The organism is Lewinellaceae bacterium, from assembly GCA_020636135.1.
In the GTDB taxonomy this organism is placed as follows: Bacteria; Bacteroidota; Bacteroidia; order Chitinophagales; family Saprospiraceae; genus JAGQXC01.
In genome coordinates, this window is the sequence record JACJYK010000002.1 from 1 (window position 1) to 57671 (window position 57671).

Sequence of the window (57671 nt, forward strand, 5' to 3'; positions counted from 1 at the left end):
CTGTACGACGGCGGATAAATTGATCTTCAGCTTCACCGAAGATGGTGAGACCCCGAGCTGGACCTATACCTGTGCCGACATTCCGGATGGACGGTCCCAGGAGATCGAAGTGGATATCTGGGTCATAGATGAAGCCGGTAATAAAGACTTCTGTACGACAACGCTGTTGCTACAGGATAACACCGGTAACGCATGCCAGGACAGCAGCCCGTTGACGGAATCGGGAGCAGGATTGGCTACCGCGGGGCAAAAGGTGAAGGGAGAAGGGATAAAGACGCCTGAACTGTATCAGAACACGCCGAACCCGTTCAGCGGAGAGACGAAGATCGGCTTCTGGTTGCCGGAATCCATGACGGCCACGTTGCGAATCATGGATGTGACGGGCAAGGAATTGTACCGGGTGAGTGGCAGTTATTCAGGAGGTAATCATCTGGTTACGCTGGAGGCCGGTAGCATTCCGGAAGTGAAAGGAGTCTTGTTCTATCAATTGGAGACTGCTAGAGGCGTATTGAATAAACGGATGGTGAAGGTGAATTAATAGGGATGCTGACAATGCGCCAGCATTCGTCAGTAGATGGTGAAGGTGAATTAACAATAGTTAATAAATACGAAAGAACTGAGGGCACGCAGAACACCAAGCAGTAGACCTATAGACTACTTTGTGTTCTTGGGTGCCCTGTTTTTTGGTGGTTCATTTAATGCAGCGAACGCTTCGGTACCAGGTTTTTCATAAGTTGAATCGTAGAACGGTTTGTCTTTCTGTTGATGGTGTAGTTGAAATCATAGCTGACCCCTGAGTGATTTGGATGCACTCCGTTTTTTGGTGTTTGTCTGCCTGATAGTATGATCATACGCCAGAAATGCTGTATTTAAACAAAAAAGCCGATTGCGAACAACCGGCTTGCGCTGATTTAGTATGGATGAATTTCTTTTTGAGGGTTTGGTCCTTATTGTTGTTTGAAATTAAAGTTTTGATTCCATTCGAAGTTCTGTTCACTCTCCGGGCTCCAGCCTAATACCTTCAGGTACCGATCAATATCAGCCTCTTTGATTTGCTTACCATTGATTTCGAGTTTTTTATTCTTGTACTTCAACGTCCTGAGGTTGTCCAGAGTGCCATAGCCGTCCGCTTCATACATTTCCTTGAGCGTATTAAACTTCCCGTCGCGGTACCATTCAAAACCTGGTTGTTTTGCCCATTCCCGGGCAGCATTTTGCCATTCGGCCGCTTGTTCTTTCCATTGCTCCCCGAATTGCTTTTTCCATTCATCCCACTGAAAGGCATATTCTTTCCAGTCCTGATTGTCTTTCCATTCCTTTTGCCACTGTTGCATGGACTGACTGAAATTGTTTTGCCATTCTTTCCACTGTTCTGAGGAAGCTGTCCAGTCAATGGCAAAATTGTTTTTGAATTCATTGCTCCAGTTCTGCCATTGTTTACCCCATTCAGCGATCTGATCCTGGTTCCATTCCATCTGTTTGAAGGCATCGCCCATCAGCTGATGGATACTGTCCGGGATAGCTGGTACCGGTGGAATCGGCGGCAAATCCGGCATAGCTGGTACGGGTGGAACATCTGGTATGGCCGGAACTGGTGGAACGATAACCCCTGGTGCAGGAACTGGTGGTGGCGGGGGAGGAGGCGATACCGGAGATTTTAAGGCTGGTGGAGCCGGAGGAGGCGGTGGTGGTGGAGGAGGAGTCATGTCCCGCAACAACTCTTTGTATTTGTCGTAATCTTTAGGCGGGATGGTCTTACCGTCAATGATCAATGATTTGATTTCACCATTCTCCATGGTCACCGATACGTTTTGTTTTTTGCCAGGTACAGTATCCCTGGTACTGGTTATTACAGATTCTGGATCCGGAGTTAAAGCTTTTGTTTGCTCAGATGGATCGGGTTGCCACCAGGCAGAGAGGCCAAACAGTGCTGCTACCAGAAGCAGCACAGGCAACCATGAAACGGATTTGTTCATACGATATGTTTGTTCAGGTTTAGAAATCAGACGATTGATACGACGGATCAATTGTTGGCGTTTGGAAATTATTCCCAAACCGGCTCCGGGTGCGGGTATCTGGCTTAAAGCCAGTTTGTACAATGTTTGGGCATAAGCCAGTGGTGTCATTCCTTCGGATAAGACACTATCGTCACATCGGTACTCCCGTTCTTCATCCATTTGGGTCATCAGCCACCATACCACTGGATGGTAATAAAGCAGAGATTGTATCATAGAGGCGATCAGATACAGGAGATAATCCTGGTTAAGAACATGTCTCAATTCGTGAAGCAAAATAATTTCCACTTCTTCCGTGGTAAGCTGGTTGATGTTGGCAATCGGGAACAGGATTAACGGTTTGATCCAGCCGATCAGAACCGGAGCGCTGATCCGGTTGCTGAGGCCTATGCGTACAACACGACGAATGCTCTGTCTGGCAACCAATTGGTTCAGAAGGTCTGTCCAGGCAGCTGGCGCAGGTAAATGGCGGGAGATTAAATGTCGGGTGTGCATATAATTCCATACCATCCGTATGAGCATCAGCAGGGTACCCAGCATCCATAGCGGGACCAGATAGGAGGAGAATGCCCATCCATCTTCAATTTCCGGGATCACATCTCCCATCACGGAAAGTGGCTGATGTGCCAGAAGTGCGGGTCCGGCTTCCAGGCTTGGAGATGTAACAGTGGGCCACAGGAGCCATCCGGTAATTATGGCACAACCCAGCATTCCCGCTAACCCACTCCATGCCAACCAGAATCGATAGGAAGGGCGGCTTAACCATTGTTGTATGAGTAATACCAGCAAACCGATCACGGTACCCTGCCATAGGGTATGGATCAGTATTTGCGCCAGCCAGTCGATGTATAGGTTATTGGTCACGTTGTTGTGCTTCTAATTGTTCGATCAAGGCTTTAATTTTTTCCAATTCTTCAGGAGAGGTCTCATGACTACCCAACGCCTGGAGAACCATAGCAGAGGGTGATCCGTGAAAGACAGTATCCAGCATCTTACCAATAAAGGACTGCTGGACTGTGGCTTCTTTGACCTTAGCCGTATAGCGATGTGATTTGCCCTCCTCATCACGGGTTACCAGATCTTTTTCCAGCATGATCTGCATTAATTTTAAGGTAGTCGTATAGCCGACTTCGCGCTCCAGACCAATGATGTCGTGCACCTCGCGCACGGTGGAAGGCCCATTTGACCACAAAACCTGCAGGATGGACAATTCAGAATCAGTGACTTTAATACTCATCTACGAAAGATTTCGTAACAAATATAAGGGCTACCGAGGCTTTTGTCAAGTCATCTACGAAACATTTCGTAATAAATTTTTTGATACCTGAGCTATCCCGGAAATAAGATGTCAGGAAATGGTTATTTGGTTTCAGTTTTCATCAGAAATTAAATGTAACCGGGATGGAGAAACGGCTAGCCTGTCCGAAAAGCAACATTCTTCCTGGTTTTTTCTATCTTTCTTTCCAAAGTGCATTCATGAAATATTTACTGTTATCCATCTGCATGACCTGCTGGTTTGTTGGGGCAATAAATGCTCAGAAGCTGGTCATCCAAAGTCCTTATAAAAAAGAAACCACTCCGGTCGTTCCGGGAGATGCTACCACTGACCAGGCATTGCTGGTGCGCATGCAGGTAGACCGGTTATTCGAAGCCATGCATAAGGCAGATAGCTCAGCCCTGAGGCAATTGTTTGTTCCAGGTGCAACCCTGATCACGGCCGGAGCCAGTGAAAGGAATAAAGCGCCGTATACGGTATTGACTGTCAATCAATTTATCGCAGCCGTAGGCAACATGGCGCCGGGCAATGTCCAGGAGGTCATATTTAATACGGAGGTAAAGGTGGATGACCCGCTTGCGAATTTGTGGACCGAATATGCCCTGTATGCCAATGGAAAATTCATTCATTGCGGGGTCGATGCTTTCGATCTCGTCCAGATCGGAGATCAGTGGCTGATCACCACCATTCACGATACACGCCGCCAGGAGCCCTGCCCGGAAGATCCTCATCTGGCCATAACCACGTTATTGGACGGCTGGCATCAGGCAGCAACGAAAGCAGATGCTGCCACGTATTTTAATGCGTTTGCTGAGGATGGTGTATTCCTGGGTACCGATCCCAGTGAGCGGTGGACCAAATCTGCCTTCTGGGAATTCTGCAAACCTTATTTTGAGCAAAAGAAGGTGTGGGATTTTAAACCCGGGGAGCGGCATATCCAGGTGGATGAGGCCGGAAATCTGGCCTGGTTTGATGAACTGCTGGATACCTGGATGGGTAAATGCAGAGGCAGCGGTATACTCATGAAAACACCTGAAGGCTGGAAAATCAAGCAGTACAATCTGACGATATTGGTACCTAATGAGGTAGTAAATGATTATCTAAAACTATTATCGAATAAATGAGAAAGATGAAGCAACTTGGCCTGGGGCTGGCCTGCATCGCCTCCCTGATGGCCTGCAATCAACCAGCAAATAAAGAAGAAGGTGCTGCCACGGAAACCATGACCGAAAGCGAATGGACCCCTTTGTTTGACGGCAGCTCGCTGGATGCCTGGCGCAGTTATCTTGCCGACACCATCGGAAGTGCATGGAAGATTGAAGACGGTGCACTTACCCGCGATGTCAGCATAAAGGATGCTGAAGGACACCCCATCGGTGGAGGTGACCTGGTGACCAAAGAGGACTTTGACAATTTTGACCTTGAGTTGGAATGGAAAATTTCCCCATGTGGAAACAGCGGCGTATTCTTTGGAGTCATCGAATCACCAGAATACGAAGAGACCTATTTTACCGGCCCGGAAATGCAGGTTCTGGACAACTCGTGTCATCCGGATGCCAAAATTCCGAAACACCGTGCCGGGGATCTTTACGATCTGATCGCCTGCAGTAAAGAAACCGTTAAGCCTGCAGGAGAATGGAATGCCGTTAAGATTCACATGGATCATGGCAAAGGCGTATTTACGCTCAACGGAACCGATGTCGTTCAATTTGATATGAATGATCCTTCCTGGAAAGAATTGATCGCAGGAAGTAAATTTCATGAATGGCCTGCCTTCGGGACGTCTGCCAGTGGGAAGATCGCACTGCAGGATCATGAAAACCAGGTGTGGTTCCGTAACATTCGGATCCGACGACTATAACCAGTAGACAAACACATTTTTTATGCGTGTCAGGAATATCAACTCGTTTGCATCGCTGATGCTGTTCATCAGCGTGCTGGTGATGCAATACAAACCTGCTTCGGGGCAGGTACGACTGCCTGCTATCCTCAGTGATCATATGGTGATGCAAGCCAACCGCATGGTATCGCTGTGGGGGTGGTGCAATGCCGGCGAGAAAGTAACCATCAGGCCGGGATGGACCGATTCGGTATTTGTTGCCGAAGGTACCAATATGGCTAAGTGGCAGGTAAGAATCCCGACCCCTCAGGCCAGCGCCAAAACCTATTCGATCCGCATCGAAGCATCCAATCAACTTGAGATTAAGGACGTGATGATCGGCGAGGTGTGGTTGTGCTCAGGTCAATCCAATATGGAATGGAGTATGCGGAGTGGTATCGATGACCGTGAAAAGCTCCAGAAGCAAGCAGATGTGCCGGAGATCCGGCTTTTTCAGGTTCCACGCACCACTGCTGACTATCCCCAGGATGATCTCCCCGGCAAGTGGGTGGTCTGTGATCCGTCTACCGTAGAAACCTTCAGTGCAGTAGGCTATTTTTTTGGTAAACAATTGCACGACAAACTACTGGTACCGGTAGGGCTGATCAATTCCAGCTGGGGTGGCACACCGGCAGAAGTATGGACACCGGCTGATGTAATCAATAAAGATTCTGAATTCAGCTCAACCCTGAACCTGCTCAGCGACTCGCGTTGGTGGCCACGGGCACCGGGTGTTTTATACAATGCCATGATCTATCCCCTGGCTACCTTTCCAATTCAGGGTGTTATCTGGTACCAGGGTGAATCCAACACCGCTAATCCCCTGGTTTACCGGCGGTTATTCCCGGCTATGATTGAGTCCTGGCGCCAGCTGTGGAAGGCTCCGATCTCATTTTATTTTGTACAGATTGCACCTTATAATTACGGAACACCGCTGGTCGGCGCAATGGTTCGCGAGGCACAATTGCTGACCTTAAGGTTGCCCCATACGGGGATGACCGTGGTCAGCGATATTGGCAATCTGTACGACATCCATCCACGCAACAAACTGGATGTTGGCACCCGGCTCGCCAACATTGCCCTTGCGAAAGACTATGGAAGAACCGACCTGGAATACAGCGGGCCACTCTTCCTGGGTGATGACATCCAGGGCAGCCGCATGCGTATTCGTTTTGACCATGCCAAAGGGTTAAAGACAACCGGTGGACCGGTAACTGACCTCGAAATGGCTGGCCCGGACCGTATATTTCATCCGGCAACAGGCAAGATCGAAAACAACCAGCTGGTGGTTACCAGTGATGCGGTATCCGATCCTGTAGCGGTACGGTATGCCTTCTCCAATCTCGGGGTGGGTAATCTGGTCAATGAGGCCGGACTGCCGGCAAGCTCATTTAGGACGGATGATTGGCCGGTCATCCTCGATGCCGTCGAAATCCAGCAGGAAAACGGACAGATCACCATGACCTGTGCCAATGCCGGTGCGGAGATTTATTATACCCTGAATGGAGAGGATCCCATGTTATCCGGGAAACGCTACACAGAGACACTGAACCCGACAAGTTCAGTTAGTATCCTTGCCAGAGCAAAGACACCACAAGGATGGTCTTCAAATAGCACCCTGTTCGAATGGGTCAACAATCTGGCTACCAACCATCCGGTTTCCTTATACACCCCTTATGCCAGGGAGTTCTCCGGTGGAGGAGTTAATGCGCTGACCAATGGTAAAAAAGGAAGTATCAATCCGGCAGATGGCAACTGGCAGGGCTACAAAGGTGATGATCTGGATGCCGTGATCGACCTGGGGGAAGAGAGGGACATCTCCAAGATAAAAACGCAGTTTCTGGAGTTGCAGAATACCTTGATATTCCCGCCCAGCCGGGTTGAATTTGCTGTTTCGAAAAACGGGAAGAAGTACAAGACGATCCATACCTGGAATTACAGTGTAAATGCTTCCAATGCACCCCGCATCATCGAGGTAGCGAAATTTATCAATACCTCGGCGCGGTACATTCGCATCCAGGCTAAAAATATCGGCAACTGTCCTTCCTGGCACGTAGGTGCCGGACAGCCTGCATGGCTCTTTGTGGATGAGGTGGAAGTTGAATAAATCAGACCAGATATCGCTCCCGGATGATCCGTTCATGATAGCGGGCATGGCCAGCAATGAAATAACCCAGGGCCCGTACGCTGAATGGATAACCAGCTGCCGTACCGATAAAGGAAAGATCGTCCGGTTCCAGGTACATAAAGACATGGATGGAGGAATCCCTTAGGGCATTCCACTCTTCCCGGATGGACATTGGAGATCGTTTCTCAGCATGCACATACGGTATAAAGTCGTCCTGCTCAAAGCCAGCCAGCGGGGTGGGATCATGCCGGCTCATGCGTAAGGCCCGGTACGCCATGATACGTTCGGTATCCAGAACATGGATTACAGCTTCCTTCAGGGTCCATTTTTCGGGTGCATAGCGAAAATCCCATTTGTCATCCGGGATCTGCAGCAACAGCTCTTCGATCTCATGCTTATTATGCACAAGTGCCCCTACAATTTGCTCTTCCGGCACCAATTCGATGTACCTTTGGGAATAAGGGGGATATTCACCGGGCAATGGTTGATTGGAAATACTGGGCATGGTCATTGCATTTATTCAGGTGATGAAGTTCATTCCTAAAGGTAGTAAGTCGTATGAGAATCCATCCAATCTTTATTTTATTGTTCCTGGTCTCTATCGGGACCTTTTGCACTTCCCCGAACCGAAAATCGGACGGGCCGTCCCCGGCGATACCGGGCGTGCAACAGCTCACCCAGCGAATCGTACAGGATAGCTTAAATCCCATGTGGTATGCGGAAAGAGGGAAATTATATGCCATGAATGAAGCCTACGACCTGGCGATCCATGACTTGCAGCAGGCCATCCGGCTTGGCAGCGATCAAGTGAATTATTACCACGACCTGGCCAACATCTACCTGGATAATTTCCGGTCCAGAGAAGCATTGGAGGTAATGGAAAAGGCGGCTGAACGGTTTCCCGATAGCCTCCGGACCGAATTGAAACTGAGTGAAATTCAGTTTACGCTCAAGCAGTACGACGCCAGTATTCAGACGGTGAACCGGATTTTGCAAAAGCAGCCTTACAACGCCGAGGCTTTCTTTATGCTGGGGATGAATTTTAAAGAGATGGGTGATTCGGCCCGCGCCATCAACGGATTTCAGACAGCCGTAGAACAGGATCCCCACCTGGTGGATGGATGGATCGAACTGGGTACGCTGATGCAAGCGCGGCATAACCCGCTGGCAGGGCAATATTTTGCCAATGCAGCCGGAATGGATACAGTCGGTGCAGAGGGGATGTATGCTTTAGCCCATTATTATCATCAGGAAGGATTGCTCGAGCAGGCCAAGTCCACCTACCAGCAAATGCTGATCAAAGATCCTTCCTACGAAAATGCCATGCTGGCTATAGGGCTTATCTATCTTGAACAGGATACGCTGGATAAAGCATTCCGGTGCATGGATTCCTTTACACAGATATCCATCACAGACCCCCGGGGGTATTATTACAAAGGGTATATCGAAGAGAAAAAGGGTCACATCAGTGAAGCACGACATTGGTACCAGCAGGCCCTGGCTTTCGATCCGGATTTTACCCGGGCTCAGGAACGGTTGAAAGGCCTGCCCGAATAAAAGTTGCATCTGACGTCAAAACGGTTTACCTTATGATCCTGCTCCACTAAAATTACCCCGAAACACCGTTCTTGATTATCTAACCAAAAAAATCATTACTAATGAGCATTTTGAAAGTTATCGAAATCATGTCCAATTCGTCCACAAGTTGGGAGGATGCGACAGCGGAAGGCATTAAGAAAGCTTCGAAAACGGTGAAAAACATCAGATCGGCATTTGTCCAGAACCACAGTGTAACGGTGAAGGAGGGCAAGATCGCCGAATACCGGGTTAATCTCAAGATCTCCTTTGAAGTTGATTAAATTGTTATGCAGAAGAGGAAGTCATTTGATTTCCTCTTTCTCTTATCCTTTAATAAATTGACTACTCATGATGCAACCCTCCTTTCTTACCTTCTGTTAAATATGTAGTTTTGCAGGTCCTGAAGAGACCTTCAGACAACACCATAACAGAATACCATGATACAGATAACTTTTCCGGATGGTTTTATTGGATCCTACGATATAGGAGTTACAGGATATGATATAGCTCAAAGTATTAGTCATGGATTAGCTAAAAAAGCAATTGCCATCAAAGTGAACGGCCAGGTGCGCGATCTGGCCCGGCCCATTAAAGAGGATGCTACCATTCAGATCCTCACCTGGGACGACAAGGAAGGTAAGGCCACATTCTGGCACTCGTCGGCGCATCTGATGGCCGAAGCCATAGAAGTACTTTATCCGGGAACAAAATTTGGCATCGGACCAGCCATTGATCAGGGCTTCTATTACGATATCGATCCGGGTGATAAGGTCATCGGGGCGGAAGATCTCCAGCGCATTGAGAAAAAGATGCAGGAGATGGCCCAGAAGAAAAGCGATTACATCCGGACGGAGATGCCCAAGGCCGAAGCGGTTGCCTACTTTACCGGGAAAGGTGATCAGTATAAACTCGATTTACTGGAAGACCTGGAGGATGGTCAGATCACCTTTTATCAGCAGGGTGATTTTACCGACCTCTGCCGGGGTCCTCACGTGCCCAATACGGAAATCATCAAAGCTGTCAAGCTTACCAATATTTCGGGAGCTTACTGGAGGGGCGATGAAAGCAACAAGCAGCTCACACGCATCTATGGCATTACATTCCCCAAACAAAAGGACCTCGATGAGTACCTGCTGATGCTCGAGGAGGCCAAGAAAAGAGACCACCGGAAATTGGGTAAAGACCTGGAGATCTTCACTTTTGATGATGACGTTGGACCCGGTCTGCCCCTGTGGTTGCCCAATGGTGCGTTTTTGATCGAACAGCTGGAATGGTTTGCTAAAAAGACCGAGGAAGAAATGGGCTACCTGCGGGTACGTACTCCGCACATTGCCAAAGAAAACCTCTACCTCACTTCTGGCCATTTGCCTTATTACAAGGAGTCCATGTTTCCTCCTATGGAATTGGATGGGACCACCTACTATCTTAAGGCAATGAACTGTCCGCATCACCATAAGATCTTTGCATCCTCGCCACGATCCTATAAGGAACTTCCTTTGCGTTTAGCTGAATACGGAACTTGTTACAGGTATGAAAAATCCGGTGAGCTTTTCGGATTGATGCGGGTTCGTTCGCTGCAAATGAATGATGCACATATTTATTGTACCAAAGACCAGTTTGAATCTGAGTTCAAACGCGTCAATGAATTGTACCTCCGTTATTTTGAGGTCTTCGGGATCGATAAATACGTCATGCGATTCTCGACCCATGAGCCATCGAAACTGGGTAAGAAATATGTGGATAATCCGGCATTATGGGCAGAGACGGAGAATATGGTCCGTCGGGTACTGATCGACAGCGGTATCCCCTACGAGGAGGTTCCCGATGAGGCGGCTTTTTACGGGCCCAAAATTGACATCCAGATCTGGAGCGCGATCGGACGGGAGTTTACCCTGGCAACGAACCAGGTTGACTTCGCCCAACCATTGCGTTTTAACCTGACCTTTACCACCTCAAACAACGAGAACGAGCATCCCATCGTGATTCACCGTGCGCCACTCAGTACGCATGAACGGTTTATCGGATTCCTGCTAGAGCACTATGCCGGGAAATTCCCAATGTGGCTGGCTCCGAAGCAATGTGCTATCCTGCCGATCGCTGACCGGCATATACCATTTGCTGAAGAGGTACAGGCTCAACTGAAAAAAGCCGGCGTCCGGAGTCAGCTGGATGATCGTAGCGAAAGCATCGGCCGGAAGATACGCGATGCAGAAACCGGCAAGATTCCCTATATGCTGATCATCGGGGACAAAGAACAGGAAGCAGGACAGGTAGCGGTACGTAAACAGGGTGAAGGAGACCAGGGCAGTATGACGGTTAATGACTTTGCTCAACGCATCCGTCAGCTGGTGGAGGATATGCATTAAGGAGAGCTATCAGAAGGCCAGCTTGACTTTGATCAATTTCTGGATGGATACTATCCAGGTATTGTCCCTGACAGGGATGTGGATGACTTTACCTTCCGGGTATTTCTTTCCCTCTTCAAGCGTTTTTCTGATCCAGGGATCGAGATCGGATGCGTAGATGTGCTCGAGTGCCCGTGGACCAAATAACATGGTCACCTGGAAGTAGCCTTCATAAGGCGACATATAAATAATGGCTCTTCTTTTATCCTTGATCCGGTATCCCCAGCCATAATTTTTGCTGAAGTAACTCCATAATTCCTCCGCCCCGGGATATTGTTCAAAGACAAAATGGTGCAGCTGTTCCCAATAAGTCATTGTGGAGCCAAGGTGCATTTGGAGTTCTGCGGCATCGGGCTTCTGGTCTTTGTTGAGAAAGACGCTGATTCCCGGATCTTCACTCATAATCTGTCAGTTACATCCCATCTGATACCTGGAGAGTTCATCATTATTCGGAAAGCATGCTCCGGACTGTGTTTTGTCCGGTACATAGCGGCTCATGTAAGGATCGTAGAGTGCATTGGTCAAAAAATCAATAAGCGCGGCTTTCTCGGCAACACTCAGATCGATTGGACGGAACCGGGGTGACAGACGGTCCTGAGAAACATGTGGATTTTCTGACTGTGCTTTGATTTTGAAATCAATGACATCAGACAATGTTGCTTTGCTGCTGCCGTGGAAGAAGGTCCGGTAATCTTTCAGGTTGTACAACTGAGGTACCTTGAACCGGTAATAATCCACCTCTTTACCGGTGAACAGTCCCCGGCCCAGATTGCGCGGGTCGTCCGCGGAGGTGTTCAAACCACCAAATTGGTACATATCTGCCGTACCCAATGCATGAAACTCCATATTGCTGAAACTTGGTGCATTATGACAGGTGTAGCAGCGGGCTTTGGTGAAAAATAGCAGGGCACCCTCTTTCTGCTGACTGGTGATGGCATCGGTATTGCCTTTCAGGTAGTCCTGAAAAGGAGCTTCATTGGTGACAACGGTGCGGAGGTAAGAACCCAGCGCAAAACTGGCAGTCTTGTAATTGTAGCGTTCTGCTTCCGGTACATCCGGAAATGCCAGGTCAAAATATGCCCGGTAGCCATGGGTTAATAATACCCGGTCGTTGATCTCCATCCGGTGCAATACCATACCTTCTATATTCTGGCTTTCAAGTCCTTCGTAGCCCAGATGATTGACTTTCGCCAGGTCTCCCACCCAGTTTTCTTCCGTACCGGTATTGACATGCTGAGCGCCAAACAAGCCGCTCCAGAGGGTATTGGTCACATAGGTTACGTTCATGATGCTTAATGGGCGTACACCCTGGGCGTCCAGTTCACTTTCCTGGTAATCGGGTAGTTGTGACCGGTAGGAACCCAGGATTCCAAATCCGGTAGCGCCGTCGGCTATTCCCTGTGCCCGGCCTGGAAGAAATCCGGCTGCCGGTACATGGCAGGTAGAACACGAATACGTCTCGTAACTCTCCTGGTGAACAGGTAATTGGGCCACACCCGGGTCAAAAAAGATCATCTGACCCAATTTGATTTTAGCAGGAGATATAGGGTTGTGAGGATCCTGATTGGGCAGGGAAGCTGTTTTGGTTGGATCTGCCAGGATATAATAGTCTGAATGTCCGGTTGGTGATGCCAGATTCATGGCAGACAGCAATTCCTGGTCCAGATCAGTGGTAAGCACGTCCTGCTTGCATTGGCTCACCAGCATGAGGGTTAACAACAGGAAAAATATACAATGAGGTCTTGAATTCGTAGACGTTTGTTTCATACACACTGATTGATTGAGAGACAAAAAATTCAGTCCGGGGCTAAAAAACCGGATTGTTAATTCATGTCAAAAATTCAAAAGAATAATTCGATCCCGTGGTTGGTACAAAAACAGGCTCTAAAGTATAGACTTGGCTCATACGGGCGGATGACCCAGATCATCGTTATCTTTGAGTTAGATCAGTCAGGAAACCATGATCCAAACACCGCGACTTTTACTTCGGCCTGCCACAGCATCTTTATTGACTGCAGCGCTGACCAACCCAAGGACGTTAGCGGAAGCCCTGGGATGTTCCATTATTGCACCCTTGAGTGAATTTGGAAGGGCGCCGTTTGAGTATGCATTGAATAAATTGCGGTTTGACCGCTCGGAGCAAAATTGGTGGGGATATTTTCCGGTTGAGACGCAAACCAATGTGTTGATCGGAACTTGCGGATATAAAGGTCAACCCGATGAAGACGGGGTCGTTGAAATCGGATACGAAGTCATTCCGGTCAAACGAAGGCAGGGATTTGGCAAGGAAATAGCCGGCGGCCTTATCGATCATGCCTGGTCAGATCCCCGGGTTACAAGGGTAATAGCCCATACGCTGGCTGATAAAAACCCATCAAGTCGCATTCTGCGCTCCTGCGGTATGCATTTTGTCAGGGAGTTAATTGATACGGAAGATGGCCCGATCTGGCAATGGGCCATTGATCGTTCCGGCTCCACCACCTGATTCCGTCCCCGAATACGGGAAATGCTACGAATCTTAAACCCTTTGCAACGAGGATGAAAAACCGGTAAGCCGTAGATGTTGAGTTTTGTATCAAAACAAAATCAACAGCTTATGAAAAAGATTATAAAAATTGCCGGTTATGTTTTCGGCGGGATCCTGATTCTTCTCCTGATGGGAGGCATGTATGTCCAATGGAACGGAATACCGACCTATGAACTACCGGCCGTAGGGTTCACCGTGCATATGGACAGCGCTTCAATAGCAGAAGGAAAACGGATCTCAGACATGGTTTGTAATGACTGCCACCGCAGTGCCAATGGATTGCTTGAAGGCAATCTGATGTTTGGCGGCGATAACCCATCTGCCTTTGGGACGGTCTATTCAGCCAATATTACGGGGCATGAGGTTTATGGAGCAGGCAGGTATTCCGATGCGGAGTTAGCGATCCTGTTGCGCACCGGTATCAAAAAAAATGGGCAATACGCTCCTCCCTGGATGCCAAAATTTCCCCACCTTTCAGATGATGATCTAAACAGCATTATTGCCTATCTGCGATCAGATGCACCGGAGTTGACCCCTTCTTCTGTTCAGCAACCTGCAAATGACCCTTCTTTCCTGGCCAAGGCTCTCTGCAATTTTGTATTTAAGCCATTGCCCTATCCCGGCCAACCGGTTTCTAGTCCGGACCCTTCCGACCAGGTGGCATTTGGAAAATACCTGTGTACCTCCAAGGTCGAGTGTTATTCCTGCCATTCCCTGGATTTTGCAAAAGTGGATGTCATGCATCCGGAACGGACTACTGGCTTCTTCGGAGGGGGTAATCCGATGGAAGAAGGTGATCAGACCGTCTATTCAGCAAATCTTACCATGGATGAAGAAACCGGCCTGGGAACCTGGAGTGAAGCCGATTTTGTAAAAGCGGTACGCTATGGTATCGGGAAGGATAATCAACCATTGCGGCAGCCCATGAAGCCTTTCGGAGGGCTGACGGAAGATGAGGTACGCGCGATCTGGGCTTATCTGCAAACCGTACCGAAAATTTACCATAAGATCGATCGGGGCAAGGTACAATGATATCTGGTCGATGGTCAATGATTTGGGATTTTACCTGGATCAAGGACCAGATGCCGGATCCGGGTACGTTGCCAGGTATAGGTTAGGTGCACCAGTCCATCCGGTGCCTGGACGATGGCCGGATACGAATATTCTCCCGGCCCTTCTTCCAGCAGGTATGGGGGCCCCCAGGTCATTCCATCATCATTGGAGACAGCCAGGTGAATTGTTTTCCGGTTATCCGTGGTATGATTGTAGGCAAGCAACAGCCTGCCATCCTGCAGCTTGACAACATCGATTCCTGCATTGGGGTTGGGCAGCTGGGTGGGCGTCGCTGCAGACCAGGTTAAGCCCTGGTCTCCGGAAGAAGCATACATGATGTGCCCGAGCCGGTGGGTGGAGCGCATGAGCATCCGGATTTCACCATTGTCGGCCTGCCAAAGGGTCGGCTGGATGACACCCCACGGTTCACCGGGCACTGTGACAGGCCCTTGCTTACTCCAGTTCATTCCCTGGTCGGTGCTGCGTTCAACCCAGACGGTCCACGTCCGGTAAGGAGCATCGTCCGGAGAGTCTCCACGGTAACCGGCTTCTACCGAGCTCCCGGCGAGCCAGGTGCCATCGTCCAGGATCAATGGTTTGCAGCGGATGGGGCCAAGCAAACCTGCCGGTAAATAGTGCACCGGGCTCCAGCTCATACCACCGTCAGCAGAAGTGCGGTAAGCGCCGATCCACTGCTGGGGATTAGGGCCGATCTTGAAATAAAGCCAGATCTGTCCATTTTGCTCAAACAACACGGGATTCCAGGTCGGTATTTCCGGGAAGTCGGTTAATGCTTCCGGACCAGACCAGGACTCACCGGGATTTTTGCGGGACAACCATATTTCTACATCATCATTGCTCTCTCCGCTACCGCCGAACCAGGCTGCCATCAGGGTGCCCGATTCAAGAGCCAATATGGTGGATGCATGAGCACTGGGAAATGATGCTGTTTCGTATATGAATTCTCTGGTTTGTATGAATGTCTCGGCAGAAGTTATGGACTGCGCCGTGCTACGGATGGGATACGAAAACAAAAAAAGCACAATGGAAATCCAGCATTTCATGAACGATTCATTTGGTCACCAAATTAAGGTAATCAAAATTTAGACGGATGAATCCAGTTGATGTTTTGAATTCTCGGACATATTGTCCACGGTCCAGGTGATCTGTTTACGGAAGGGTTGGGTCCTTTGCGAACAATCCGGCATCTGGCAGATGGCACAGGAAAAAGGCAGGCATCCGTCCACATGAATGTAAAATTCAACGCGGTTGCCAAAACGCTCGCGGATGAGGTCGGTGAGTGCATCCACCTCTTTATGGCCTTCGTGCATATTAAGGTACCATGGCAGGGTAAGGTGACAGTCGATATGTAAAAGTGAACCGTATTTGATGATCCGCAGATTGTGTATATCAACCCAGGCGGGACGCCTATGTTCCTGGATCAGTGCCGCCAGCTCCAGGAGGAGGGCATGATCGGTCTCATCCATGATGCCCGCCATAGCCTGCCGCACGATGCGAAATCCCTGCACCAGAATGACAAAGGCAAATATGATGGCAACAGCGCTGTCAATCCATCCATATCCGGTCCATTTTAACAGGATCAGGCCGACCAGGATACCGAGAGAGGTATAGGCATCGGACATCAGGTGTTTTCCGGATGCCTCCAGCGCCAGGGAATGGGTACGGATGCCCTGGCGGTAAGTAGTCCAACCTACCACCCAGTTAATACCTCCGGCGACTGCAATTAAAAGGATACCGATCCCCAGTTCCTTAACCTGGGTCGGGTGAGACAGTTTTTGAATGGCTTCATAGATGATCCAGCATCCGGCAATGAAGATCAATCCACCTTCCATCCCGGCGGATACAAATTCGATCTTGCCGTGACCGTAAGGATGATTGGCGTCACGCGGTTGCTGAGACAGCCAGATACTGTATAAGCCCATGAATCCACCGATGACATTTACGGTGCTTTCCAGCGCATCGGTGAGGATACTTACCGAACCGGTCATCAGCCAGGCGACCGTCTTGATGGCAAAGAGGGTAAGTCCGGTGAAAAGCACGATTTGCTGGATACGGAGGTTGGAAAGGGACCTGGTCATGGGCTTAAAGGTAACGCATCCTTTTGCTTACGGGTGTTAAATTGTCATAAACTCCGGCTGTTTGTCACGCAGTCTAAAATTGAAATCATTTCAGGTTGAAAGAATAAAAAAGCCCGGAGGAATCTCCAGGCTTCATCAGTCATGATTTGGTATGTATGTTACCGTAACGGTAATTGTCTTTTAGGATTACTGGATGGTTATGTCAGCTGCTCCCGAGGTGGATTGTCGGGTAACACGTGGTTTTCCGTAGATGGTGACATCACTGGCACCCGACGCTTCCACATCCAGTTCGCCATTGACCGTGAGATATACATCAGCGCCACCGGAGGCATCGATTACCGCATTTTGGGTGCGCAGGTTACGAGCTTTCGTATCACTGCCTCCACTGCAGTCCAGTTTGATGGTTTGGGCAGACCCGGACAGATCAAGGTCCGCTCCACCTGAGGCGTCACAATACAGGTTTTCGACACTGAGGTCCATTTTCATGTCGCTTCCACCAGATGCCTGAATGGTAAAATTATTGGCTTTGAGGGGTGCACTGGTGAATACATCTGAACCACCACTGGCATCAATTTCTTTCAACCGGGTATAGGTGACGTAAACGGTGGTTTCCTGATGATTTGACCAGTTCCATCTCCGGCCCTTATTATCAATCTTTATGACCAGGGTATTTCCTTCAACCTCTGCAACCACATATTCCATGATATCTTCCGAGGCACGGATTTTAACTTCTTCTGACGTTCCAGGGGTTAGGTAGACGTCGATGCCACTTGAAACATTGATTTGATCGAAGGATTTCACTTTTTTGGTTTCTTCTTTCGTCTGAGCAATTACCAGACAGGAACCAATCAATAATAGAGTGAAAGTCAGGTTTAATCGTTTTTTCATGCTAATTCATTTTGTTTGAACGAATACCTCAAAGGGTAGCCCGTTAGTCCACCAAATGGGTTCTAATGATTAAAAGACTCTTTCAGGTTTAAAAAGGTTGCAATTACTTGCTTACTTTTTCCCGGAAATGAATGTCCGAGGCACCGGAACTATGGCTTTGCTGGACACGAGGAGAACCGTAGACATAGATGTCGCTGGCACCGGATGCACTTGCATCCAGTAGTTCATCCACGCCGATATGGACTGTTGAAGCGCCGGAGCAATCAATGTCAGCTGAATGGGCACGGAACGATTTCCCTTTTACGTCACTGGCACCGGAACAATCGATTTTGACCTGTCCGGCTTGTCCGAACAGTTTCAGATCGGAAGCGCCACTGCTGGAGCAGATCAATTCACCGACATCCACTTCTACATCCAGGTCACTGGCTCCCGAGACATCAAGCCGTAGAAATTTCCCTTCCAGGATATGCTCTGCCCGGACTGTACTTGCTCCTCCAGCCTGAATGGCTTCCAGATGAGTATAGGTCAGTTTAACCTGGATGGTGTGTTTGTCTTCATTGAAGAGATCTCTGAAGCGCCAGTTGTGCTCCCTGCGTACGATCAGTGTGGATCCATCGTTTTTGATCTCAATTTCTTTAAGATCTTCCTCCATACCGGTCATTTCCAACCCGGGATGAGTGCCTTCGTAAAGCACTACCTTGAAATTGGAGCCAATCTTAAGTTTATTAAAGTCCTTGATATCGTAATTGCGCGTGATTTGTGCGCTAGCAGGTACTACGGTAAGACCTAACCACAACAGGGTCAGGCCGATTGGTAAAGCTAATCTCATTTCAGATTCTTTTCTTATGGTACGTGTGGAAGGATGAAAAAGTTACAGCCAAATGCAAACCTTCTCTGTTTAGTTGAAAAATAACATCATCAGCCTGATCGATAACGATCCGGTCAATTCAGATATTTGGCTACAATGGGCATCCTCCGGCCCATGCCGAATGCCTTGGATGACACCCGCAGAACCGGCGCCGTCTGGTGACGCTTGAATTCATTGATATTGACCAGGCGGAGGATGCGCAATACAGTTTTTTCCTCAAATCCCTGAGCGATGATCTCCTGCGGTCCCTGGGTTTTTTCGATGTATTGATACAGGATTGGGTCCAGAATGTCGTATTCGGGCAGACTGTCGGAATCCTTCTGATTTGGCCGCAATTCTGCTGATGGTGGTTTATTGATGGTGTTCCAGGGAATGATCTCTGCTTCTGCATTGATCCAATTACAAAGGTCATAGACCTCGGTTTTATAGACATCGCCGATCACGCTCAGGCCACCGCACAGATCTCCGTACAGGGTGCCGTATCCCACAGCCATTTCACTTTTGTTGGTTGTGTTCAGCAGGATGTGACCAAATTTATTGGAGAAGCCCATCAGCAGCATACCGCGGATGCGCGCCTGTATGTTTTCTTCCGTAACATTGAATGGCAGATCGTTGAAATAGGGATTCAATGTTTCCAAATAGGAATCGTAGACGGTGCTGATCGGTATGATATCGTATTGGATATCCAGGTTTTCAGCAAGTTTGCGGGCATCATCCACAGAATGCTGGGATGAAAAGGAAGAAGGCATCAGCAATACACGGACATTCTCTTTACCCAGCGCGCGAACGGCCAGGACGGTCGATAAGGCAGAGTCTATCCCGCCGGACAACCCCAGGATAGCCTTCTTAAAGCCCAGTTTACGAAAATAATCACCAATACCCATGACCAGGCTGTCGTGGATCAGGCGGTTCTTATCCTTCAGCTGCTCGTGCTGGATCCCGCCACGGATGACATCCTCCAGCTCGTAGGTACGGATAGCTTCTTTAAAGTAAGGTAATTCATCGTGTACCTGTCCGTCCGGAGAAAAGATCAGCGACCCGCCGTCAAACAACAATTCCGTCTGGGCTCCGCAGTGATTGACGTAAAAAAGCGGTAGCTGGTAACGCTCCACATTGGCCTTCAGGACATGGATGCGTTCTGCAGCGTGATCCCAGGCAAATGGGGAAGCAGATATGTTGATCATGACCTGTGGCTGCGCAGGCATCAGCTCATCCATCGGACAAATGGTATACAATGGATTTTCATTGCCCAGATTCCAGAGGTCTTCACAGATGGTAATTGCCAGTCGAACTCCTTTGAAATCAAGGGTAGAAAAGGAATGGGCCGGTTCAAAATATCGGTATTCATCGAAGACGTCGTAGGTCGGCAACAAAGCTTTGCGGAAGACCTGCCTGATTTCCCCTTCGTATAGGAGATAGGCCGCGTTGTACAAATCCTTGCCTTCTACCACCGGATTGATGGCCGGTGCTCCGACAATGACCGCTATGGTATCGGCAGCTGCTGCCAGAAGATCAATGCTCGCATTGCTGCGCCGTATAAAGTCGTTGAACTCCAGGAAATCACGGGGAGGATACCCGCAGGTAGCCAGCTCACTAAAACATACCAGGTCTGCCTTGTGTCCCTTCGCTACCTGGATGGCATCCAGCATTTTCTGGGTGTTCTGCTCAAAATTACCGATGTGGAAATCCAACTGGGCAATGCAAATTCGCATAGGACAGCTTCAATTTTGATGATGATTTAACCAGACAAAGTTAATAATGTTTATGTCCGGTACCGGTGCGACGAATCCGGTATTTGCAATATGAACCTGATGATATTTTCGTATTTTGCCAGCCGCCTGAACAAAAAGCACTTCGAATATATGTCGTCCTTTGTAGTCTCCGCACGAAAATATCGTCCAACCCGGTTTTCCGATATGGTTGGCCAGGAGCACATTGTACGGACGTTGCAGAATGCCATTCGTCAGGATAAGTTGGCGCATGCATTCCTGTTTTGCGGACCGCGCGGTGTAGGTAAGACCTCCGCTGCCAGGATCCTGGCCCGTACCATCAACTGTCTGGACCGCACACCGGAAGGTGAAGCATGCGGCAAGTGCGCGACCTGTAAGGCTTTTGCAGAACAGCAGACCTTTAACATCATCGAGCTGGATGCTGCCTCCTACAATTCGGTAGAACACATCCGGAATCTGACCGACCAGGTCCGGTTCCAACCACAGCAGGGCGCCTACAAGGTTTTCATCATCGACGAGGTACACATGTTGTCCTCGTCAGCATTTAATGCTTTCCTGAAAACCCTGGAAGAGCCGCCGCCCTATGCCTTGTTTATCCTGGCCACCACCGAGAAACACAAGATCATACCGACCATTCTGAGCCGTTGCCAGATCTTTGACTTTCGACGGATTCCGGCGGCTCAAACCGTAAGCCACCTGGAACATATCTGCCAGGAAGAAGGCATCCAGGCAGAAGATGAAGCACTGCATATCATTGCTCAGAAAGGAGAAGGCTCTCTGAGGGATTCCCTTTCCATATTTGACCGTCTGGTAAGCTTTACCCAGGGCCAGCTGACCTACGATAATACCATCGAGAACCTCAATGTACTCGATTACGATTATTATTTTAAGATGGTGGAGGCCTTTATGGTTGAAGCATACAGTGAGGCATTTATCCTTTTTGATGAGATCCTGCGAAAAGGCTTTGAGCCGGAGACTTTCGTCCTGGGACTGGGTGAACATCTTCGTCAGCTGCTGGTCTGCAAACAACAAAAGACCGTGCCGCTACTGGAGGCAAGCGATCAACTTAAATCCCGGTATGCCAATCAGGCTAATCAGGCTCCATTGCGGTTTTTATTGAGCGCACTCCAGATCATCAACGAAACCGATATTGCATTTCCCAGAGCCCGCAACAAGCGTTTGCATGTTGAACTGGCTCTACTGAAAATGAACTACGCACACCGGCAGGAAGTCGTAGAGCTGTCCGCTGAAAAAAAAAATCCTGACGTAAACGGGACGGTCAAAAAAGAAGTTTTTGACCTGCCCGGGGAAGTTTTGGAGCAAGCACCTCCCCGGAAATCAGCCCCTGCAAAAACTTCTGACAAGAACACTCCAACCCAGCAGACTAAGGTTACCCCTGTACGCGCTGAGGATACCGATAACCTGGACACTCCTCTATTGATGAGTCTTGAACACATCGAGCAACAAATCCGCTTACAAGAAGATGAGAAAGAAGTTCATCTCGCACTTAATCAGGAGAATATCGAAAAATTATGGCAGGCGTATGCCGGAGAAGTAGAATCGCCATCTTTAAAGAGCGTCCTGCTCAATGTCGGCCTTGAATTGCACAGGGAAGTGATAAAATGCGGAGTTGGAACGCAGTTTGCCCGTACGGTACTCCAACAGGAAAACGACCTGGTTCAGTACATTAGGGACCGGGTGGGTTTGCCTTCGTTGCAGATGGAAATTTACATCGATCCGGACCGTGCACCTGAAGACCAGGACCAGAAGCGAAAAATACTGACCAATAAAGAGAAATTCGATCTCATGGTTGAAACCAACCCACTGATCAAAACTCTGCAAGAAAAATTTACCCTTAGGATTGACCATAACGGTTGAACCGGAACAATTATTCCGGTGGAAAGGAAGTTGGAATCGTGCGTCTGATTGCAGGAATTGACGGATATCGATTAGTTTTATAGGTATTAAAACAGTGGATCCTGCGGCAATCAGTCCCGCAAGATTTTCTTTGATGCCTTGAAAAAATTAAATGTCATGAAAAAAGCAAACCCAACCCGTCGTCAATTCATTCGGGATACGGCACTGGGAGCTGCCTCCTTGTCTCTCCCGCTTACCGCAAAAAGTTATCGAAGGATCCTTGGAGCCAATGACCGGGTTCGCGTGGGAATTGTTGGTTTTTCAAACCGCTGCCGAGGAGCCCTGATCCCGGCATTTCAAAATAATTACCGGGAGACCAATTTTGAGATCGTTGCGCTGTCGGACATCTGGAACCGACGCCGGGAAGAAGGAGCTGCCTTTTTGAAGGAAACCTTTGGAAATGACATTACCCTGCATCCAAACAACGAATCACTGTATGAAGCCAACGGCATCGACGCCGTCATCATATCCACGGCGGATTTCCAGCATGCTTTGCATGCCGTGGAGGCGGCTCATGCCGGGAAAGATGCCTACGTTGAAAAGCCTTTCGCCGAGACCATGGCGGATGCCCGGGTGGCTCTAAAAGCCATCAGGGAAGCCGGCATCATTGTGCAGATAGGTTCACAGCGCCGCAGTGGAGCGAATTACCACCGTGCCAACGATTACATCAAATCCGGCAAATTTGGTGATATCGTCATGGTCGAAATGACCTGGAATGTCAACCAGCCGGGGCGGTGGCGACTACCTGAACTGACCGCCAGCATACGTGAAAACGATACCGACTGGAAGCGCTATTTGCTGAACCGCCCCTATGAGGCATGGGATCCGCGCAAATACCTGGAATACCGGTTGTTCTGGCCTTTCTCCTCTGGTATTCCTGGTCAATGGATGTCCCATCAAATCGATACGGTCCACTGGTTCACCGGAATCCCGCATCCCCGCAGCGTCGCTGCCAATGGAGGGATCTATCTCTGGAAAGATGGCCGGAAGAATTTCGATACCATGACGGCTGTTTTTGATTACGGACCATTGGATGACCCCGGCAAGGGATTTCAGGTGGTCTACTCATCCCGCTTTACCAACTCGGCAGGCGGCACCAAAGAAATTTATTACTCGAATGGGGGAGAATTGAACCTCGATACCAATAAAGTGACCCCTACGGGGGGACTTACCAAAAATTTTGCCGGTGAGATGGGTATGCAACCCAATTTACTGGAGGAATACGATCTGTCATCTGCTTCGGACGCCAGGGTGGTGACATCAGCTAATACCGGGGGAGATCCTCTGACCACAGCGCACATGCGTAACTGGATGGATAGCGTACGCAGCAGGAAGACTCCCAATGCTCCGGTAGAGGCTGGTTACAATCACTCCATTGCCAACATTATGACGACTGCCGCCCTGAGGACCGGGCAATATGTAACTTTTGATGAAGTCAATCAGGAAGTACTGGCAGGAGGTAAAGTTTTTCAATACTAAAAGCATGAATTTTTTTTCTAATGTATTCAGCGGAAGCAGGCTTAGGCAGCTGATTCTTATGTGCGGTACGCTTGCCTTCGGAACTTTGTGGGCTCAAAATCCGGCCGGGATGAAACCATTCGATATAATACCTCATCCGCAGGATTCTGCAATCGAGATCCTCATGGATGGCAAGATTTTTACCATCTACCGGTATTCACAAAAGCAGGAGAAACCCGTATTGTATCCAATCATCAGTCCGCACGGGAAGACCATAACACGGGGGTACCCCCTGGATCCGCGACCTGGTGAGCGCGTTGATCATCCCCACCAGCTGGGATTATGGTTCAATTACGGCGATGTCAATGGACTGGATTTCTGGAATAATTCTTCGGCAATACCGCCGGAAGAACTGAAACATTACGGAAAGATCTTTCACGATGATTATTCGATAATGACCGACCAGGATGAAGGGCCACTGTTGAAGGTGCATTGTACCTGGAAAGACCATGATGGGCAGGCATTGCTTTACGAATTCACCACCTTTCGGTTCTTACAAATCCGGGATGCTTACATCATTGACCGGATAACCACGCTTGAAGCGTTGCAGGAAGTTTCATTTGAAGATAATAAAGAAGGCGTTTTAGGAATCCGTGTTGCCCGGGAGCTGGAAATACCATCGGATAAACCGGATCATTTTACGGACACCCATGGCAAAGTGACTGAAGTCAAAGTATTGGATAATTCCAAAGTTAACGGCGATTACCTGAGCAGTGAAGGACTGACGGGTGATAATGTTTGGGGCACTCGCGGTCGCTGGGTCCGGTTGTCCGGGAAGGTGGATGCCATGCCGGTATCGGTCACCATCATCGACCATCCGGGTAACGTAGGTTATCCTACCTATTGGCATGCACGCGGATATGGGCTGTTTGCTGCTAATCCGTTGGGCCAGGCGATTTTCTCCAATGGTAAAGAGTCCCTGCATTTTAAATTAAACAAGGGAGAATCGACCACTTTCAGGTATCGTATTGTCGTCCAGGATGGTAGTGAGATGACACCGCAGCACATAGAACAACTTGTCAAAGATTTTACCAACTGAATCAAGCTGACCTATGGAACACACCACTCGAAGAACATTTATCCGGGATCTATCAATGGGTGCATTGATGCTCCATCCAGGAATGGCATCTTTATTTCCCATGCGGGATTCCATGCGGCTAGGGCTGGTGACTTACCTGTGGGGAAAGGACTGGGATGTGCCTACCATTATCAGGAACTGTACGGAAACCAATATTCTGGGTGTTGAACTGCGTACCGAGCATGCTCATGGAGTTGATCCGGGTATATCCACGGCTCAACAGCAGGAAGTGCGGAAACGATTTGCTGACAGCCCGGTTACGCTGGTCGGACTCGGTACCAATCAGGACTACCACCATCCGGATCCAGCTAAATTAAAGGCATCGATCGATCGAACCAAGGAATTTATCCGGTTGAGCCACGCTGTTGGAGGCTCCGGTGTAAAAGTCAAACCCAATGCCATACCCAAAGAGGTTCCGGTAGTCAAAACCATAGAACAAATTGGCAACTCCCTGAATGAAGTTGCCAGGTATGCCTTGGATTACGGACAGGAGATCCGCGTTGAGGTGCACGGTGAGGTCACCCAGGAATTGCCGGTATTGAAGGCCATACTGGATGTAGCCGATCACCCCAATGTCAGGGTGTGCTGGAACTGCAACGACCAGGATCTCTGGGGTGATGGCCTGGAGGCTAATTTTAATCTGGTCCGGGATCGCTTTGGCTCCACGGTACATGTACGGGAATTGAATATCGGACCATATCCCTACCAAGAACTGATCGGGTTGCTGACCTCATCGAGGTATAAGGGGTGGATATTGCTGGAATGCCGCACTGACCCGGCAGACAAAGTGCAGGCGATGAAACAGCAGTATGAAGTCTTTAAGGATTTGATCCGTAAGGCAGGTTAACGTCCTGGCCAGGTAATGATCACCTACTTTTTCAGATCCTATCCGATATCCGTTATTTTAGCGCTTCGATTGGTAATGCGATTTATATGTATCAACAACTGATCAAGCCTATTTTTTTCTGTTTTCCGGCGGAGCGGGCCCATACCATGGCCATGCGTCTCCTTAAATGGTTCCTGTATATTCCCGGGGTCAAAGCCTTGCTTAAAAGTCGACGGGAACAATGTGCATTGCCCGTGACTGTCATGGGCATTGATTTTCCAAATCCGGTAGGGCTGGCGGCCGGATTCGACAAGGACGCCCGCTATCTGGATCTGCTGTATTACCTTGGATTTGGTTATGTGGAGGTAGGAACGGTGACACCAAGGCCTCAACCTGGTAATGAACGGCCGCGACTTTTCCGTCTTCCCAAAGATCATGCCCTGGTCAACCGGATGGGATTTAATAATTCCGGTGTAGATGCCATGGTGGAGCGGCTCAGACAGTATCACGGTCCCCTGATCATCGGAGGAAACATTGGAAAAAATAAGGACACACCCAATGCCGGGGCTGCACAGGATTATCTGTCCTGTTTTGAAAAACTGTATCCTTACGTTCATTATTTTGTAGTCAATGTAAGCTCTCCCAATACCCCGGGCTTGCGGGAACTGCAGGACCGCGAACCGCTGTTTAGCCTGCTTAGTCAGTTACAGGCTGCCAATGCATCCAAACCTAATCCCAAGCCGGTCCTGTTGAAAATTGCCCCGGATATGGGTGATGAACAACTGGAAGATGTTGTCCGGATCGTTCAGGAATGCGGGCTGGCCGGGATCATTGCCACGAATACCACCGTCAGCCGGGAAGGTTTGAAAACGCCTGCGGATCAGGTAGCGGCATTGGGAGCTGGAGGTCTCAGCGGGTCCCCGGTAAAGAAACGGGCTCAGGAGGTTGCCGCCAGGATAGTACACCAGGCTGCCGGGAGCTTAACGGTCATTGGAGTGGGAGGTATTGAGACTGGCCGGGATGCTCAGGAACGGCTGAACAGCGGCTGTGATCTGATCCAGATCTATACCGGGTTTATTTATCAGGGCCCATTAACTGTGTACCGGATCTTAAAGGAGATCAAATCACGCTTTTAGCAGAATTCTGGCCTTTATTACATACTATCTCAGTGAAAAGCCCTTTCAGGTTCATTTTTTTTACCAGGACAATCTGCCTGGCACCTTTTTTGTATGCTTTCTAAGCATGTCAGGATTGGAACAGATACCAGATCGATTGAATGAAAGCAGGAAGATTCAGATAGATGTCCGGATCTTGTTGCTTATCGTTCTGTTCTTCTGCCTGGCTCTGGTGGTGGTGAGAGGATAACCGCCAGACAACCCGCTTATTCCAGAATCTTCAGACTTAAGTCCAGTACACCGGCAGAATGGGTCAAAGCACCGACGGACACATAATCCACGCCGGTCTCAGCGATCTTGCGCACGGTATGCAGGTTTACGCCACCCGATGCTTCGGTTTCGTATCGGTGGTCCACAATGGCCACTGCTTCCCTCAGGATAGGCAATTCAAAATTATCCAGCATTATGCGTGTAACACCGCCATGCTGCAGGACTTCATACAACTCCAGTAAGTTTTTCACCTCAACCGTAATCCCCAGCTCCAGCTGATGTTCTTTAAGGTAAGCATGTACACGATCAATGGCTGAAGAAATGGACCCGCAGGCTGTGATGTGGTTGTCCTTGATCATGATCCAATCGTAAAGGCCATCTCGGTAGTTGGAGCAACCGCCGATACGAACCGCCCATTTTTCCAGGGGACGTAATAATGGAGTTGTCTTCCGGGTATCCAGGATGATGACAGGTAAGCCTTCTACCTCCGCCGCGAATCGTTCGGACATGGTAGCGATGCCGGACATCCGTTGCATAGTATTCAGGATGAGCCGTTCTGCTTTCAGTAAGGATTGGGCTTTAGCTTCAATGGTGAAAGCTATGTTTCCGATAGTTACATCCGTACCATCTTCAAGCAGTTTCGTAAAGGTGTGATCAGGATCCACGCGATCCATGATCCTGGCGGCGAGATCCACACCAGCCAGCACTCCTACATCTTTCACCAGCAATGAAGCTTTTGCTCTGGCGTTTTTACCAATGCAGGCCAGGGAAGTGTGATCACCTGAACCTACATCTTCTTTCAGTGCGGCATCAATAAACCCGTTGATCCATTCGGACGAAATGCCCTCCATATCACGTCTGTTTTTGGAAATTCGCTGCAAAGATGGGTCATTTCTATGAATGAAGCCAGCCTCCGGGCACAATAGTTAAGGAGATTAGAACAGGATCCCCAGCCGGAATTGCAACCGGTTCATGCGGATCTTTGCATCTTCCGTCTCCTGGCGGTACACATCATCTGCAGTTGAAGCAGTACCGTTGTCACTGACGAGGATGGCTTTTCTGCCGTTTTTAGTCAGGTCCAGGATGGATTTATGAAAATACAAGCCAAAGATCAGGGCGTTGTGCACGCTGATGCTGTATTCGGCACCCAAACCGATACCAATGCTGGGCTGCAGTTTGGTGACATCTTTGCGGATGTTCTCTCCTTCCAGGTCTACATTTACGCCGGAAATGGACCCATGCGATTTGGAGATGATCATCGGGTCGATGATAGGTGCTTCCAGGAAATAGCGTAGATAACCATATTCAGCCGTCCGTAGTTTCAGGCCTACAGGCAGGTGAATGGCTTGTAGTTTGTACCGGATGTTGGTACCGTCGGGAAGGGGCTTGACACCCGTATTGTAGGCTTTATTGGTCAATTCGGAATTGGGAAGCAGGTTTCCCCCGATCTCATGGTACAGTCTCCCACCCTGGTTGAATGAAATGGCGGCACCGATGCCAATACCGATCTGATCGGTAAAATACATTTCGCTCTGCAGGCCCAGCTGAATGCCTAAATTGGCACCATTAGGGCTGATCAGCCGGTCTGATGAAGATAGCCAGGAAAAGTTAGGACTCATTTGGATGCCCATCCGAAAATCCTGCATCTGGGCAGATGCAATAAGGGCAGGCAACAGAAAAAAAACAACGAGGTATCCTTTGGTTCGCATAATAAATGCACATTATTTGATATTAATATTGCGCAACCTGACTTCAGGTTCATACATAAAACGTTACAAGATGCGATATTTGTTCAAATCGGTATCGATAATACTGATATCTATTATGTTCTGGCAATGTCACCAGTCCATTGAAGAATCCATTCCGGATGTCTCCCGGATTGAAGTCGACTACCATACCTACCGCCTTGATCAGAGCCTGTTTGATTCGGATACTTCGGCGATCCGGGACACCCTTCAGGCCTGGAATGTCAAACATCCGGTCTTTACCACGATCTACCTGAGACGGATATTAGGCCTGGATAAAGCCAGTGATGAAGAGACCGTGCAAACCCTGCTGGAAATGCGGCAGGACAGCGGTATACGCCATCTCATACATATTGTGGACAGTGCGTATGCAGATTTGTCAACGGTGGAACAGGAATTTCATCAGGCATTCCAGTACGCCAGGTACTATTTCCCGGAAAAAAATACTCCGGATCTCTATACGTGTATGTCAGAGTACACCATTGCCAATTTTCTATTTTCCGATGAACAGGGCAAGGATGCCCTGGGGATAGGCCTGGACTTCTTCCTCTATCCGGAGGTCGATTACAAGGCGCTGGATCCTTCCAACCCCATTTTTTCCGAATATCTGGCTCGGACCTTTACCCGGGCCCACCTGGTCCGCAAGACCATGGAATCCTGGATCGACGACTGGGTAGGTGCAGTTCCTGCCCAGGGTCAGATGCTCGACTACGTCATCCACAACGGTAAAAAGCTGTATCTGCTGCATAAACTTATGCCGGCTATTCCGGATAGCATCTTATTTGAGTTCACGGGACCACAGACAGAATGGTGTCTTGCCAATGAGCTGGAGATCTGGTCTTTCTTCATCGATCAGAATCTCCTCTATTCCAATGAGATGCGAAAATTCAACAAATATGTGTTTCCCGGGCCTACCTCGGCAGGTATGCCAGAGGCGTCTCCGGGTCAGACCGGGAACTATATTGGTTACCGGATCATTCAATCGTATATGAGGCAGCACCCGGAAGTCAATTTGACCCAATTACTGGCAGAGAACGATGCGCGAAAGCTTTTAAATGAATCCAGGTACAAACCTATCCGGCAATGACCCAGTTATGGACAATTGGTGGAATAAAAAGGGATAATTACATTTATTGTTAAATCTAGAATCAATGAGCCGTACGATACCTCTGGTCGATCTGGACCAGTATAAGAAAGGAAACGCTGCTGACCGGAATGCTTTCATTAACAAACTGGGTGACGCGTTTTCCCAGGTTGGCTTTGTAGGTATTGTCAATCACGGCGTGCCAGCCGAACTGGTGGATACATTTTATAGCGAAGCCAAGCGCTTCTTTGCATTACCGGTAGCTACCAAGCGCCAATATGAGGTTCCCGGGCTGGCTGGTCAGCGGGGATACACCTCATTCGGAAAGGAACATGCCAAGCAATCCCAGGTAGCTGACCTGAAAGAGTTTTACCAGATCGGTCAGGTCGTTGTTGATGGTGATCCGATTAAAAATGAATACCCGGACAATGTATACGTCAGGGAGACACCGGTGTTCACCGCTACCGGAGATCAGTTGTACCGTGCATTTGAAACGTCCGGTGCATGGCTTTTACAGGCTATTGCGGAATACCTGGATCTTGGCGTCGATTACTTCAGAGATAAGATCAAAAATGGCAACAGCATCCTTAGGGCCATCCATTATCCGCCAATCACGGAAGAACCCAAAACCGCGATCCGCGCTGAACAACATGAAGATATTAACCTGATCACTTTATTGGTCGGAGCATCGGCCGGTGGATTGGAGCTCCTGAACAAACAGGGTGAATGGTTGGCTATCGTGCCGGAGGAAAACGAGATCGTCGTGAATGTCGGGGATATGCTCCAGCGAATGACCAATAATGTGCTCAGGTCCACCACCCACCGGGTCGTCAATCCGCCCCGGGAACAGTGGCACCAGCCCCGGCTGTCGATCCCATTCTTCCTGCATCCTCGCAGCAGCATGGATCTGACCTGTCTGGAACAGTGTGTGAACAAAGAACATCCACTGGCCTATGAACCCATTACGGCCGGTGAATATCTGGACGAACGATTGCGGGAAATTGGTTTGAAAAAATAATTTTACCTTAGAACGTTGACCTTTTTCCAATATCGCGTCTTTACAGAAGCTATTAATTATCTTACATTTGTTAGTCAAACAGTTAAATCATGATAACTCTTAGTGTTTTTGCATTCCTGCCCGGTGGTTGGGAACTTGTCGTTGTGGTATTCGTTGTACTACTGCTCTTCGGCGGCAAGAAAATTCCTGAACTCATGAAAGGTTTAGGCAAAGGTATACGCGAGTTCAACAATGCCCGTAGTACGATCGAAAATGAGATTCGTGAGGGAATGCGCGAAGCAGATGCCAAAAAGATCGAAGAAAAGACCCAGGAGAAGCAATCCTAAGACTTTTCCGGTCTGAACATACTTACCCTGTATTTTGGATTTACTTCCTGAATACAGGGTTTTTTTATGCTCTCCACCGTAACAGGGATGCTTTCCGCATCATGAGCTCCATATCTTTCCACAATAAACTTCCGGTGATCTGTCCTTCTTCTGCCACCGGTAAAGCCGGTAAACGATAACGTTGCATGACCTGGTATGCGGCCTCCAGGTGCAATGCCGGGTTAAGTAATTGACTCACGGGTATTGCTAGCGCTTCAACAGGAGTGTTTTCCGCCAGGTCTTTCCCATGTAGACTATCGGATATCAGGTAGTGGGTGATCGTTCCCAGACGGTCTTTGATATACAATACCGGATGCTGATCCACCAATGATGTTATCGAACCATAAGTGGCATCGTGATCAATGGTGACTACTTCCGGTACCATCCTGTCTCCGATGGTCTGCCCGCGAAGCATTTCTTCGATACGGGTAGAACGATACTCCAATCCGGCATTGATAAATATGAACACTCCGATAAAGACCAGCACCCACTCACCCCAGTACAGCCCGACCCCCACAAAAGTTAACGCGAAGAGTCTGCCAATCCAGGAAGCCACAAATGTCGCTTTCCAGCGACGCATGAACAAGGCCAGCAAGGAACGCAGGACCCTGCCGCCATCCATCGGGAATGCCGGTAACAAATTGAATATGGCCAGGAAAATATTCATGGTCATGACATATGGCAGTATGCTGTAGCGGTTGAGCACCATGGTATCGGAATCGGTTTGCATCAGAGTCGGCAGATGCAAAAGCTGTAATACCAGGTAGAGCAGTGCGGCAATCACCACATTGACAGCCGGCCCGGCCAGGGCTATCCAGCGCTCCTGCCAGGCTTTATCCGGTATTCGCTCCAGCCTGGCGATTCCCCCGATGGGCGACAGGATGATATCCCGGGTGTCGATGTGGTACCGGCGGGCCGTAAGTGCGTGACCGAATTCGTGCAGCACCACACAGGAGAAAAGGATGAGGAACAGGAGTAATAGCCAAAGTGTGCCTGAGGTAGTAAGGTCATTACGCCGGGCTTCAAGCAGGACCAGGACCAGGATCAGTCCGAAAGACCAATGCATCAAAACCGGGATGCCGGCGAACTGAAAAAGCTTCACCGTACCCTTCACAATGTATGTCGTTTATTGTGGTACAGACGGATGGCGAATGAAAGACTCCGGGAATACACGATGTGTTCTTTTTATGCGATGAGCGGTGATCTGTACAATTTAAAAAAATACCGGCGGATACAACTGACCCTTTAACAGATGCCTGGCGATGACCAGCCGCTGGATCTCCGATGTGCCTTCATAGATCTGGGTGATCTTGGCGTCACGCATTAGCCGTTCGACATGGTATTCTTTTACATAACCATATCCTCCGTGGATCTGCACAGCTTCTACTGTATGTCGCATGGCCACATCACTGGCAAATAACTTGGCCATACTGGCCGCCATGCTGTAATCCTGGCCTTTATCTTTCAGCTGGGCTGCCCGGTAAACGAGAAGTCGTGCTGCATCTATTTCCGTGGCCATATTGGCTAATTTAAATGCGATAGCCTGGTGATGGGCTATGGGTTTACCGAAGGCCTCACGTTCCTGGGCATACTTGAGCGCCAGTTCGTAAGCGCCGGCGGCGATCCCCAGTGCCTGGGACGCTATGCCAATACGGCCTCCATCCAGAATCTTCATGGCAAATGCGAACCCTGACCCGTCCTCTCCGATCCGGTTCTGGACCGGCACCCGTACATCCGAATACATGATCGTATGTGTGTCAGACGCCCGGATACCTAATTTATCTTCTTTGGCACCGACCGTTACACCGGGCCAGGATGTTTCGACGAGAAAGGCATTGATGCCATGATGCCCTTTGTCGGGATCGGACTGGGCTATGACGATGTGAAGTTTCGAGGTCCCTCCGTTGGTGATCCAGTTTTTGGTGCCATTCAGCAGGTAATGATCACCGTCGCGCAGAGCCTGGGTGGCTTGCCGGGTCGCATCACTTCCGGATCCCGGCTCAGAAAGACAAAATGATCCGATCCATTCTCCGGATGCCAGGCGGGGCAGATACTTTTTTTTCTGTGCTTCGGTACAATTTTTCTCGATACCGTGGCAGACCAGTGAATTATTAACCGACATGATAACTGAACAGCTGCTGTCGACTTTGGAAATCTCTTCCATGGCGAGGACATAAGACAAGGTGTCCATGCCGCCGCCTCCGTATTCCGGGGATACCATCATGCCCAGAAAACCAAGTTCAGCCATTTTGGCAACTTCATTGGTGGGATAGCGCATCTCGCGGTCACGATCGATCACCCCCGGCAACAACTCTTTTTGTGCGAACTCCCGGGCAGCTTCCTGGACAGCAAGTTGCTCTTCATTCAGTTGGTAATTCATGGCAATTTGGCTTAGGCTTCAATTATTGCACCTGGTCACCGCGCAAGATCCGGTAACGCTTACGTGCGTCAACCGCAAAGGTACTGTTTGAAAACTCGATAAATAATTTCTCATACAGAGATTTTGCCTTTTCCAGATCAACCAATTGGTATTCGTAGAGAGAAGCCAGCTTGAAGAGGGCGTTGTCAGCCCGGATCTCATCGGCATGCTGGGTGACAATTTCTTCGTACAGGTTGGCCGCCAGTTGATAATTACGGTCCTTTTCGGCGAGGCCGGCCTTGAGGTAGAGGACATCATCATCCAGTCCGTGGTCTGGATATTGCTGCTGGATGGAATCCAGTTTTGCCTGGGCCTCCTGATCGCGGTTTTGAAATGCCAGGAGTTCTGCATCGGCATACATTTTCAGTGGACGGGCGGTGGTATCCAGACCCAGGTTGTCCATAATGAAGATGGAGAGATCCAGGGCATCATTGGCAATCAATTTGGAAGTTGAGGCCTTGAGGATATCAAATTGTTTCTGTGCCCATTCGAAGTCACCGGCAAAGTAAGACAAGCGGGCATTTTTGTATCGTGCCTCTTCACCGATCTCTTCTTCTTTATAGGCTTTATCTACCTGGGAGTACAGCAGGGTAGCATCCCAGATGTTTCCGTCCATTAAATAATAATCGGCTAATTGCAGTTTGATCTGAGCAAGCAAAAAGTCATTGATCCCGGGTGTTGACTTGAGGTCTTCCAGGATGGCAACCGCTTTTTTAAGATCTTTCAGGTAGAATGCTTCCAGTTTGGCAAGGTCCATTACGATAAGCGCTGTCTGGGCATTGGTGCCGACCTCCTGAATAAATGTTTCGAAGTCTGTCTCCAGTTCTTTCAGTTCTTCGGGATTGAAGGTTCCTCCTTCAGCCAGCTCCTCACGTTTTGCGATCAGGGATTTTCGTTTGGATTCCATGTAAAACGGACAGGTAGGGCCTTTATCAGTGAGGATATACTTATAGGCATTGATCGCGGTTGGAAAATCGTGGGCATTCAAGGCAATTTCACCGAGATTAAAAACGCGCATGCCATTTTCACCCAGCCGTCGGTCAAGAGCCATTTCCTGCCGCAAAGCGCGGTCGTAAGCTTTTTGCTGGACAAATACCCAGCTCAGCAGGTCGTTGTACTGGAGGGCATCCGGATTGGATTGCAGGCGCTCATAAAGCTGGCGTTGTAATTCTGCCAGGTCGTCATCATAAAGGAAGCGCTGAAAGAGTGATTTCGTTTGCTGAAGCCGGGCCGGTACTTCGTCCAGGCTTTCCAGATAATAATGGATCATCTTGGGCTGATCGCCTTTCCTGCGGTACATCTCGGCCATGTAGTAGGAAAAGTCAGCTTTGTCTTTCAGGATCTTCAGGCCTTTTTCATAGGTCTTCTCAGCCAGGTCGTAGTTGGCCTGGGCCATAAATAAATTGGCGAGCTGGATGACCTGAAACCGGTCGGCGGGGAGGTGTTCGATCGCCTGCTGGTACTGGGTTTCTGCTTCATTCTGTCGTCCCTGCCGTTCGAGCAGTTTACCGTAGGTCACATACAGGGTAGAGGATTCCGGGTACCTGGCCAGATGAGACTGGATGGACTCCTCCGCCTTGTCGTATTCTTCCAGAGCCAGAAGACAGTCCACGTATTTGGAGAGGTAATATTCCTGCCGGTTGTTTTGTGTATACAGTTTATCGTACAGGATGGAGGCCTTTTCGTATTCGCCATTGATGTAGTATTGATTGGCCAGACGGACATTGGCGTTGTTGGCATTGTTGGCGTTATTGCTGTTTTGCTGGCTCCAGGCCACCGGCGCGAGTAACATCAGGAGCAGTAATGGAAAATAACGCTTCATAGGATATACTTTGCTAGCGATCAAGATAAAGGAAGATATTCAGTACAACGAAAGGTCACCGGGAAAAGTTGTAAATGCTTCCGGAGCCGGAACAATAAAAAAGGGCAACCGGATTGCGGCTGCCCTTTTAGTATTTATCGACTTCTGGAGAAAATCAATTCTCGAGTTTGAAACGAACTGGCAAGTTATACTGTACCCGTACAGGCTGGCCTCTTTGTTTACCGGGTGACCAACGTTCACCCATTTCATTCATAAGGCCTACCACGCGGACTGCTTCCTCACCACATCCGGCTCCGATATCGCGGACCAGTTCGACGTCGGTGATCGTTCCGTTTTTCTCAACGACGAAACGTACGACGCACATACCCTGGATTCCGTTTTCACGGGCGATCGCCGGATACTTGATGTTCTTATAGATGAATTCAAGCAATTTCTCTTTCGCACACTTTTCCTTTTCTTCTTTCCCTCCGGCAACGTCTTCACAACCGGGGAAACGTGGATTTTCTTCTACCACTTTGAAGATCTCCTCCACCTTTGGTTTTGGTGGTGGTGGCGGCGGCGGTGGCGGTGGCGGTGCTTCTTCTTTAATTTCTGGTGGTTTCTCCTCGATCACCGTCTCTTCATCGATGGACTGGTCCTCGAAAGTAACCGACTCATCTTCTTCTATTACTTCTTCCGGAACCTCTTCGATTACTGGCGGCGGTGGCGGTGGCGGCGGCGGTGGCGGTTCAGCCGTTTGCGGCGGCTGCACTTCCAACTCCTCCTCAATGTCCAGATCGGAGAGATCGTATTTGATCTTGTCTTCAAATCTGGTCCAGTTAAACGCAAGCAACGTCAGTAACAAGGAGGTTACAATCCCGGCCCACAAGAAAGTAGGTGACCACTTAAAAATGTTCACATCGGGGTATTTCGCCCGGGCCATCAGTGGTGAAGCCCACTTCTTGCCAGCATACTTTTCTGCAAAGCCACTTTCTGACTTGCGTGCGAGATTGATACGGAAAAGGAAGATGAGGGCAAGAATAACTACCATGATGCCGATAACGGCTACCAGTAGTATATTACCCGTAATTGAAAAATCTCCCATGTTTAACTCCGTTTTTTATGGTTTAAAATCAAAAAAACAAAATATCCTGCAAATGAGCCAATAATATTAGCAAGAATATCCAGAAACTCAAAATGCCTTCCTACAGATAACCAGCGTTGCAAACCTTCGATGCAAATGCTGTAGGCAATGATGCCTGTCAAGATAAGCACTACCGGAATTTTATCCCGGTACCCATGCAGGGCAAGCAGGGAAAAAATGCTGTAAAAACCAAAATGTCCCAGCTTATCTGCAAATGGAATACCCATGCCCGGAGTCATGGAGCCTGGTAAAAGGGAAAGCACCGTAATGAATACGATCCAAATCCAGGTCAACCATTTGTACCCTTTGGATGATAGATGCAAACCGGTAATGTTTTTGGTGTGTGTCCCGGAAAATTTTAAGCAATCAGCTCCTGATAAGCAGCAGCATCCAGCAGCGTTCCCAGCTGCGAAGAATCGGTCATTTCGATTTTGATGATCCAACCCTCTCCGTAGGGGTCCTCATTGATGAGTCCCGGATTATCTCCTTCGTTTTCATCCAGTGCAGGGTTGAAGGCCACGATCTTGCCGCTGACCGGCATAAAAAGGTCAGAAGTCGTCTTAACGGCTTCCACCGTGCCGAATACCTCATCCTGTTCAATGGTTTCACCCACCGTTTCTACTTCTACATACACCAACTCACCCAGTTCACCTTGTGCAAAATCGGTGATACCAATGTAGGCTGTATTTCCTTCAACGCGGATCCATTCGTGTTCTTTCGTGTATTTCAGATTCTCTGGCGTATTCATTATTTACCCTGATTTTATTGAATCATTTTTTTAATCGACGCGAAAGATAATGATTTTGGTCTTTCCAAAGGCAGACTAAGTGCGCGTGACCAACATTGTGAGGCAAGCACTCCCAGTGCACGGGAAACACCGAACATCACCGTATAATAATTGTAATCCTTCAGGCCGTATTGAACCAGGATGGCTCCGGAATGGGCATCCACATTCGGCCATGGATTTTTCACTTTACCCAGCTCCTGCAGGATGCCGGGAACGATGTCGAATAATTGCCAGACAATTTTGACGATGGCAGAATCATGCAGGTATTCTTCTGCAAAAACTTTCTGTGCTACGAATCGCGGATCCGGCTGACGCAGTACGGCATGACCGTAACCCGGGATCACTTTGCCGGATTCCAGGGTTTCGTGGATATATGCTGCGATCTGGGCCTCGGTAGGTTCCATGGTTCCGATCTCATCGATCATGCCAAAGATCCATTTGATCACCTCCTGATTAGCCAGTCCATGCAGCGGGCCGGCCAGCGCATTCATCCCGCCAGCAAAGCTGAGGTAAGGGTCGCTCAGAGTCGATCCGACCAGGTGAACGGTATGTGCAGATGCATTGCCTCCTTCGTGGTCGGCATGAATGGTCAGATAGAGCCGCATGTAACTCTTGAAGTCGGGCTGATCGTAGCCGAGCATATGGGCATAATTCCCGGACCAGTCCAGATTAGGGTCGGCAGGGATGTGTTTTCCCTGTCCAAATGAACGCCGGTAAATGTAGGCTGCAAGCAGCGGCAGGCGGGCGATAAGATTCATTGCATCCTCATAGGTGTAGGACCAGTAGTCGGATTTGCCCATGCCTTCTGCATATTGTGCGGCAAAAAGCGAATCGGGCTGCATGGACATGATGCCCACGACAAACTGGGTCATCGGGTGGGTGTCCGGACTGAGGGCTTCCAGAACATTGATGGTCTGCTCCGGTAATTTTTCCCGTCTGCGCCACTCAGCGGTCAGCCACTCCACTTGCTCCTGCGTTGGGATATCACCAGTCAGCATCAACCAGAACAGCCCTTCGGGGAGTGGCTCTTTGCCCCCTTTCCATTTGGGTAATAATTCACGGAGTTGAGGAATGCTGTATCCGCGGAAACGGATGCCTTCCTCGGGATCCAGTTGAGAGGTCTCCCATAACATTGATTTGATCCCGCGCATGCCACCAAAGACCTGACTGACTACGACTTCGTCGATCTTCCGGTCCCCATTCAATTTCAGGAATTCTTTCACTTCCTGTCCTACTGTGGTTGCAACTTCTTGAAACCTTTGCTTCAGTATGTCCATGTGTTTTGTTACAATTTATGTTGAATATTAAATGTGTTCATATTACTGGCCTCGGGGATGCAAGCAGAATGACCGCTTGTGTCTTAGGGGCTTTCGTTTTCCTAACATCGTAGGGCGGCTAAAGTTACAATATTGCACAATAAATGATTTGATCCTTATCAATTATTCGGTGACTGTCCTTGTCGCCATCTCTATTTCTGTCCGGACGGCTAAAACCAGCTAATTATTGGGTTTATTTTATTAAAATTCCGTGATGACTGTCACAAGAGAATAAGTGACCCTGAATCACTTCCTACCGGATCAGGTTTATTGCTCCTGTTCGTTTACGAAACTGACCATCATTCATTTGAAGGACCACCTGATAGGTGTAGACGCCGGGGGACAGGGGCTCGCCGCGATAGGTGCCGTCCCATCCTCCAATTCCCTCCTGCGGATCGATGTGTTGCTGATCAAAGATGATATTCCCCCACCGGTTGTAAATTTTAAAATCGACGAGTTCAACCAGATCTTCATTGCCCGATATCGTGAAGACATCATTTTGCCCGTCGCCATTGGGTGAAAATACATTGGGGATATAAACATGGTATAAGGATAAATCCAGATAAACCAGACTGTCACATCCTTCCGATGAGGTAAGCCGGAAGAGTGACTGGATTGGTTCCTTGATGCGATGATGCCCCAGTTCAAAGGTTTCCCCATCAAAAATGCGTACCCGATTGGAATCAACCGGATATTCAATGACATTCAGATGCAGGCTCACGACGGAGTCGCAACCTTGCCGGGTATAAAAAGTATCCCGGTAATCTCCGGAGGCTGATAGCAGTCGGTCTTTGAACTGGTATTGCTCGCCGATACAAATCTGTTTCCGGTCCACGGCAACAAAATGAGGCTTGAGATAGGCATATGCCTGTGTCACCCGGCATTCGTCCGGTGAGGTGATGCGTGCCTGGTATGAGCCATCGCCATACATATGGGAGAGCTGCGCTCCGGTCTCGCCAACGATGGCCACACCGTTTTTATACCATTGGTAGTCCAGGGAATCGTAGGCAGGCAGATTCAACCGGAAATCCGGTGAGCAAGGATGTTGATCGGAAGTGATCTGGAATTCAAAGGATTTGGAGTCGGCAAGGACCAGGTTATCAAAAAAATAGTAAATGTCATTGGAAGCACTGACCGGGGAACAGTCCGGCCCGATCGCAACGGCATAAATGTCCTCGCGGGGCACGATGGTAATTTGCGTGCGGACCCAGTTGTTGCTGCCACTCAGGTAAACGGACCCCAGTTCTTTCCAGCCCGGACCATTCAGCGGGCAGCCGTGACCGGGATCTCCCAAGCCAAAGGGTAAATATTGACAATCGGTCGAGCCGTAAAAAACTACGGAAGTGGGCGGTGAAATCTGAGATGTGGAGAAGCCGATATAAAAGCGAAAGGTGTAGGAAGTGCCGGCGCGCAACGGAGATAGGAGACAAGCACCGGTGTATTCCTTCCAGTTTGGTTCGATGTTGTTTTGAAACCGTCCATTGCGGAATCCGATGCAGGCTTCACCATCCGGTAAGGGTTGTGGTACAGGAATGTTGGGCCAACCAAACCATCCGCAGGTGTTCAGATAATCGGTGGTAGCTTCCGAAGCTTGAATCCACGTGACGGCACAATCCAGCTGTCCCCGGTTGGTTGGGCAGCAGGTCCTCTCCTCAAAAGAAGGATTTGGAATCAGGGATACCGGCTTGATGATCTTGCACACACAATCCGGATCGTTGAGATCGATGAGGCCGTCACCATCATCATCAATGCCATTGGTACAATCCTCCGGTGCCGATGAAGGCATCGTCGCATTTCCCGCCAGTAATAACAGGCAGCAGAGGACAATGAAAAGGCGTGATCCGGACACAGTACTTTTTTAGCAAAACAATATTAACCTGCAAAACGGTTCTTGGGAAGAAAAAACATACCCCTGGAGGCATCCACTTAAAGATAACGGAATTACATCCACCCCAAGCGTACCTTTTTGCCAAAACGGAAAAACCAATTACTGAACGGCGATGTGTCTGTCCTGCTTAATCCTCATCTTTGGATAAAAATAGAGATCGTGCTGGTTGTCCAGGGAAAATTGATTCATCCGGATGTTCTGAAGGAACAATTCGTCTGTCATTTGGATAAATGCAAGGGCGCCTGCTGTTGGGAAGGATCTTATGGAGCGCCACTGAATAAAGAAGAGGTGGAATTGTTGGAACAACTCAATCCCGTGGTCTCTCCCTATCTCCCGGAAAGACACCGTGCATTGCTAGCTGCAGAGGGAGGCAGTCGCTATTACCGGGGGATGCAGCAGTGGGGCACCAATCTGATGCCCGATGGTGCCTGCGTCTACCTGATCAGGGATGATAATGGCATTGCCAAATGCGGCATCGAGCATTGTTGGAAGCAGGGCGAAATTTCTTTTCGTAAGCCTCAGTCCTGTCATTTGTATCCAGTCCGGGTGCGGAAGGACCCATTCACCGGGATGGAGATGCTCCTATACGATCGCTGGGATATTTGTCAGGACGCCTGTGCCCTTGGTGCTGCCCTGCAGGTTCCGGTGTATCGGTTTGTAAAGGAGGCGCTCATCCGGGTCTACGGAGAGGCCTTTTACGCAGAACTTGATGCCATAGCGCAGTCCTACCTTGAAAATGAACCGGAACGATAGCATGATCCAGGAAAAGAAAATATAGTTTTGATATTGTAGGATAACATGTACCTTTGCAGGGTTTTTTCAGTAGGTATTACGTAAATAAAAAATTATATGGCTTTAATAGGGACTATCCGAAAGCATAGCTGGATTCTGGTTGTTACGATTGCGGTAGCTCTGGGCGGGTTCTTAATCATGGATATCACTAACTCTGCACAGCGCGGTGGCCGGGCTACCCCGGTAATAGGCAAAGTGAATGGAGAAGAGATCACCCTGACCGAATTTAACAACACCCAGCAGGTCCTTTATTCCAACAGTGGCGCGGATATTTACAATCAGCGTTCATACCTGTGGAATTATTTCGTGGAAAAATCCATCGTAAAGACCGAATCCGATGCCCTTGGGTTGGGCGTAGGCGATGTGGAATTGGAAGACTTGCAATACGGTAACAATCTTAGCCCGATCATCCGTCAGCAGTTTCAAAACCCGCAGACAGGTCAAATAGACCGCGAGCAACTGAATCAGATCAAACAAGTGATCGAGTCAGGACAAGCTCAACCGAATCTGGCAACCTATTGGAAATATCAGGAAGAACAGATCATCAAATCGCAGCTGCAGACCAAATTAAATACGCTGATCACCAAATCCATTTTTACACCTTCCTGGATGGCAGAATTGCGGCATAAAGATCAAAATGAAAAGATCAGCTTTGAGTATGTGCAGATTCCCTTTGATGAGGTGGAAGATGCTGAAGTGGAAGTAACGGATGCAGATATCAAAGCTTATATTGATGATCATAAGAAAACCTATACCCGGGACGAAGAAACCCGGCAGGTAAGCTATGTGAAATACGAAGTGATTCCAACTTCAGAGGACTCAGCTGCCATCTATGCAGACATTCAGGAATTGGTCACACCTTTTACAGAGTCAACCAATGATACCCTGTTTTTGGATCAGAATTACAGCCAGTACGATCCGGTCTACTACACCCGGGAAGAACTTAACCCGGTAATCGCTGATACGCTGGTGACCTTGCACCCCGGGCAGGTTTATGGACCGTACATCTCCGGTAACAACTACGAGATCGTCAAACTGATGGATACCAAGATCATTCCGGACTCGGTTAAATCACGGCATATCCTGCGTACCGCCAGTCCCAACAGTCAGGCAGAGATGAGTGCAGCTTATCGATACATCGATAGCATCAAGACCCTGATTGAGACTGGAGTTGCATCTTTTGACTCGCTGGCCCGCACCGATAGCCAGGATCCGGGTTCTGCCACCTTGGGTGGAGAACTGGGTTATGCCGCGTTAAATCGTATGGTAAAGCCATTTAACGACATGATTTTTTACCAGGCAAAAAAGGGTGAACTGAATATTGTAGCTACGCAGTTTGGAATCCATTTGATCGAAGTGGAGGATTACAAATTCATTGAGAATAAAGAAGGTTATAAGATCGGAACCATTGTCAGCCCGATCATCCCCAGCGAGGGCACCCAGAATGAAATTTACAACCAGGCAGCCGATTTTGTTTCCAGCAACCGGACTTTGGCCGAAATGCAGAAAGCAGCAGATGAAAATCCGGCTTTGAGTGTGGAGAAGAGCGGGTTTTTGCAAGAAAATGACGCTTATATGCTGGAAGTCGGAACCGGACAGACCGCTCGTGATATCATCAAGTGGGCATACAGCAAGAATGCAGAAATGGATGCCGTATCCCCGGATGTTTACATTTATCAGGATCCGGTCAATTACTACAACTCTAAATACCTGATCGTCGCGCTGAGTGCCATCCAGCCGGCTGGTGTCGCCAGCATCGAAAGTGTGCGGGAAGATGTAACTCCATTGGTACGTAATCAGAAGAAAGGACAGGTTATCGCCGGTAAGATTACCGGAACCGATCTGGCTTCCATCGCAGGACAGTTCAGTACCGAGGTGGACTCAGCACAAAATGTGACGTTTGTGAGCAGTTTTGTTCCTGGTCTGGGTAATGAACCTAAAGTGATTGCCGAAGCCTTCAAATTGTCGAAGGATGCAACCTCCTCACCCATCATCGGTGAGAACGGTGTTTATGTCATCAAAGTGACCGACAAAATTGAAGACGCTACCGATCCAAATATTGCTGCCCTCCGTCAACAAGCCAGCGCGCAACCGCGTTCGGCCATCGCCTCACGGTTGATCGAATCATTGCGGAAGAATGCTAAAATAAAAGACTACCGCTCGACGTATTATTGATATGAATCGGAAATTAGTTTATACATATATGGTCATCCTTACCGGGGTGACCATTTTTGCTTGTAGTCAGAAGCTGCGCCAGGTGGAGCAGCAGGTTGATAACTATACGGAAAAATATACCGTGAATACCGAATCCGGTCTTAAAGAAGGCACCTACATAAAGTACGATGCCAGCGGGAAGATCATGGAGGAGTCGGTCTATCTCGATGATGTATTGCACGGAGTTCGCAAATTATACGATACGACAGGGCAGGTCGTGATCGAAGAGCATTACAATCACGGGAATTTTGCCGGTGACTATAAGACCTATTATCCCAACGGCCGCATCGAGATGGAGGGGAATTATCAGGAAGGAGCCATGTCCGGCGTTTGGAAACGTTATTATCAGGGAGGTCAACTGATGGAAGAGGTGGCCTTCTCCGGGAATAAAGAGAACGGCCCTTTCAAAGAATACTATGAAAATGGCAACATCAAAGCAGAAGGTTCCTACCTTAATGGTCCGAAAGAAGACGGCGAACTAAAGCTCTATGATGAACAAGGCACCCTCGTCAAGAAAATGGAATGTTCGGATGGAGTTTGCCATACGACCTGGCAAGCGGAAAGCAACTGATCTGCGTCTCATCCTTTATTTGCTCGTTTTAACGACTACCCTTACAGCCCAGGTGGACAGTCGCTTCGTTTATGAATTTACCCGGTTTGCCGTCAGTCCCATGCAGACTGCTTTGGGTGGTGCTCCCATCGCACTGGCTACCGAGGATGCGGCCCAGGCTACCATCAATCCGGCCCTGATGGACTCTCTGGCAGCCGGCAACCTCAGTGCCAATATTGACTTTCATTTTGCGGGCATCAAACAGATCTACGCAGGCTACGGACAGCGTTGGAAAAACTCCCCGTATTACTGGGCTACCGGACTGCAATACCTGTCGTACGGATCCTTCGATGGTGCGGACGAATTCGGCAACTTTACCACGCCGTTCTCTGCCGGTGATTTTGCCTTTCAGGCATCGCTTGCGCGCAGCATCCATCCACTGTGGCGGGCAGGAGCTTCTTTGAAGTGGATCTTCAGCAGCCTGGAAGGCTATAGCAGTACCGGAGCAGTGCTGGATCTGGGACTTCACCGCCGTTCCCTGGACGGATTGACCCAGCTGGGCTTGGTGGTCCGCAATTTGGGGACCCAGTTTACACCTTTTGTGCCCGGTCAATACGAACCGGTGCCTTTTGATCTGCAATTTGGCGTTAGCCGGCGGCTGGCACACGTGCCTTTCCGCTTTTCTACCGTCGTCCACCATCTGCATCGCTGGAACCTGCTTTATGAAGACCCCAATTCCGATCAGGATGTGGATCTGTTCGGCGAGCCGATACCGGGACCTAGCGCTTTTTCCAAAGTGGTCGATAACCTCTTTCGTCATGTGATCTTCTCCGGGGAGATCCTGCTGGGTAAGCAGGAAAACCTCCAGATTCGTTTTGGGTATAACCACCTGCGGAGGAAAGAACTATCGGTGGATCAGTTCAGGAGTCTGGCCGGATTTTCGGGCGGCATCGGTTTTAAAGTGAAGAAGATCCAGTTTGATTATGGGTTCAGCACCTATCACCTGGCTGGCTCCACCCATCACCTTGGCATCCGGCTGGCGATCCGGGAGTGGATCAAACCGAAGATCTAGCAACAAGGGATAACAATTGTATTAAATTCGGGGTAAGAGCCCACTGCGATCAATTAGTTATCAGGTAAATATGCCATTTCAGCCGAAATGAAATTTGACAAACATTTTCCGACGGAACGACTGAAACCCTACATCAAATATTTTGTAGTGGCTGAGAATGCATTGGAAAGCGAGTACAAAATATTTCCCTCCTCAGGCATAGTGATGGGATTTCAATACAAAGGACAACTGGCCACAATTACAGACCAGACGGAAAGCAAACTGAACTCCGCAGGAATTACAGGCATTTCCGATCGGTACAAAATCTTTAAAAATTCGGCAGACATCGGGACGGTACTGGTTTTCTTTACCGAAGTAGGGTTTATGCACTTCGCTACCCATCCGGCCAATGAGTTATTTAATTTAAGCCTTTCACTGGAAACTATTTTTGACAAAGGCAAAGTGAATGAAGTCCAGGAAAAATTATCGGTTGCTAAAACAGATAAGCAACGAATAAAAGCGGTGGAGCAATTTTTACTCACACAACTGAGGGAAATCGATACGGATAAACTTATTGTCGAGGCAGTTAAAATTATTTACCAATCCAAGGGAACCATTCAGATCAAGGAATTGATCGAAAAATTGTTGATCAGCCAAAGCCCGTTCGAAAAGCGGTTTCGCAGAGTGGTGGGAACAACGGCTAAAAAATTTGCTTCCATTGTCCGATTTAATTCGGTTATTGAAAATATCAGCGAACCCAAAACCCTCACAGAGATTTGCTACCAATACCATTTCTTTGACCAGGCTCACTTTATCAAAGACTTCAGGCAATATACTGGTGATACGCCGGAGAACTTTAAGCGCTTCTTGTAGAAAAACGATTTTTTACAATTAAAAGGATTTTTGAGCTTGCACTTTTGTAGCGTATCCATAAAGCAATGGCATCAATTAATTTTAAGGTAAAAGCACGAAAATAAATGTTTACACTCGAACAAATCAAAGCAGCGCATGGCAAAGTAAAGTCCGGTGCAGACTTCCCGGCCTACATTAAAGAAATCAAATCGATGGGGGTCACTCATTATGAAACTTATGTAACGGACGGACATATTGACTATCACGGAGATAATAATTATACCGTAAAAATTCCTGCCAAATATGCCGCCTTGGAAATAGCTGCCATTGCAAGCAGAGATGCCTTTAAGGAGGAGTTATTAGTCCATCAGCAGGGCAAGACTGATTTTCTGACGTTCATTACAAATTGTGCAACCTACGGTGTTGAAAAATGGGCGATCAGCATGGACAAAATGACCTGTACCTATTATGACAAAGCAGGAAATGAAATGCTAGTGGAAGGAATACCGCAATAATAAACCTCCTGATAATCTTCTTTTTGAAACGTCATGACCATCTTCGTCCGTAGCGGGCACCGTCCGGTTCGTGGTGTTTACTTATACCCCTAAAATCACTAGGTTTGCAGCATGCAGCCACGTGTATTAATCACGGACGATGTCCACCCTTATCTGATCGAAGGATTATCTGCATTGGGTTATGCGGTTGAATACCAACCGCTGATCTCGTTTGAAGATACCATGCAGCAAATAACTCCTTATGTGGGACTGGTAGTCAACAGTAAGATCCGGGTTGATGACTTATTGCTTGATCAGGCACCTCATCTTATCTGGGTGGGTAGGCTCGGCTCCGGATTGGATATCTTCGATCTGCCCGCTTGTGCCCGCCGGGGTGTGGCCGTAATTAATTCCCCGGAAGGAAATGCCAATGCCGTTGCCGAACAAGCTCTGGGCATGTTGCTGGCGCTGCAGAATAATTTACTTAGGGCAGACCGGGAGGTACGGCAGTTCACCTGGCAGCGTGAAGCCAACCGGGGCGTGGAGCTAGCGGGTAAACGCATCGGAATTTATGGGTTTGGCAATAATGGAAGTCAGTTCGCCCGCAAATTAGCAGGAATGGAGATGGAGGTCTGGGCCTACGATAAATACAAGACCGATTACCTGGATGACTTCCCTTATGTTACTGAAAAGCAAGGCGAGGATCTTTTCGAATGCGATGTCATCAGTTTGCATCTGCCACTTACCGATGAGACACACCATCTCGTGAACCGGTCTTTTCTGGATCAATGCCGGCCGGGGGCCATCCTCATCAACACTTCCCGCGGCAGCATCGTCAACACAGCAGACCTGGTGGAGGCATTGGAGTCAGGGCGGTTGAAGGGGGCATGTCTGGATGTCTTTGAAAACGAAAAACCGGCGACCATGACGGCGCAAGAGCTAGCTGTCTATAGCAGGCTGTATGCACTGGACCAGGTAGTCCTATCACCGCACATTGCTGGCTGGACCAGGGAATCCAAATACAAAATTGCCCAGGTCCTGGTTGACAAAATCAGGCAAGGGCTTCAAAATCGTACCTTCATACGTTAAATGATAGTAGAGCATGTGCGATAAGAAGCCGTGATCTACTACTTTTACGGTCGGAAAAGATGGTTCCGGTGGTGATGCCACGACGCAGAAACTAAGAACACATGAATGCCAAATCCATGCAGCGAATTCTTTACATCCTGGGAATTGTATTTGCTTGCGCAGTTTCAGGCTGGACGCAAACCTCCCTGGAAGGAAAAGTGACTGACCAGGAGACCGGAGAAGCGCTGATCGGCTGTAACATCGCCCTGTACCGTAATGGCGTGCTGGTCACTGGTACGGATACCGATATTGACGGTAACTACACCCTGTCCAACATCGACCCGGGGACCTACGACGTGGAAGTTAGTTACGTAGGTTATCAGACCCAGCGGCAGACGGGCGTAGTGGTCTTTTCCGGGAAGTCCAATAAACTGGATATTGGTATCAGTCAGGGCCTGGTATTGGATCAGGTGGTCGTCATTGAATACAAAGTCCCTTTGATCGAGCAGGACAATACCACTTCAGGCGGTATCGTCACAGCGGAGAAGATCCGCAACCTACCCATGAAAAACATCAATCAGTTGGCCGCCACCGCAGCGGGAATCTCCTCCATCGACGGAGGGGCCATCGCCGTACGCGGCTCTAGAACCAATGCTACGGATTATTACATCGACGGCATCCGGGTGACGGGCAGTCTGCTGCCTCAGACAGAAATCGATCAGCTACAGGTCATTACCGGAGGGATCGAAGCAAAATACGGTGATGTGACCGGAGGGATCATTGCCATCACCACCAAAGGACCTTCCAATCAGTTTAGCGGAGGACTGGAAGTGGAGAGCAGTCAGTACCTGGATCCTTACGGGTACAATCTGGTCAACATGAACCTTAGCGGACCCATTCTCAGGAAAAAAAGCGGACAGTCCATCCTGGGTTACCGCCTGGCCGGTCAATACCGGGGAAGGAAGGTGGATGACCCTCCGGCCTATGGGGTATACCGGGTGGATCCGGACCGGATCCGGTCGCTGGAAGAAAACCCCCTGTCCTCCTACGAAGGCATTACGGTCTCCAGCGGTGAACTGCTTCAGAACGACGATGCGAAGTTACTTAAGGCTATCCCGAATGAAGGTTCGGAGCGACTGGACCTGACGGGTAAGATTGATGCGCAGATCAGTCGCAACATCGATGTGACTTTGTCCGGGAATTACAACACATCAAAAAATCAATTTACCCCGGGTGGATGGGGACTCCTCGATTACGAGAATAACCCCTTCTTTTACAGCTCCGGCTACAGGGCAAATTTCCGGCTGCGACATCGCCTCGGCCGCCAGTCGCTGGATGACAATCATCCTCAGCAGGGTTTTATCCGCAATGCTTCCTACACCTTTCAGCTCGGGTATGAGAAATCCTTCACCCACGACGAGGATCAACGCCATAAAAACAACCTCTTTCGCTATGGATACATCGGCTCTTACGATGTGAACTGGATCCCGGTGGAAGGTGAATCACCCTATTCACGTGGTCCGTTGCCCGGCATAGCTCATGCCGGATACCTGCAGGTTTTGGAAGGCTATACCCCTGGCAGCTATAACCCGGTCCTGGCGAATTACAACCTCAATACCAGTCCATCCAGCATCGAAGGGTATAATGCGTACAATGGCTTCTGGTCCAGTAACTACAACAGTATCTGGCGAATCCACAGCAATGTAGGCGCGGTGTACAACCGGGTTTCGAAATCTGAAAACGATACTTATACGTTAAATCTGGGTACCTCTTTTGACCTGTTTCCTGGCGGATCGGACAAAGGCCGCCACAACATCCAGTTTGGTCTGGTCTATGAGCAACGGTTGAATCGTTCCTGGGCGGTGGCGCCGTTTGGATTATGGACGATCGCCCGTCTGCAGGCGAATAATCAGATCATCGGGGTTGATACCACTTCGGTGATCGGAACCTTTAAAGGAGTATTCAGCGACCTTTCCTATGAGCAATTCCAGACCCTGGTCGATGAGGATCCCAACTTGCTATTTTATAAAAAAGTCCGTGACCTGACCGGGCAATCCGTTCACGATTACGTGAATGTCGATGCCCTCAATCCTGACGATCTGAGTCTGGATATGTTCTCGGTACAGGAGCTGACGGATCAGGGCGTGATTGACTATTTTGGATACGATTATCTGGGCAATAAGATCGGGAATAATGTCACTTTCAATGATTTCTTCACCAGTGTGTATCCGGATGGCAGACGCCAGTTTCTGGTAGCTCCCAATCAACCTATCTATGGGGCATTTTACCTGCAGGATAAATTTACTTACCGGGACATCATCTTCCGGGTTGGTCTTCGGGTAGACCGGTATGATGCCAATACCAAGGTACTCAAAGATCCTTTTTCGCTGTATGAGATCATGAATGCGTCCGACTTCTATGCCAGCACGGGCCAGGCTCGCCCGGCACCGGTTGAGGATGACTTCAAGGTCTATGTGGATGGAGACAACTCAAACAAGGTCGTCGCTTTTCGCCGGGATGAACAATGGTATTATCCCAATGGTACGGCGGCAAACGATGGGAACCTCATCTTCGGTGGAGAGATCGTCCATCCCAAATACGTGGATCCCGAAGCGGACATCAAGAGCCGTGATTTTGACCCAAATACTTCCTTTACCGATTATACCCCCCAGGTCAACTGGATGCCTCGATTGGCTTTTTCCTTTCCCATCAGCGACGTTGCTAACTTTTTTGCTCACTATGACATCCTGGTGCAGAGACCTCCTTCCAATACATTGACCACTGCCCTGGATTATTATTATTTCGAAGACGCCGGTCGTACCCCTTCCAATAACCCGGCTCTGCGTCCGGAGCGCACCATAGATTACGAAGTCGGATTTCAACAGAAGTTGAGCCAATCATCTGCTCTGAAGATCTCCGTGTATTATAAGGAATTGCGGGACATGATCCAGACACGGACCTATTTGTATATTCCTGCTCCTGTGAATACTTACACGGGATATGGCAACCTGGATTTTGGTACGGTGAAAGGCTTCAGCTTCCAGTATGATCTGCGACGTACCGCTAATCTGGAAATGACGGCCAATTACACCCTGCAGTTTGCCGACGGTACCGGTTCCAATGCCAACTCACAGCGCGGGCTGACCACGCGGGGCAATATCCGGACCTTGCTGCCACTGTCTTTTGATGAGCGGCACCGATTTGTGACGACACTGGATTACCGCTATGGATCCGGGAAATTATACAATGGTCCCATCTGGTTTGGTGCCGATGTGCTGGCCAATTTTGGCGTGAACCTGACGGCTACCGCTGTCAGCGGCCGTCCCTATACCAAACTGACGCGTGCACAGCCTTTTGGCGGAACCGGCTACCAGGGTGCAATCAACGGAGCGCGGCTGCCCTGGAATTATACTTTCGACATGCGCGTGGATAAAAGTTTCTTGCTGGGCAAAGAAAACAGCAAGCGGCCCACTTATCTCAATGTCTATTTCCGGGTGGAGAATTTACTGGATACACGCAATGTCATCGGGGTATATCCGGTGACCGGATCACCGGATGACGATGGTTATCTGACCTCTTCGGATGGCAAATCCGCGCTAAATACCATCTCAACCAGCGGCCGTGATGTCGATGCTTACCTGGCTAGCTATCAGTGGGCGTTATTAAATCCGGATCTCTATTCATTACCACGTCGCATGTATCTCGGCGCCATTTTAGAATTCTAAGCTATGAACATCCTTCGCCATACAACCATCTTTCTCTTTCTTGCCTTTTGTGCCCAGCCTGTGTTGGCGCACCGGCCGGATATCGGTACAGGCAAGGTGGCTCCCAGCTCTGAAGTGCTGGAGCTCCGTGAAGACTGTGCTCCTTCCCGGTCCAGCATTGATATGGACATCAATAATGTGCGGGCTCGCTTATTGGGAGGTGGAGATGTGTGGTGGGACCTTACCGAAGGTAAGTACATCGTACCCAAAGTTGATCCGGCTTCCGGGCTACCGGAAGTATCTTCCATCTTTGCCGGAGCAGTATGGCTGGGCGGCTATGACCCGGTTGGTAATCTCAAATTAGCTGCTCAAACCTACCGTACCGGAAGTACTAACGACTTTTGGCCGGGACCTCTCGATCCTGTCCTTGGCTCGGTAGACTTCGAAACCTGTGCCAATTGGGACCGTCATTTTGAGGTTTCCGGGGCCAATATTGCCAGACACATCGCAAATTACAATAAGGCCATTCAGGCGGGAGAAGATTACGATTGCGAGTCCATACCGGAAGACATCCTGGAATGGCCGGCACGCGGCAATCCATATTTTGCGGAACTGGTTGGCTTTGAATTGCCCAATACCACGCAGGGTCTCGCCTCCTTCTACGACCGTAATGGTAATGGATTGTACGATCCTTGCGATGGCGATTATCCGGTGATCGACATCATAGGCTGCCATGCGCCTCAATATCCGGATCAGATGATCTTCTGGATTTATAACGATGCAGGAGGTATCCATACCCAGACGCAGGGCAAGCCCATTCAGATGGAAGTGCAGGTCCAGGCGTTTGCTTATTCGACCAACGATGAGATCAATGACATGACCTTCCAGCATTACAAGCTGATCAACCGGGCTACCAGTACCATCGACAGTACCTTCTTTGCCATGTGGGTGGACCCCGATTTGGGTTGCTATACCGATGACTACATCGGATGTGATACCTCCCGCAGTATGGCCTATGTCTACAATGAAGACGCGGTGGATGGCGAGACCGGCTGTTCCTGTCCCCAGGGGGTCAACACGTATTGTGATGCCATTCCCATCCTCGGCGTAGATTATTTCCGCGGCCCGCATGATGAAAACGGCAATGAAATCGGCATGTCCTCTTTCACTTATTACAACAACCAGGCGGTAGGTAACTGGCCAAATGCCCAGACCGACCCACAGGTTGCACAGGAATATTACAATTATTTGTCCGGCTCCTGGAAAGATGGCACCCCGTTCACCTACGGCGGTTCGGCCTTCCAGGTCGGCGGTACACCCATCGACTATGCATTCACTGAAGCTCCGAATAATTCTGCCGGCTGGTCCATGTGTACGGCAAACCTGGATTACGGAGACCGCCGGACCATCCAGGCTTCCGGGCCATTTCGCCTGGATCCCGGAGCCGTCAATGAGTTGATCATTGGAGTTGTGTGGGTACCGGACCTCAATTATCCTTGCCCGGACATCGACCGGCTGTTATCTGCAGATGATATCGCCCAGGCATTATTTGACAACTGCTTTGATATAACCGACGGGCCAGATGCGCCGGATATGGATATCATTGAACTGGACCAGGAGCTGGTGCTGGTTTTGACAAACGACACCATCAATTCCAACAATGCATTTGAAGCTTACCATGAAAAGGACTTGCAAGCTCCGGCCGGGATAGATGATAGTTTGTATTTCTTCGAGGGATATAAGATCTATCAGCTCCAGAGTTCGGATGTTTCTGTCGGCGAACTGGACAATTTTGACAAAGCGCGTCTGATCTACCAGGTTGACCTGATGAATAATGTCCGCAGTGTATACAACTGGAAGTCATTGGCTAATCCGAATTCGAGTGAACCGATCTGGGTTCCGGAATTGCAGGTTGAGGGTCAGGATAAAGGCATTCGACATTCATTTAAGGTAACGGAAGATCAATTTGCCACCGACGACCGGACATTACTCAACCATAAGAAATATTATTTCACGGTAGTTGCCTATGCTTATAATAATTACCGGGATTTTGACCCTAAAGATGTGGTGGGTCAACGCCGGCCTTACCTGGAAGGCCGTAGGAATATTCAGAAATACGAGGGAATTCCCCGCCCCATTACTTACCAGAACCTGCAATCCTCCTATGGTGATGGCGCACAGATTACCCGTTTGGACGGATTAGGAGTCGGAAACAACTTCCTGGACATTACCTCCGATACCCGTGCGGCTATCTTGAACGGCAGTTTTGACGGAACCATAACCTATGAACCGGGACGTGGACCGTTAAAATTGCTGGTGTATAATCCGCTGGATGTCAAAGACGGCACCTTCCTGTTGCGTTTTATCGACAACAACATGAATGATAAAGTGCTGGGCCCCGATGCACGTTGGGTGCTCTCCAATATAGAAACACCGGATAAACCGATCATGTCTGAGACTTCCCTCAGCCGGCTGAATGAACAGATCATTGCGAATTATGGATTTTCCATACAAATAGGTCAGACACCGGATGTCGGAAGCCTTACGGATGCCTCCAATGGAGCCATCGGTATTGAGGTAAGCTATGCGGATCCAAATGAAGCCTGGTTCAGTTTTATCCCGGATGGCAACGGCGTTTTCCATTATGTAAAGACCCTTAGTGGTGAGCCGGATTATCCATACGACCCCGACCGGGCATTATCTACCATGGGCGGAGGGGTAATGGTGCCTTTCTTCCTGACGGATTATCGCAGGCTGGCCACGGACATTCCGTATATTTCACCTTGCTGGCAGGATGCCCAACAGAGCTTTAATATTGTAAAAGACCGGACAAGCTTGTCTCAGTTAAATAACGTGGACATCGTTTTGACTCCGGATAAATCCCTTTGGAGCCGTTGTGTGGTCGTGGAGACGGCTTCTCCATACTTTAATGGCCTGGGTAATACCATAGGTAATGCGCGCAATTTTGATCTCCGGCAAAGCCCCTCGGTTAGTAAGGACGACAAAGATGGTGACGGCCTGGCTGATCCTGACGGCGATGGTGTAGGCATGGGCTGGTTTCCCGGCTATGTGATCGACGTGGAGTCCGGCAAGCGGCTGAATGTGTTTTTTGGGGAAAACTCCTATTACGACGGCAGGTATTTCCCGGATGATTTTGACAATGGAAAGCCCACTGGCGGTGATATGATGTGGAATCCAACCAGCCAGGTGTTCCTGGACAATGGTGCCGCAGTCACCTTATTCAACTACGTAGCAGGCGGTCAACATTATCTCTATGTGACCAACACTGAGTACGATGGCTGCGCCGATCTCAGGACTCGATTTGCCGCCGGTATAACCGATCTGAAGAAAGTACCCGGGTTGACGACGGTCACCTGGGCGGGAATACCACTGGTCCGCAGCGGACAATCGCTGAAATCATTGGCAGAGGGGTTGATCCCGACGGAAACGACCATTAAAATCCGTGTTGATGATCCGTATCAGGTAGCGGAAGGTACTGGCGCCAATAGTGGGCATCCGGCCTATATGTTTTCCTTTACCAATGTGGAAGCCACCCAGTTGGAGCAGGCCAGCATACCGGCAGCTCTGCGGTCCATCAATGTAGTACCCAATCCTTATTACGGTTATTCGCCGTACGAGACTTCTCAGTTTTCGACCACCGTAAAAATTACCAACCTGCCGGCCGATTGTACCGTGACGATATATAGCCTCGACGGCAAATTTATCCGGCAATACAAGCGCAATGAATCCAGAACTCCGGTAGAAGGCCGCTCCAATCCGGCCTTGTTGAACAATCAGATCGTACCGGACCTGGAATGGGATATCAAGAACAGCAAAGGAATACCGGTGGCCAGCGGAGTATACCTCATCCATGTGGATGCTCCCGGCTTAGGATCCAGGGTGCTAAAGTGGTTTGGCGTACAACGTAAATTTGATCCTACTGGCTTATGACACGTATATACCTTATTGGATTGATCCTCATGGGAATACTGGCCGCGCCATCAGGCCGGGCAGGGAATCCTGACCGGCAGGGAGAAGCCGGAGCCTATGAATTAACACTTAATCCCTGGGCCCGGAGTGCGGGATTGCATTCGTTGACCACGGCGTGTATCCAGGGAGCTGAAGCCATGCGACTGAATGTCGCAGGTATGACCCGTATTCATCAGACCGAGGTCCTCCTCGGGCATACGATCTACCTCAAGGGTAGTGATGTTCGGCTGAATGCTCTGGGATTTGTTCAGAAAGTAGGCAAGAATGGCGCCTTTGGCATCAGCCTGATGTCTTTAAATCTTGGAGATATTGTGGAGACTTCCGTACAGCAACCGGAAGGGACCGGTGCCACATTTTCACCGAACTTTTTCCATCTGGGTATGGCTTATGCCCACACATTTGAAAACAAGGTATCCGTAGGAATTTTATTTCGTGGAATTTCAGAATCAACGGCAAATCTGAGCGCATTTGGCTTTGCCCTGGATGCCGGTGTTCAGTACGTAACCGGCCCTCAGGATAATTTTAAATTCGGTATCTCCCTGCGCAATATCGGATCGCCAATGCGGTTTGGCGGAGAAGGACTGTCCATTCAGGAAACGAATCCGGACGGTACCTTGCAATACAACCTGACCTACGACCAGCGGTCGGCTTCCTTTGAATTGCCATCCATGTTGAATATCGGCATGTCTTACGACCTGTATGCCGGGGATGATCATCGGTTTACGCTGATTGGAAATTTTACCTCCAATTCATTTTCACGGGACAACCTGGGTGGTGGAATGGAATATTGTTTTAAAGACTTGTTCTTTATCCGGGGTGCCTACAAATATGAGCTGGGGACGAACAGCGAATCGGTGGATCACAGCGTCTATACCGGGTTGAGTGCAGGGATGGGATTTGAAGTCCCGTTGAAAAAAGGCAGTGATTATAAGCTGGGTATCGACTACGGATACCGCGCTACCAATCCCTTCCAGGGATCACATAGCATTGCTTTTCGAATCAGCATTTAACCTTGGATTAGCAGACTTCTAACTGGTATTTCTGTTCCGGCCAGGTTTTCGTGGATGCATGCCCAGGCAGAGCAAACCGGCACCGAAAACACCATAGTTGACAAACGAGCCATTTTTTAATACATTTGTCCTTTGATAAGGACAAGAACGTTTCAGTTGCGGCTCGAAGCGTTCTTGTCTTTTTAGTCAATGGAATAACCAATACTCATCCATTAGCACGTATTAACCTAAATATTTTTTATGTCAGTGACGTATTTGACACAGGAAGGATATGACAAAGTCCGACTGGAATTAGATGAACTAAAAACTACAGGTCGCCAGGAAGCAGCACGGGCAATTGCTGAAGCCAGAGAGAAAGGTGATCTATCAGAGAATGCAGAATACGATGCAGCAAAAGATGCTCAAGGCATGCTTGAATTGCGCATCAACGAACTGGAAAAAGTCATGGCTACCGCAAGGATCATTGACGAGAGCCAGATCGACACCTCCAAAGTAGTACTGCTTTCGGCGGTAAAGATCAAGAACATGAAGACCAAGAAGGAAGTCCAGTATAAATTGGTTTCAGAGACCGAAGCTAATCTAAAGGAAGGAAAGATATCTGCCACTTCCCCCATTGGTCAGGGATTGCTGGGTAAGGCCGTGGGAGAAGTTGCCGAAGTTCAGACGCCGGCCGGATTGATGCAGTTTCAGATATTAGAGATCGGCGTCTGATGGCCAGTATATTCTCCAAGATCGTAGCAGGAGAAATTCCCTGTCATCGTATCGCCGAATCAGATGATTTCCTGGCTTTCCTGGACATCCAGCCGGTTCAGACAGGTCATACCCTGGTCATTCCCAAGAAGGAGGTCGATTACCTCTTTGATCTGGAAGACGAACACCTGGCTGCTTTGATGCAATTTGCCAAAAAAGTTGCCGGCGGCTTGCGAAAAGCAGTTCCCTGCAACCGCATCGGCGTTACCGTCATCGGACTCGAAGTACCCCATGCACATGTGCATTTGATCCCTATCAATGCCCTCTCCGACATGGATTTTACCCGCCCTAAAAAGAACGTAAGTCACGAAGAACTGGCTCGTTTGGCGGAACACATCCGTACTTTTCTGGATTAAGTAACAGAAGTTTCAGATTTCCTTACGGTGCAATGTCCGGTAGGCTATTACCGCACTTAAAAGCATGAGAACCGATCCAAGAAAGAAGGGTAGTCCGGGGATA

The 57671-nt window shown here is 49.1% G+C and carries 50 protein-coding genes (1 of these 50 running past the window's edge); 29 read left to right on the plus strand and 21 right to left on the minus strand.

Annotation, left to right across the window (positions count from 1 at the left end; all coding sequences use genetic code 11):
* Positions 1 to 538 (plus strand): T9SS type A sorting domain-containing protein (locus tag H6570_15110; GenBank protein ID MCB9320610.1); only part of this gene is annotated, 538 nt, incomplete at its 5' end.
* A 409-nt stretch (positions 539 to 947) separates the two neighbouring features.
* On the opposite strand, the gene H6570_15115 is transcribed toward H6570_15110, so the two are convergent.
* Positions 948 to 2879, minus strand: coding sequence for a M56 family metallopeptidase (locus H6570_15115; GenBank protein MCB9320611.1), 1932 nt, complete (start codon positions 2877 to 2879; stop codon positions 948 to 950).
* Positions 2869 to 3252, minus strand: a complete 384-nt coding sequence (locus tag H6570_15120) for a BlaI/MecI/CopY family transcriptional regulator (protein ID MCB9320612.1) — start codon at positions 3250 to 3252, stop codon at positions 2869 to 2871. The genes H6570_15115 and H6570_15120 overlap by 11 nt, the downstream gene beginning before the upstream one ends.
* A gap of 239 nt (positions 3253 to 3491) precedes the next feature.
* On the opposite strand from H6570_15120, the gene H6570_15125 reads away from it, so the two are divergent.
* From H6570_15125 to H6570_15135, 3 genes are read left to right on the plus strand one after another with little or no spacing between them, the layout of a single operon-like run.
* Complete coding sequence (locus H6570_15125) at positions 3492 to 4415, plus strand: nuclear transport factor 2 family protein (protein MCB9320613.1); 924 nt, start codon at positions 3492 to 3494, stop codon at positions 4413 to 4415.
* 5 nt (positions 4416 to 4420) lie between these two features.
* Positions 4421 to 5152: a DUF1080 domain-containing protein gene (locus tag H6570_15130; GenBank protein MCB9320614.1), complete on the plus strand. Its 732-nt coding sequence runs from the start codon at positions 4421 to 4423 to the stop codon at positions 5150 to 5152.
* A 22-nt stretch (positions 5153 to 5174) separates the two neighbouring features.
* Positions 5175 to 7277, plus strand: a complete 2103-nt coding sequence (locus tag H6570_15135; GenBank protein MCB9320615.1) for a chitobiase/beta-hexosaminidase C-terminal domain-containing protein — start codon at positions 5175 to 5177, stop codon at positions 7275 to 7277.
* 1 nt (position 7278) lies between these two features.
* Here the strand turns inward: H6570_15135 and H6570_15140 are convergent, their stop codons facing one another.
* Positions 7279 to 7803, minus strand: coding sequence for a DinB family protein (locus H6570_15140; protein ID MCB9320616.1), 525 nt, complete (start codon positions 7801 to 7803; stop codon positions 7279 to 7281).
* Positions 7804 to 7856: 53 nt separating this feature from the next.
* On the opposite strand from H6570_15140, the gene H6570_15145 reads away from it, so the two are divergent.
* The 3 genes from H6570_15145 (at position 7857) to thrS (ending at position 11242) form a co-directional block, all read left to right on the plus strand.
* Positions 7857 to 8855, plus strand: coding sequence for a tetratricopeptide repeat protein (locus tag H6570_15145; protein ID MCB9320617.1), 999 nt, complete (start codon positions 7857 to 7859; stop codon positions 8853 to 8855).
* 101 nt (positions 8856 to 8956) lie between these two features.
* A complete protein-coding gene (locus H6570_15150) occupies positions 8957 to 9157 on the plus strand; it encodes a dodecin domain-containing protein (GenBank protein MCB9320618.1) in 201 nt (66 codons plus the stop codon).
* Positions 9158 to 9313: 156 nt separating this feature from the next.
* Positions 9314 to 11242, plus strand: coding sequence for a threonine--tRNA ligase (gene thrS / locus H6570_15155; GenBank protein MCB9320619.1), 1929 nt, complete (start codon positions 9314 to 9316; stop codon positions 11240 to 11242).
* Between the two features lie 9 nt (positions 11243 to 11251).
* Here thrS and H6570_15160 read toward each other — a convergent pair whose 3' ends face one another.
* Positions 11252 to 11683 (minus strand): DUF3788 domain-containing protein, encoded by a 432-nt coding sequence (locus H6570_15160; protein MCB9320620.1) that lies wholly within the window; start codon positions 11681 to 11683, stop codon positions 11252 to 11254.
* Between the two features lie 6 nt (positions 11684 to 11689).
* Positions 11690 to 13048: a hypothetical protein gene (locus H6570_15165; protein ID MCB9320621.1), complete on the minus strand. Its 1359-nt coding sequence runs from the start codon at positions 13046 to 13048 to the stop codon at positions 11690 to 11692.
* A 193-nt stretch (positions 13049 to 13241) separates the two neighbouring features.
* Between H6570_15165 and H6570_15170 the strand changes: the two genes are divergently transcribed.
* Together H6570_15170 and H6570_15175 are read left to right on the plus strand one after the other, a co-directional pair.
* Positions 13242 to 13766, plus strand: coding sequence for a GNAT family N-acetyltransferase (locus tag H6570_15170; protein MCB9320622.1), 525 nt, complete (start codon positions 13242 to 13244; stop codon positions 13764 to 13766).
* A gap of 111 nt (positions 13767 to 13877) precedes the next feature.
* Positions 13878 to 14840 carry a c-type cytochrome gene (locus tag H6570_15175; GenBank protein MCB9320623.1) on the plus strand — a complete coding sequence of 321 codons (963 nt, stop codon included), beginning with the start codon at positions 13878 to 13880 and terminating at the stop codon, positions 14838 to 14840.
* Positions 14841 to 14854: 14 nt separating this feature from the next.
* On the opposite strand, the gene H6570_15180 is transcribed toward H6570_15175, so the two are convergent.
* From H6570_15180 to H6570_15200, 5 genes are all read right to left on the minus strand, one after another.
* Positions 14855 to 15925, minus strand: coding sequence for an exo-alpha-sialidase (locus H6570_15180; protein MCB9320624.1), 1071 nt, complete (start codon positions 15923 to 15925; stop codon positions 14855 to 14857).
* A gap of 39 nt (positions 15926 to 15964) precedes the next feature.
* Positions 15965 to 16960, minus strand: a complete 996-nt coding sequence (locus tag H6570_15185; protein MCB9320625.1) for a cation transporter — start codon at positions 16958 to 16960, stop codon at positions 15965 to 15967.
* A gap of 186 nt (positions 16961 to 17146) precedes the next feature.
* Positions 17147 to 17848: a DUF2807 domain-containing protein gene (locus H6570_15190; GenBank protein MCB9320626.1), complete on the minus strand. Its 702-nt coding sequence runs from the start codon at positions 17846 to 17848 to the stop codon at positions 17147 to 17149.
* 103 nt (positions 17849 to 17951) lie between these two features.
* Positions 17952 to 18677, minus strand: coding sequence for a DUF2807 domain-containing protein (locus H6570_15195; GenBank protein MCB9320627.1), 726 nt, complete (start codon positions 18675 to 18677; stop codon positions 17952 to 17954).
* A 113-nt stretch (positions 18678 to 18790) separates the two neighbouring features.
* On the minus strand, positions 18791 to 20428 hold the full coding sequence (locus H6570_15200) for an NAD+ synthase (protein MCB9320628.1): 1638 nt from the start codon (positions 20426 to 20428) through the stop codon (positions 18791 to 18793).
* Between the two features lie 150 nt (positions 20429 to 20578).
* Here H6570_15200 and dnaX point away from each other — a divergent pair, with 150 nt between their 5' ends.
* The 5 genes from dnaX (at position 20579) to H6570_15225 (ending at position 26921) form a co-directional block, all read left to right on the plus strand.
* On the plus strand, positions 20579 to 22324 hold the full coding sequence (dnaX, locus tag H6570_15205) for a DNA polymerase III subunit gamma/tau (GenBank protein MCB9320629.1): 1746 nt from the start codon (positions 20579 to 20581) through the stop codon (positions 22322 to 22324).
* Positions 22325 to 22480: 156 nt separating this feature from the next.
* Positions 22481 to 23842, plus strand: coding sequence for a Gfo/Idh/MocA family oxidoreductase (locus H6570_15210; GenBank protein MCB9320630.1), 1362 nt, complete (start codon positions 22481 to 22483; stop codon positions 23840 to 23842).
* 109 nt (positions 23843 to 23951) lie between these two features.
* Positions 23952 to 24920 carry a PmoA family protein gene (locus H6570_15215; protein MCB9320631.1) on the plus strand — a complete coding sequence of 323 codons (969 nt, stop codon included), beginning with the start codon at positions 23952 to 23954 and terminating at the stop codon, positions 24918 to 24920.
* Between the two features lie 13 nt (positions 24921 to 24933).
* A complete protein-coding gene (locus H6570_15220) occupies positions 24934 to 25806 on the plus strand; it encodes a TIM barrel protein (protein ID MCB9320632.1) in 873 nt (290 codons plus the stop codon).
* Between the two features lie 86 nt (positions 25807 to 25892).
* Positions 25893 to 26921, plus strand: coding sequence for a quinone-dependent dihydroorotate dehydrogenase (locus H6570_15225; protein MCB9320633.1), 1029 nt, complete (start codon positions 25893 to 25895; stop codon positions 26919 to 26921).
* A gap of 245 nt (positions 26922 to 27166) precedes the next feature.
* Here H6570_15225 and nadC read toward each other — a convergent pair whose 3' ends face one another.
* Together nadC and H6570_15235 are read right to left on the minus strand one after the other, a co-directional pair.
* Entirely contained in the window at positions 27167 to 28021 is an 855-nt protein-coding gene (gene nadC, locus H6570_15230; GenBank protein ID MCB9320634.1) for a carboxylating nicotinate-nucleotide diphosphorylase, read from the minus strand.
* Positions 28022 to 28105: 84 nt separating this feature from the next.
* Positions 28106 to 28879, minus strand: coding sequence for an outer membrane beta-barrel protein (locus H6570_15235; protein ID MCB9320635.1), 774 nt, complete (start codon positions 28877 to 28879; stop codon positions 28106 to 28108).
* 70 nt (positions 28880 to 28949) lie between these two features.
* On the opposite strand from H6570_15235, the gene H6570_15240 reads away from it, so the two are divergent.
* The 3 genes from H6570_15240 to H6570_15250 all read left to right on the plus strand — a co-directional run bounded on the left by H6570_15240 (position 28950) and on the right by H6570_15250 (position 31343).
* Entirely contained in the window at positions 28950 to 30002 is a 1053-nt protein-coding gene (locus tag H6570_15240) for a hypothetical protein (protein ID MCB9320636.1), read from the plus strand.
* Positions 30003 to 30066: 64 nt separating this feature from the next.
* Positions 30067 to 31017, plus strand: a complete 951-nt coding sequence (locus tag H6570_15245; protein MCB9320637.1) for an isopenicillin N synthase family oxygenase — start codon at positions 30067 to 30069, stop codon at positions 31015 to 31017.
* A gap of 89 nt (positions 31018 to 31106) precedes the next feature.
* The gene (locus tag H6570_15250; protein MCB9320638.1) at positions 31107 to 31343 is read left to right on the plus strand and encodes a twin-arginine translocase TatA/TatE family subunit; all 237 of its coding nucleotides are present in this window, start codon (positions 31107 to 31109) and stop codon (positions 31341 to 31343) included.
* A gap of 64 nt (positions 31344 to 31407) precedes the next feature.
* Here H6570_15250 and H6570_15255 read toward each other — a convergent pair whose 3' ends face one another.
* From H6570_15255 to H6570_15290, 8 genes are all read right to left on the minus strand, one after another.
* On the minus strand, positions 31408 to 32496 hold the full coding sequence (locus H6570_15255; GenBank protein MCB9320639.1) for a site-2 protease family protein: 1089 nt from the start codon (positions 32494 to 32496) through the stop codon (positions 31408 to 31410).
* A 99-nt stretch (positions 32497 to 32595) separates the two neighbouring features.
* Complete coding sequence (locus tag H6570_15260) at positions 32596 to 33762, minus strand: acyl-CoA dehydrogenase (GenBank protein ID MCB9320640.1); 1167 nt, start codon at positions 33760 to 33762, stop codon at positions 32596 to 32598.
* A gap of 22 nt (positions 33763 to 33784) precedes the next feature.
* Positions 33785 to 35623: a tetratricopeptide repeat protein gene (locus tag H6570_15265; protein ID MCB9320641.1), complete on the minus strand. Its 1839-nt coding sequence runs from the start codon at positions 35621 to 35623 to the stop codon at positions 33785 to 33787.
* Between the two features lie 154 nt (positions 35624 to 35777).
* Positions 35778 to 36707: an energy transducer TonB gene (locus H6570_15270; GenBank protein ID MCB9320642.1), complete on the minus strand. Its 930-nt coding sequence runs from the start codon at positions 36705 to 36707 to the stop codon at positions 35778 to 35780.
* A gap of 2 nt (positions 36708 to 36709) precedes the next feature.
* The gene (locus H6570_15275; protein MCB9320643.1) at positions 36710 to 37069 is read right to left on the minus strand and encodes a VanZ family protein; all 360 of its coding nucleotides are present in this window, start codon (positions 37067 to 37069) and stop codon (positions 36710 to 36712) included.
* Between the two features lie 35 nt (positions 37070 to 37104).
* Positions 37105 to 37494, minus strand: a complete 390-nt coding sequence (gcvH, locus tag H6570_15280; protein ID MCB9320644.1) for a glycine cleavage system protein GcvH — start codon at positions 37492 to 37494, stop codon at positions 37105 to 37107.
* A gap of 14 nt (positions 37495 to 37508) precedes the next feature.
* Entirely contained in the window at positions 37509 to 38810 is a 1302-nt protein-coding gene (locus H6570_15285; GenBank protein MCB9320645.1) for a citrate (Si)-synthase, read from the minus strand.
* A 292-nt stretch (positions 38811 to 39102) separates the two neighbouring features.
* Positions 39103 to 40635 carry a gliding motility-associated C-terminal domain-containing protein gene (locus H6570_15290; GenBank protein MCB9320646.1) on the minus strand — a complete coding sequence of 511 codons (1533 nt, stop codon included), beginning with the start codon at positions 40633 to 40635 and terminating at the stop codon, positions 39103 to 39105.
* Positions 40636 to 40896: 261 nt separating this feature from the next.
* Here H6570_15290 and H6570_15295 point away from each other — a divergent pair, with 261 nt between their 5' ends.
* The 12 genes from H6570_15295 (at position 40897) to H6570_15350 (ending at position 57568) form a co-directional block, all read left to right on the plus strand.
* Positions 40897 to 41490, plus strand: a complete 594-nt coding sequence (locus tag H6570_15295) for a DUF3109 family protein (GenBank protein ID MCB9320647.1) — start codon at positions 40897 to 40899, stop codon at positions 41488 to 41490.
* 96 nt (positions 41491 to 41586) lie between these two features.
* Entirely contained in the window at positions 41587 to 43704 is a 2118-nt protein-coding gene (locus tag H6570_15300; GenBank protein MCB9320648.1) for a peptidylprolyl isomerase, read from the plus strand.
* 28 nt (positions 43705 to 43732) lie between these two features.
* Positions 43733 to 44314, plus strand: coding sequence for a toxin-antitoxin system YwqK family antitoxin (locus H6570_15305; protein ID MCB9320649.1), 582 nt, complete (start codon positions 43733 to 43735; stop codon positions 44312 to 44314).
* Positions 44274 to 45365, plus strand: coding sequence for a type IX secretion system protein PorQ (porQ, locus tag H6570_15310; protein ID MCB9320650.1), 1092 nt, complete (start codon positions 44274 to 44276; stop codon positions 45363 to 45365). Before H6570_15305 ends, porQ begins: the two co-directional genes overlap by 41 nt.
* 87 nt (positions 45366 to 45452) lie before the next feature.
* Positions 45453 to 46217, plus strand: a complete 765-nt coding sequence (locus H6570_15315; GenBank protein ID MCB9320651.1) for a helix-turn-helix domain-containing protein — start codon at positions 45453 to 45455, stop codon at positions 46215 to 46217.
* Between the two features lie 104 nt (positions 46218 to 46321).
* Positions 46322 to 46711 carry a DUF1398 domain-containing protein gene (locus H6570_15320; GenBank protein MCB9320652.1) on the plus strand — a complete coding sequence of 130 codons (390 nt, stop codon included), beginning with the start codon at positions 46322 to 46324 and terminating at the stop codon, positions 46709 to 46711.
* A 111-nt stretch (positions 46712 to 46822) separates the two neighbouring features.
* Positions 46823 to 47779 (plus strand): hypothetical protein, encoded by a 957-nt coding sequence (locus H6570_15325; GenBank protein ID MCB9320653.1) that lies wholly within the window; start codon positions 46823 to 46825, stop codon positions 47777 to 47779.
* 116 nt (positions 47780 to 47895) lie between these two features.
* Positions 47896 to 51483, plus strand: a complete 3588-nt coding sequence (locus H6570_15330; GenBank protein ID MCB9320654.1) for a carboxypeptidase regulatory-like domain-containing protein — start codon at positions 47896 to 47898, stop codon at positions 51481 to 51483.
* A 3-nt stretch (positions 51484 to 51486) separates the two neighbouring features.
* Entirely contained in the window at positions 51487 to 55413 is a 3927-nt protein-coding gene (locus H6570_15335; protein ID MCB9320655.1) for a hypothetical protein, read from the plus strand.
* Positions 55410 to 56462, plus strand: coding sequence for a PorV/PorQ family protein (locus tag H6570_15340; protein ID MCB9320656.1), 1053 nt, complete (start codon positions 55410 to 55412; stop codon positions 56460 to 56462). The genes H6570_15335 and H6570_15340 overlap by 4 nt, the downstream gene beginning before the upstream one ends.
* Positions 56463 to 56702: 240 nt before the next feature.
* Positions 56703 to 57173, plus strand: a complete 471-nt coding sequence (greA, locus tag H6570_15345) for a transcription elongation factor GreA (protein ID MCB9320657.1) — start codon at positions 56703 to 56705, stop codon at positions 57171 to 57173.
* Positions 57173 to 57568, plus strand: coding sequence for an HIT family protein (locus tag H6570_15350; protein MCB9320658.1), 396 nt, complete (start codon positions 57173 to 57175; stop codon positions 57566 to 57568). The genes greA and H6570_15350 overlap by 1 nt, the downstream gene beginning before the upstream one ends.
* Positions 57569 to 57580: 12 nt before the next feature.
* On the opposite strand, the gene H6570_15355 is transcribed toward H6570_15350, so the two are convergent.
* Positions 57581 to 57671, minus strand: the 3' portion of a protein-coding gene (locus H6570_15355; GenBank protein ID MCB9320659.1) for a TCR/Tet family MFS transporter. The gene runs 1121 nt beyond the window's last position; only the last 91 of its 1212 coding nucleotides appear in the window; its start codon lies off the right edge, out of view; its stop codon occupies positions 57581 to 57583.

Bases quoted from the DNA above. Each gene is read 5' to 3' on its own strand.
- H6570_15120 (MCB9320612.1), bottom strand. From the start codon at position 3,252: ATGAGTATTAAAGTCACTGATTCTGAATTGTCCATCCTGCAGGTTTTG.
- H6570_15125 (MCB9320613.1), top strand. From the start codon at position 3,492: ATGAAATATTTACTGTTATCCATCTGCATGACCTGCTGGTTTGTTGGG.
- H6570_15130 (MCB9320614.1), top strand. From the start codon at position 4,421: ATGAAGCAACTTGGCCTGGGGCTGGCCTGCATCGCCTCCCTGATGGCC.
- H6570_15135 (MCB9320615.1), top strand. From the start codon at position 5,175: ATGCGTGTCAGGAATATCAACTCGTTTGCATCGCTGATGCTGTTCATC.
- H6570_15140 (MCB9320616.1), bottom strand. From the start codon at position 7,803: ATGCCCAGTATTTCCAATCAACCATTGCCCGGTGAATATCCCCCTTAT.
- H6570_15145 (MCB9320617.1), top strand. From the start codon at position 7,857: ATGAGAATCCATCCAATCTTTATTTTATTGTTCCTGGTCTCTATCGGG.
- H6570_15150 (MCB9320618.1), top strand. From the start codon at position 8,957: ATGAGCATTTTGAAAGTTATCGAAATCATGTCCAATTCGTCCACAAGT.
- thrS (MCB9320619.1), top strand. From the start codon at position 9,314: ATGATACAGATAACTTTTCCGGATGGTTTTATTGGATCCTACGATATA.
- H6570_15160 (MCB9320620.1), bottom strand. From the start codon at position 11,683: ATGAGTGAAGATCCGGGAATCAGCGTCTTTCTCAACAAAGACCAGAAG.
- H6570_15165 (MCB9320621.1), bottom strand. From the start codon at position 13,048: ATGAAACAAACGTCTACGAATTCAAGACCTCATTGTATATTTTTCCTG.
- H6570_15170 (MCB9320622.1), top strand. From the start codon at position 13,242: ATGATCCAAACACCGCGACTTTTACTTCGGCCTGCCACAGCATCTTTA.
- H6570_15175 (MCB9320623.1), top strand. From the start codon at position 13,878: ATGAAAAAGATTATAAAAATTGCCGGTTATGTTTTCGGCGGGATCCTG.
- H6570_15180 (MCB9320624.1), bottom strand. From the start codon at position 15,925: ATGAAATGCTGGATTTCCATTGTGCTTTTTTTGTTTTCGTATCCCATC.
- H6570_15185 (MCB9320625.1), bottom strand. From the start codon at position 16,960: ATGACCAGGTCCCTTTCCAACCTCCGTATCCAGCAAATCGTGCTTTTC.
- H6570_15190 (MCB9320626.1), bottom strand. From the start codon at position 17,848: ATGAAAAAACGATTAAACCTGACTTTCACTCTATTATTGATTGGTTCC.
- H6570_15195 (MCB9320627.1), bottom strand. From the start codon at position 18,677: ATGAGATTAGCTTTACCAATCGGCCTGACCCTGTTGTGGTTAGGTCTT.
- H6570_15200 (MCB9320628.1), bottom strand. From the start codon at position 20,428: ATGCGAATTTGCATTGCCCAGTTGGATTTCCACATCGGTAATTTTGAG.
- dnaX (MCB9320629.1), top strand. From the start codon at position 20,579: ATGTCGTCCTTTGTAGTCTCCGCACGAAAATATCGTCCAACCCGGTTT.
- H6570_15210 (MCB9320630.1), top strand. From the start codon at position 22,481: ATGAAAAAAGCAAACCCAACCCGTCGTCAATTCATTCGGGATACGGCA.
- H6570_15215 (MCB9320631.1), top strand. From the start codon at position 23,952: ATGAAACCATTCGATATAATACCTCATCCGCAGGATTCTGCAATCGAG.
- H6570_15220 (MCB9320632.1), top strand. From the start codon at position 24,934: ATGGAACACACCACTCGAAGAACATTTATCCGGGATCTATCAATGGGT.
- H6570_15225 (MCB9320633.1), top strand. From the start codon at position 25,893: ATGTATCAACAACTGATCAAGCCTATTTTTTTCTGTTTTCCGGCGGAG.
- nadC (MCB9320634.1), bottom strand. From the start codon at position 28,021: ATGGAGGGCATTTCGTCCGAATGGATCAACGGGTTTATTGATGCCGCA.
- H6570_15235 (MCB9320635.1), bottom strand. From the start codon at position 28,879: ATGCGAACCAAAGGATACCTCGTTGTTTTTTTTCTGTTGCCTGCCCTT.
- H6570_15240 (MCB9320636.1), top strand. From the start codon at position 28,950: ATGCGATATTTGTTCAAATCGGTATCGATAATACTGATATCTATTATG.
- H6570_15245 (MCB9320637.1), top strand. From the start codon at position 30,067: ATGAGCCGTACGATACCTCTGGTCGATCTGGACCAGTATAAGAAAGGA.
- H6570_15250 (MCB9320638.1), top strand. From the start codon at position 31,107: ATGATAACTCTTAGTGTTTTTGCATTCCTGCCCGGTGGTTGGGAACTT.
- H6570_15260 (MCB9320640.1), bottom strand. From the start codon at position 33,762: ATGAATTACCAACTGAATGAAGAGCAACTTGCTGTCCAGGAAGCTGCC.
- H6570_15265 (MCB9320641.1), bottom strand. From the start codon at position 35,623: ATGAAGCGTTATTTTCCATTACTGCTCCTGATGTTACTCGCGCCGGTG.
- H6570_15270 (MCB9320642.1), bottom strand. From the start codon at position 36,707: ATGGGAGATTTTTCAATTACGGGTAATATACTACTGGTAGCCGTTATC.
- gcvH (MCB9320644.1), bottom strand. From the start codon at position 37,494: ATGAATACGCCAGAGAATCTGAAATACACGAAAGAACACGAATGGATC.
- H6570_15285 (MCB9320645.1), bottom strand. From the start codon at position 38,810: ATGGACATACTGAAGCAAAGGTTTCAAGAAGTTGCAACCACAGTAGGA.
- H6570_15290 (MCB9320646.1), bottom strand. From the start codon at position 40,635: ATGCCTTCATCGGCACCGGAGGATTGTACCAATGGCATTGATGATGAT.
- H6570_15300 (MCB9320648.1), top strand. From the start codon at position 41,587: ATGGCTTTAATAGGGACTATCCGAAAGCATAGCTGGATTCTGGTTGTT.
- H6570_15305 (MCB9320649.1), top strand. From the start codon at position 43,733: ATGGTCATCCTTACCGGGGTGACCATTTTTGCTTGTAGTCAGAAGCTG.
- porQ (MCB9320650.1), top strand. From the start codon at position 44,274: ATGGAGTTTGCCATACGACCTGGCAAGCGGAAAGCAACTGATCTGCGT.
- H6570_15315 (MCB9320651.1), top strand. From the start codon at position 45,453: ATGAAATTTGACAAACATTTTCCGACGGAACGACTGAAACCCTACATC.
- H6570_15320 (MCB9320652.1), top strand. From the start codon at position 46,322: ATGTTTACACTCGAACAAATCAAAGCAGCGCATGGCAAAGTAAAGTCC.
- H6570_15325 (MCB9320653.1), top strand. From the start codon at position 46,823: ATGCAGCCACGTGTATTAATCACGGACGATGTCCACCCTTATCTGATC.
- H6570_15330 (MCB9320654.1), top strand. From the start codon at position 47,896: ATGCAGCGAATTCTTTACATCCTGGGAATTGTATTTGCTTGCGCAGTT.
- H6570_15335 (MCB9320655.1), top strand. From the start codon at position 51,487: ATGAACATCCTTCGCCATACAACCATCTTTCTCTTTCTTGCCTTTTGT.
- H6570_15340 (MCB9320656.1), top strand. From the start codon at position 55,410: ATGACACGTATATACCTTATTGGATTGATCCTCATGGGAATACTGGCC.
- greA (MCB9320657.1), top strand. From the start codon at position 56,703: ATGTCAGTGACGTATTTGACACAGGAAGGATATGACAAAGTCCGACTG.
- H6570_15350 (MCB9320658.1), top strand. From the start codon at position 57,173: ATGGCCAGTATATTCTCCAAGATCGTAGCAGGAGAAATTCCCTGTCAT.